Genomic DNA, 41264 nt, shown 5'->3' with positions numbered 1-41264 from the left:
CAACCAATCGGCGACATATCCGGCGGCCCGTGCCACGCCAGCCGCACGCCAAATGCCTGACACAGTACCGCCAGTTTCAGCGCCGGGGTGATGCCGCCCAGCTGCGAAATATGACAACGAATAAAATCGATGCGTCGGTTAACAATTAAATCATGCCACTCGGCCGGATTATTAAACAGCTCGCCCAGTGCCAGCGGCACAGACGAATGCTGACGCACCTGCTCCAGCCAGCCACTCTGCTGAGGTGAAACAATATCTTCAATGAAATAAGGCTGAAAAGCTTCGACCGCTTTGGCAAACTGTACCGCCTGCTGCGGAAACAGCCGTTCATGCACGTCGTGCAGAATATGAAAACGCTGACCATATTTTTCCCGCAGCGCTTTAAACATCGCCAGCGTATTCGCCATATACTCATCCTGATCGTAATAGGCTCCCGGCGTCGGCTGCCGCGTGCTGTGCATCCCCTGCGGCGTACCGCCGTAAAAACCCAGCTGGCAGCGGATATGGCGATGCCCGTCCGCCAGTAACGCATCGATTTGCGGATAAAGCCCATCGAGGGTTTCACTGGAAGCATGGCTGTAAACCGCAATCGCGTCTTTTGATTTACCGCCCAACAGCTGATACAGCGGCATCTGCGCCAGCTGGCCTTTAATATCCCACAGCGCCATATCAATGCCGGAAACCGCATTATTAATCACCGGGCCATTGCGCCAGTAGGCATTGACCATCATCATCTGCCACAGATCTTCAATATGGTTGGCATCACGGCCCATCAGCAGCGGTTTCAGATACTCATCAACCATGGTTTTTACCGCCAGCGGACGCTGCTGAAAAGTGGCACAACCGTAACCAATAATATTTTTATTGGTGGTGACCCGCACCACAATCAAATTGTGGCGATCCGGTTTGGTGATAAAACATTCAATATTTTCAATCAGTGTTGGCAACATATTAATAATCCCCCGGCTGCGCAAACAAGGCGTCCGCTACCGCATCCAATTTATGCTCAGGGTTATTACTATCGCTTTAATTCCGGCACGGCGTAAACCTTTTTTCAGTGATTTATTTTGGTTCGGAAAAGCGCAAAAATGACGATTAAAACCAGACCAATTTGCACTAATCCTCCTTTTCACCCGCTGCATGCACTGAAATTGTGATTGATATCAACTTTTATTGGTTTGTTTTGCCTGAGGCACTTCTCTACTATCGTTGCGCACTACTCAGACAACAATAAGCACAGCGTCAGGAGTCGTTTTATGGGGAATACCACCACGGTAAATAGCATTATTAAACTGGTCGGCGGCGCAGAAAATATCAATAAAGTCTGGCACTGCATGACGCGTTTACGTTTTGATTTAATCGATGAAAATAAAATTAATCAGCAGGAGATTAAACAGCTGCCGGGGGTGTTAGGTGCGCAAATACAGAGCGATCAATTTCAGATTATAATTGGTCCGCAGGTTAACAGCTGGTATCAGCAACTGAGTGGCGCACTTAACCCCGACAAACAGCCTTCAGCCGCCAGTGCGGGTAAAGCCAAAAAAGGGCTAATTTCGCTGTTTATGGATACCGTCTCCGGGGTGTTTGGCCCGATAGTACCCGCTATCGCTGGTGCCGGGATGATTAAAGGCTTGCTGGCCGGGCTGGTGGCGCTGCAACTGGTCTCGGCCAAGAGTGATACGGTGGTGGTAATTGACCTGATTGCCAGCGGCGTATTCTGGTTCCTGCCGTTTTTCCTCGCCATTTCAGCGGCGAAAATGTTTAAAACTAACGAATATCTTGCCGCCGCTGTCGCCGCCTGCCTGATGTACCCGTCACTGATTGAGGCGGCAAAAGCGCTGGCCAGCCATGCTCCCGGCGCGGTCGACACTTTCTGGTTTCTGAATATCATTCCGGTTTCGGTATTTAATTATGCGTCGAGTGTGATACCGGTCATTTTCTCGGTGCTGGCACTCAGTTATATCTATCGTTGGGTCGACGCCATTATGCCAGCGGTATTGAAAACGGTATTTACCCCGACCCTGACGCTATTTATTGCGGCGCTGGTGGCGCTGGTGATCATCGGGCCGTTCGGCATCTGGCTGGGTAAATTACTGGCGATGTTTATTGAAGGATTATTTGGCGTCTCGGCCAGTTTTGCCGGGCTGATTGTCGGCGCCATTCGCCCGGTCGCCATTCTGACCGGGATGCATCACGCAATGACGCCGATTGCGTTACAAAACTTTACCGACCGTGGCTACGATATGCTGATGCCGATGATGTTTATGGCCAATATGGCGATTGCCGGTGCTACCTTTGCCATCTGGCGTCACAGCAAGGGGCGTCAGGAAAAGTCGGTGGTGCTCTCTGCGGCGTTTTCGGCGCTGTTGGGGATTACTGAACCGGCACTGTTTGGCGTCCTGACGCGTTATAAGCCAGCGTTTATTGCCGCCACCGTTGCCAGTTCTCTGGCCTCAGCGTTTATTGCTTTCTTTGGTGTGCGTTTATATGGTTATATTTTATCCAGCATCTTTAGTCTTCCCGCTTATATCGGCCCGTATTTTATCTTTGCCGTCATGGGCGTACTGCTGTCGCTGGGGTTATCCTTTACCCTGACCACGGTGCTGGTAAGTAAAAAATAGTGTCTGTCGTTGACCATTAAGGCCATATTCAGGCTTTACTGACGCAGCTCGTCGGCATTAGCCGGGCGGGCTGCGAGTTTTTCAGGTATCATCGCTCCCCAATTTTAAACCTAACCCTTTGATTCAGGCAGCGAATATGATGCAAAAACACGCGCGCAAGCCGCTGGTCACGCTTTCAGGCATCAGCAAAGCGTTTGACGGTAAGGACATTATTGCCGATTTTAACCTCACCATTAATCACGGTGAATTTATTACCCTGCTGGGCCCTTCCGGCTGCGGCAAAACCACCATTCTGCGTCTGATTGCCGGACTGGAAGTCGCCGACCGTGGCGATATCGTGCTGGATGGTGATTCGATTACTGACACGCCAGCCGAACACCGTCATATCAATACGGTGTTCCAGAGCTATGCGCTGTTCCCTCATATGACAGTATTCGAAAACGTCGCCTTTGGCCTGCGGATGCAGAAAACCCCGAACGATGAAATCACCAGCCGGGTGAATGAAGCGCTGGCAATGGTGCAACTGAACGATTTTGCCCAGCGTCGTCCGCACCAGCTCTCCGGTGGACAACAGCAGCGCGTGGCGATTGCCCGTGCGGTGGTGAACCGGCCCAAAGTCCTGCTGCTGGATGAATCGCTGTCGGCGCTGGATTACAAACTGCGTAAGCAGATGCAGAACGAGCTGAAAGCGTTACAGCGTAAGCTCGGTATCACCTTTATTTTTGTTACCCACGATCAGGAAGAAGCGCTGACGATGTCCGACCGTATCGTGGTGATGCGTGAAGGCCAGATTGAGCAGGACGGCACGCCACGCGAAATTTACGAAGAGCCGCGCAACCTGTTTGTCGCCCGCTTCATCGGTGAAATTAACGTGTTTAGTGCCGAAGTGCTGCACGCGCTGGACAATCAACGGGTACGCGCACGGGTTGAAGGCCGCGAATGCGATATCCTGGTGCCGTTTGCGGTGCAACCCGGCCAGCGGCTGAATGTACTGTTGCGCCCGGAAGATTTACGCGTGGAAGAGATCAACGACGACAACAATATCGACGGGCTGATCGGTTATGTGCGCGAGCGTAACTATAAAGGGATGACGCTGGAATCCACCGTCGAGCTGGAAAACGGCAAGCTGGTGACGGTAAGCGAATTCTTTAATGAAGACGATCCTGATTTCGATCACTCGCTGAATCAGAAAATGGCGGTGAACTGGGTTGAAAGCTGGGAAGTGGTGCTAAAAGATGAAAACAACGCGTAAACGCTTTCAGAAAGTGGTGATTCTGACCATTGTCAGCTGGCTGGTGCTGTTTGTGTTTCTGCCCAACCTGATGATTTTCGTCACCAGTTTTCTGACCCGTGATGATACCAACTTTGTGAAGCTGGTCTTTACACTGGATAACTACAGCCGTCTGGCCGACCCGCTGTATGCCGAGGTGCTGCTGCACTCGCTGAATATGGCGCTGATTGCCACCCTGAGCTGTCTGCTGCTCGGCTATCCCTTCGCCTGGTGCCTGACAAAGCTGCCGGAACGTCTGCGTCCGCTGATGCTGTTTTTGCTGATTGTGCCGTTCTGGACCAACTCACTGATCCGTATTTACGGCCTGAAAATCTTCCTCAGCACGCGCGGCTGGCTGAACGATTTTCTGCTGTGGCTGGGGGTGATCGACAAGCCGTTCAGCATTATGTACAGCTCGCAGGCAGTGATCCTCGGGCTGGTGTATATCCTGTTGCCATTTATGGTGATGCCACTTTACTCCAGCCTGGAAAAGCTGGATAAGCCGGTGCTGGAAGCGGCGCGCGATCTGGGTGCCAGCAAGCTGCAAACCTTTATCCGCATTATTTTACCGCTGACCATGCCGGGCATTGTTGCCGGCTGTCTGCTGGTTCTGCTGCCGGCAATGGGCCTGTTCTTTGTTTCCGATCTGATGGGCGGCGCGAAAAATCTGTTAATCGGTAATGTGATTAAAAGTCAGTTCCTTAATATCCGTGACTGGCCGTTTGGCGCGGCCACCAGCGTGGTGCTGACGCTGATTATGGGGCTGATGCTGTTAATTTACTGGCGTGCTGCACGCCTGCTGAATAATAAGGTGGTGCTGGAATGATGGCGCGCGGGTTACGCGGCGGTTTTATGACCGTCATCTACGCCTGGCTGTATATTCCGATTGTGATCCTGATTATCAACTCGTTTAATCAGTCACGATTCGGCATCAACTGGCAAGGCTTCAGCACCCAGTGGTACAGCCTGCTGCTCAACAATGACAGCCTGATTGAGGCGGCAAAGCACTCTCTGATTATGGCGGTCCTGTCGGCCACCTTTGCCACGCTGATCGGCTCGCTGACCGCAGTAGCGCTCTACCGCTATCGTTTTCGCGGTAAGCCGTTTGTCGGCGGCATGTTATTTGTGGTGATGATGTCACCGGATATCGTGATGGCGATTTCGCTGCTGGTGCTGTTTATGCTATTGGGCATCTCACTCGGCTTCTGGTCGCTGCTGTTCTCGCATATCACCTTCTGCCTGCCCTTTGTGGTTATCACCGTCTTTTCGCGCTTAAAAGGCTTTGATGTACGCATGCTGGAAGCGGCGAAAGATCTCGGTGCCAGTGAAATCACCATTCTGCGTAAGATCATTCTGCCGCTGGCGCTGCCAGCAGTGGCGGCGGGTTGGCTGCTGAGCTTTACCCTGTCGATGGATGATGTGGTGGTCTCCTCATTTGTCACCGGCCCCAGCTACGAAATATTACCGCTGAAGATCTATTCAATGGTCAAAGTCGGCGTCTCGCCAGAGGTGAATGCGCTGGCCACTATTTTAATGCTGTTATCCCTGGTCATGGTGGCGCTTAGCCAGCTATTACTGCGCGATAAAACTCGCCGTTAATCCTCTCCGGGGCGATATTCGCCCCGATTTATTTATCTCTTCCCCGCAATTATTTATTCCCGCAGCTTAGATTAAGATTCTGAATATATATCAGGCTTATTTTCTGACAATTTACTGGCGCACAGCACAGGTTTACGCCATTACACAAACTGACAAATTATAAGATTCCCTTAACTGGCCCCCTTTAAACTGATGACATTTTCTGTTATCAGACAGACTCCACCTGACAACACTCAACAACAAACACTCTAAAACCAAGTAGTTACATAAACAATCCCGCCTGGGTTTGTTAAGAAAAATTACCGTTGCCGACTGAATATCAGCGCCATTTGGTAAATTTTATGTAAAAAACCAGCCATTTTGAGACAAATCCGAAGAAGAAAATTGTTAACGTATGTGGCTCAAAAACCTTACTAATAACAATTCAATAATCAGGGTAATTCAATGTTACGGACTGCGTCATTTTCTGACGGGAAAACGCCTGCGCGCCTGAGTCAGCTCGCACTGTTTATTTTATTCAGCACAGCCATTCAGGCTCAGGCTGCAGACAGCTTTTTAACCCCACCCGCTGCCCAGGCCGCGCGTGAGCGTTTAAACGAACAGCAAAATATCAACCAACAGGATCGGCAGCGCGCACTGGAACAACAATTAGCGCCGCAAACGCCGGATGTCCGTTTACAAACCGCGAACTCTTTTTTCACCACGCTACAATTTCCGCAGGAAGAGAACTGTTTTGCGCTGAATAACATTCAGTTAGACGGCAAAAATGATTTCCCTTCGTGGTTACGATTGCCGCTGCAAAGTCTGGCAAATCAGGCGCAAGGACACTGCCTCGGCAGCCAGGGCGTCAATCTGCTGATGAGCGCCCTGCAGAACCGTCTGATCGATCATGGCTATGTGACGTCCCGGGTGATGGCGCCGCCGCAAAACCTGAAAAGCGGCACGCTGCGTCTGACCCTGATGCCTGGCAAAATCCGTGATATTAAACTGAGCAAACAGAGCGACAGTTACGTTCAGCTGTACAACGCGCTGCCCGCACGGAAAGGCGAAATGCTCGATCTGCGCGATATTGAACAGGGGCTGGAAAACCTGCAACGCGTGCCGACCGTGCAGGCCGATATGGCGATTGTTCCCGGCGAGCAACCTGGCGAAAGCGATATCGAAGTCAGCTGGAAACAGCAGAAACACTGGCGTATCGGCGCAACGCTGGATGATTCCGGTACCAAAAGCACCGGTCGCTATCAGGGCGGCCTGACGTTTTACCTCGACAACCCGTTCTCCCTCAGCGACCTGTTTTACATCTCCGGCAACCATGATTTGCAGCCCGGCAGCGATAAAGGCAGTAAAAGCTATGTGATGCACTACTCAGTGCCGTTCGGCTACTGGATGGCGGGCGTCACCGCCAGCGGCTACGACTACAACCAGAATGTCGCCGGTTTAAATGAGGATTATCGCTACAGCGGCAACAGCCAGAATCTTAACTTTCAACTGAGTCGCGTGCTGTATCGCAGCACCAGCCAGAAAACCTCCGTCAGCTACGAAATCCTGACGCGCGAAGCGAAAAACTTTATTAACGATACCGAAGTGGACGTGCAGCGGCGTAAAACCAGCGCCTGGCGCGTTGGCCTGCAACATCGTCACTATCTCGGCGATGCGACCTTTGACGGCGCAGTCAGTTATCAACACGGCACCCGCTGGTTTGGCGCGATTCCGGCACAGGAAGAGTCTTTCGATGAAGGGACGGCGCTGGCAAAAATCATTCAGCTTAACGCCCAACTCGATCTGCCGTTTGAACTGTTCGGCCAGACTTTCCGCTACAACGCCCAGTATCTGCGCCAGATCAATCACACCCGCTTAACGCCACAGGATCAACTGTCGCTCGGAAACCGCTGGACGGTGCGCGGCTTTGACGGCGAACGCACCTTAATCGCCGACCACGGCTGGTTTGTGCGTAACGACCTGGGCTGGCGCACGCCGCTGCCTAACCAGGAGCTGTATATCGGCGCGGATTACGGTGAAGTCGGTGGCGGCGGCAGTGAATACCTGGTCGGCAAACATCTGGCAGGTGGCGTGATTGGGCTGCGCGGTAACGCCTTTAGCGTCGGTTACGATCTGTTTGCGGGCGTGCCGTTCTCGAAACCGGATGGCTTCTCCACCAGCCCGGTCACGCTCGGCTTCAACCTCAGCTGGCAGTATTAAGGGTAATCCTCATGAAGATTCCGGTTAACGGCTATCAGCTTACCGCGCCGATGCTCGGCGGTCCGTTCAGCGAAGCGGAAGCGCTGGGTGCGGCAGTGTGGTTGTGGATGCACTCGGCGCAGCATCGCGATATCCCTTTAAGCGTGCTGCCCACCCTGCTGCTGCCCGCTATTAAACACCAGCAGTTTGTGATTGCCAGTCGCGACGATAAACCGCTGTTTTTCCTCAGCTGGGCGTGGATGGACGAGGCGGCCGAGCATCGCTATCTGAATGGTCCCGGCATTCTGGTCGAGCCGCAAGACTGGAGCAGCGGCAACCGCTTATGGCTGCGCGACTGGGTCGCACCGTTTGGTGAACAGTTCGCACTGCGTCGTCTGGTCAGCAGCACCCTTTTCCCGCATCTCTGTGGTCGCTCGCTATACCACAAAGGTGCGGAACGGGGTCAACGCGTCATGCAGTTCCGTGGCGACGACGTCACCCTGCAGCAGTTCAGACACTGGCAGCAAAATACGCCGCTGGTCGGCTAGTCGCTTTATTTTGAATGGATAATTCCCGTGAATAAGAACCTGTATCGCGTCATTTTTAACCAGGCTCGTGGCCTGATGATGGTGGTGGCAGAAATTAACCGTGGTCAGGGCAAAAGCGCTGGCGCATCCGGCATCGGCCATACGCTGAGCCAGCTGATTGGTCGCCTGTCTCCGGCGGCATTCCTTACTCTGACCGCGCTGGGGCTGGTCACGCTGGCACCGCAGGCGCTGGCGGCCACTATCGTGGCGGATAAAAGCGCGCCGGGCGGTCAGCAGCCGACCATTATGCAGAGCGCCAATGGCACGCCGCAGGTCAATATTCAGACGCCGAGCGCCGGTGGGGTTTCCCATAATAAATACAGCCAGTTCGACGTCGACAAGAAAGGCGCGATCCTCAATAACTCGCATAATCAGGTGCAAACCCAGCAAGGCGGCTGGGTCGCGGCTAACCCGTGGCTGGCGAAAGGCGAAGCCAAAATCATTCTGAATGAAGTGAACTCGCGCGATCCGAGTAAGCTTAATGGCTATATCGAAGTGGCCGGACGGAAAGCGCAGGTGGTGATCGCCAACCCGGCAGGCATCAGTTGCGACGGCTGCGGCTTTATTAATGCCAACCGCGCCTCACTGACCACCGGTAAACCGTTGATGGAAAACGGTGAGCTACGCGGCTATCGCGTCGGTAACGGCGAAATCATGGTGAATGGCGCGGGCATGGACAGCAGCCGCCAGGACTATACCGATCTGATTGCGCGTACCGTCAAAGTCAATGCCGGGATCTGGGCGAAGGATCTTACTGTCACCACCGGTCGTAATGAGGTTTCCGCCGATCAGCAAACGGCATCCGCCAGCACCGATGGCGACAGTGTCAAACCGAAACTGGCGATTGACGTGGCGCAACTGGGCGGCATGTATGCCGGCAAAATCCGGCTGGTGGCGACCGAAAAAGGGGTCGGCGTCAGCAATATGGGCAGCATCGGCTCGCAGGCCGGAAATATCACCATTAACGCCAATGGCGATATCACCAACAGCGGCACCCTCAGTGCCACTCAGGACAGTCAACTGACCGGGCAACAGGTCAATAACAGCGGGTCGGTTTACGCCCGCCGTGATACCACCCTCACCGGCAGCAAAGCGGTCAATAACAGCGGGCTGATTGCCGCCGGGCGCAATAACACGCTGCGCGCTGACAGTATCAGCAACGGTGAAAAAGCCGCGCTGGCTGCCGGGATGAACAGCGACGGTTCGCTTGCCAGCAGCGGCGATTTGACCTTAAGCAGCAACGGGCAGTTGATCAGCCACGGCCAGAATCTGGCTGGCGGCAATCTGACGGCCAGCGCCAGCAGCCTGGATCTGCGCCACAGCCAGACTAACGCGCGCAATGCCACGCTAAACAGTCACGGCGATATCATTACCGATGATGCGGTGGTGCAGGCCAGCAAGCAGCTGACCATCGCTGCGCCAGCAAAACTCAGTAACGACCGCGGTGCCATCGCTGCCGGTAAACTGAGTCTGACCACGCCACAGCTGAGTAACCGCCAGGGCGAGCTGTTGCAGCTCGGTGAGGACGACCTGCATATCGCCGCCGGTAATATTGACAACCAGAGTGGCCGTATTGCCAGTAACGCTAAAAATATGACATTGCAGGCCGACAGTCTGGATAACCAGAGCGGCAAGATCCAGCATAGCGGCAGCGGTGCATTGCAGGTAACAGCCCGTGAGCTTAACGGTCAGAGCGGTGAAATCGCCACGGCCAGCCAGCTGAATGTTACGGCTGACACGCTTAACCTTGATCGGGCAGAAACCGCGGCCGCTGGCGTCAACATCAGTGCCGACAGACTTTCCCATCGCGGCGCAACCCTGACGCAAAGCGGCAATGGCCCGCTCACCATCGCGGTCAGCGACGCACTGGATAACAGCAACGGTATCCTTGCCGCCAATGGCGATATCAAACTGACGGCCGGTGCGCTGACTAACCAGCAAGGCAGTATCGTCGCCGCCAGCGCCGGCGCTCTGGATATCGCCGTGCGCGGCGATCTGGATAATCAGCACGGTACACTGGCAGCGGCCACTGATTTAACCAGTCACAGCGCTAACCTGCTGAATGCGGGCGGCAGCGTCTCGGCGTTGGGCGGTGATTTACAGGTGACTGGCGCTCAGTTGCTGAGTAATACCGGCGGACGGCTGGAAGCCACCGGCGATATCGCGCTGAATGGTGCGAATATCAGTAATGATCAGGGGATCGTGGTCGGCGAAAATATCACTGCCAACAGTGCCGCCGGGCAGTTTACCAATCAGCAAGGTGCGCTGCTGGCGAATCAGGCGCTGACGATTGAAACTGGTCGCCTCGATAATCAAAGCGGCAGCCTGCTGTCGACCACCGGTACGACGCTGCGCGCCTCCAGCGTTGATAACCGCGCGGGCGAACTGCTGAGCGAAGGCTCCCTGCGTATCGACAGCGCCGAAGTGAATAATCAGCAAGGCGCGATACAGACCCGTGATAATCTGCTGGTCAATGTCGCCGGCACATTAAATAACACCCTTGGCCTGCTGCGCAGTGGCGCTGAGCTGACGCTAAACAGTGCTGCTCTGCTGAACAGCCAGACCCGTGGCGAAGACCAGGGTATTCAGGCTCATGATATCAACATCAGCAGTGATGCCATCGATAACCAGTTGGGTACGCTGGCGTCGGCGAATAATATCACCCTCGCCAGCAGCCAGCTGAATAACGTACAAGGGCAAATCTCCGCCGGTAACAGCCTGACACTGGGTCAGACAGCGGCGCCATTTGCCCGAACCGCGCTGACTGCCGACGATCTGCGAATTAATAATGATGGCGGGCGCCTGATTGCCGGACAGCAACTGACCTTTAACGGGCAGGATATCAGCGGCAGCGGTGAAATTCTGTCTCTGGGCAATATGGCGCTGACCTTTGGCGACAGTTTCAGTAACAGCGGCAAAACACTGGCCAATGGCGATTTATCGCTAAATGTGACCAATACTCTCACCAACAGCGCACTGCTGGCGGCAGGCAACCAGCTTGACCTGCAAGCCACCCATATCGATAACCAGGCCAGCGGCGAGTTAAGCGCGCAGCGCACCACGCTGACCGCGGCTGACACTCTGACCAACCGCGGGCTGATCGACGGTGTACTGACCACGCTGGTCGCCAACACCCTGAATAATATTGGTAGCGGCCGGATTTATGGCGACGGCATGGCAATTAATGCTGCGACCCTGAATAACCTCGCAGAAAACGGTCAGAGCGCCACGCTGGCCGCACGTCAGCGTATGGATATTGGCGTCGGCACATTGAATAACCGCGATCATGCGCTGATCTACAGCGATGGCGATATGGTGATCGGTGGCGCGCTCGATGCCAGCCAAACCGCCACAGGCAAAGCGGCGGTAATCAATAACCACAGTGCCACCATTGAGTCGGCGGGCAATATGGCGCTGAACTTTGGCACGCTCAACAATGTTAACGACAACTTTGCCACCGGCATGGTGCAGCTGTCACAGCAGCAGAAAAACGAGTATATGGTGGTGTCGCTGAATAATGGCGTGCACTACAGCCCGGATGACTACAACATCAGTTTCTATAAAGATGAAGTGCGGCATATCTGTATTGAAGGGGTGGTTTGCGGTCGCGACCATTACTACGAATACAACTATACCGAGACCATCACCGAACAGCAGATTACCCAAAGCGATCCGGGTCAGATTATTGCCGGTGGCTCGCTGTCGCTGTCCGGCGATAAAATCTTTAATGACAAGAGCCGTATTTTATCCGGCGGCGACCTGCTGACCAACGTGGTGGATATTGAAAACACCGAGCTGAAAGGTCAGAAGCTGATCGACCGGGTAGGTCAGGTGATCGAGTGGGATCGTATCCATAAAAAAGGCAAGGACAGCCAGAAGCACAACGCCAGCGCGTATACCCCACCAACAGAAATTCAGTCGATCGATCTGAAACCGGGCGTTATTGAAGGGAACAGCCAGGTAGTGAGTAACGCCCCGGCATTAAGTGGCTTTAACGCCAGTGCCGTGCAGGCGGCGGTGATCAACACCGGGGATCTCAGCACCCTGCCCGCCGGTCAGCGCATCGAAGTGACCGGGCATGCCGCAACACAAGGCGACAACGGCGTCAATGAGGTGGTGCGTTCCATCATTCCGGACACGTCACTGCCCGGCGGCAGCCTGTTTACCACCCTGCCCGCTACCAGCAGCAACTACCTGATCGAGACCGATCCGCGCTTTACCAATCAGAAAAGCTGGCTCAGTTCCGATTATATGCTGAGCCAGTTGCAGGCCAATCAGGATGTGACGCAGAAACGCCTTGGTGACGGCTTCTATGAACAGCGACTGGTCAGAGAACAGATCGTCGAGCTGGTCGGCCAGCGCTATCTGGCCGGTTACGACAGCGATGAAGAACAGTACAAAGGGTTGATGGAGTCCGGTGTCAGTTTTGCCAAACAATTTAACCTGACGCCGGGAGTGGCGCTGAATGCAGAACAGATGGCGCAGATCACCAAAGATATGGTGTGGCTGGTGTCGCGCGACGTGACGATGCCGGACGGTTCCAGTCAGAAAGTGCTGGTGCCGCAGGTGTATGCCAAAGTACAGCAAGGCGATATGGACGGCAGCGGTGCGCTGCTGGCCGGTAAAAATATCAGTCTTGGTCTGAGCGGCGGTATGCTGAACAGCGGCCGCATCAGCGCCAGCCAGCTGGTGACGGTCTCCGGCGAAAACATTGTCAATGTCGGCGGCACCATCGCGGCGAAATCGGTCGCCTTGCAGGCCAACAACGACGTCATCAATAACGGTGGGATTATCCGCGCCAGCGATGCGCTAATGGTCGATGCCGGTCGCGATATTACGGTTGCCACCGAGAGCGTGCATGCGCAAAGCGAGAACGGCAGCAACCGCTTTAGCCGCGACAGTATTGATCGCGTGGCCGGCATGTATGTGCAGGGAGACGACGGCAAGCTGATGTTGCAGGCCGGTCGCGATGTCAACTTGCAGGCGGCAAAACTGGTGGCTTCGGGCGAAAACGGCCAGTCGGCGATTCTTGCCGGACGCGATATCAATCTGACCAGCATCAGCACTGGCAGCAGCGATACGCTGGTGTGGGATAAAGACAACCATCTCAGTCAGTCGCGCACCCAGGTTCAGGGCAGCGAACTCACCAGCACTGGCGGTAGCCTGCTGAGCGCCGCGAATGATATCCGCGCCGCAGCGGCGACGATTAACGCCGGTAAAGCGCTGAATCTCAACGCCGGACGCGATATCAGTCTGGGCAGCGCCGCCAGCCAGGATGCGCTGGATATGCACTCGAAAACCAAGGGATCGGGCTTCCTCTCCTCCTCTACCACCACCACCCGCGCCGGTTATGATGCCACGCTGGCCAATGGCAGCAGTCTTGGCGGGGAAAATATCGCCATCAGCGCCGGACGCAATATTGCGGTGACGGGCAGCGATATCGCCGCGGATCAGGATCTGGCGCTGCGTGCTGGCAACGATATCACCGTCAGTGCCGCCGAACAGAGCCGCGACAGCTGGTCGATGAAAAAAACCACCAAATCCGGCCTGATGAGCACCGGTGGCATTGGTTTGACCGTTGGTGGAGTAAATGAAAAATCGACCAGCGATACCGTCGAGCTGACCCGCAGTGGCAGCACGCTGGGCAGCGTCGCGGGCGATACCAGCCTGGTGGCCGGCAACGATATAGCGGTTCAGGGTTCTGATGTCATCGCCGGTAACGACATCAATATGGTGGGCAGAAATATCACCGTTGATGCGGCCGATAATCACAGCAGCACCGACACCACTTATCAGCGTAAGCAGAGTGGTTTAACGCTGTCTCTGTCGGGAACCGTCGGCTCGGCGATTAATTCGGCGGTCACCAGCGCTCAGCAGGCTGATGAGCAGCAGGATGGTCGCATGGCAGAGCTGCAGAAGGTGAAAGCCGGACTTTCCGGCGTGCAGGCGATTCAGGCCGCGACGATGGCAGCGCAAAATACCACCGATCAGAACGCCATCGGCGTCAGCCTGTCACTCAGCACCTCGAAATCGCAGAGTGAGTCGCACAGCGAGCAGGTCACAGCCACTGGCAGTACGCTACAGGCGGGCAACAACCTGAATCTGGTGGCGACCGGCACCGATAACAGCGGCAGCGACGGCGATATCACGATTGGCGGCAGCCAGCTGAAGGCCGGTAATGACATGCTGCTTTCCGCTAACCGCGATATCAACCTGCTGTCATCAGAGAACAGTCAGTTGCAGAGCGGCAAAAACAGCAGCAGCGGTGGCGGTGTTGGCATCAGCATTGGTGCCGGTCAGGGCGGTGCTGGCATTAGCGTATTTGCCAACGCCAGCAAAGGCTCCGGCAAAGAGAACGGCAGCGGCATCAGCCATAACGAAACCACGCTGGATGCCGGTCACCAGCTGACGATTAACAGTGGACGCGATACCACCTTGCGCGGCGCGCAGCTGAGCGCCGATCGGGTAATCGCCAACGTCGGTCGCGATCTGACGCTGCAAAGCGAGCAGGACAGCGATCGCTATGACTCGAAGCAGCAAAACAGCAGCGCCGGTGCCAGCTTTACCTTTGGCTCGATGACCGGCAGCCTGAGCGCCAGCGTCAGTAAAGATAAGATCCACAGTAATTATGACAGCGTGCAGGAGCAGACCGGCATCTTCGCCGGCGATGGCGGCTTTGATATCACCGTCGGCAATCATACCCAACTGGATGGCGCGGTAATTGGCAGCACCGCCAGCGCCGATAAAAACCGGCTGGATACCGGCACGCTCGGCTTTAGCAATATTCACAATGCGGCTGAGTTTGAGGTGTCGCACAGCAGTGCCGGTCTGAGTACCAGCGGGCTGGGCGCACAGGATCTGCTGAAAGTCGCGGCGCAAAATCTGGCAGCCAATGCGCTGGCAGCCGATGGCAGTGACGGCAATGCTTCCGGCACCACGTACGCCGCCATTTCATCAGGCACAATTACCGTGCGCGATACGGCTAATCAGCAACAGGATATTGGCGAACTCAGTCGTGATGTTGAACATGCCAATCAGAGTATCAGCCCGATCTTTGATAAAGCCAAAGAGCAGCAGCGCCTGAGCAAGCTGAGTCTGATTGGTGAAATTGCCAGCCAGGGCGTCGATATTACCCTGACGCAGGGCCATATTATGGCCAACAGCGCCGGTATCGCTGAAGCGGGTGAATGGGACGAAAGCAAAGAGACGCGTAAAGAGTACTGGGATCGCGTAACGTCCACGGACAGTTACAAAAAAATCGACGAACAGTACAAGGCTGGTGGCGATCTCGATCGCGGCGTGCGTGCGGCAGCGGCGGCAATTACCGCGCTGGCGGGCGACGACCCGGCCAAAGCCCTGGCAGCAGGTGCCGCGCCTTATCTGGCCGGCGTGGTGAAAGGGATGACGGTCGGCTTTGATAAAGACCCGAGCGCGGAGCAAATTGCCGCCAATGCTATTGGCCATGCGGTACTGGGTGGCGTCGTCGCCGAACTTTCCGGCACCAATGTGGCGGCCGGTGCAGTGGGCGCGGCCAGCGGCGAACTGGCGGCGCGTGCCATTCGTGACTATCTCTATCCGGGCAAATCCACCGAGGATCTGAAGCCGGATGAGCGCAGCAAAATCAGCAACCTCGCCTCACTGGCCGGTGCACTGGCGGGCGGCCTGACGGCGGATAATATTGCCGGTCTGGTCAGCGGCCATGACGCCGGTAAAAATGCGGTGAATAACAACGACTTGCTGCCCGCCGGGATGATGTCGTACGGTGCCGGTGCCACGTCAATGATGAAGTATGAGACGGAACAAGGTAAAACCGCCGAACAGGTAAGCGAAGCGGCACGGGTGTATAGCCGTGGCTCCATGCCGGAAAACCAGGATGCCGCCAAAGCTTTATTGCAGGGCTGGGGCTTCTTTATGGGCAATGCGCTGACGCTGGGCGGCGGTTCAGCGGTCTCCGCCGGTGCCATGACGATCAGTGGCCTGATTGCTGGCGGCGCTAACCTGAATAATCAGGCGATGTTTCTGAAGCCGGGTGAAAGCCTTAATTATACCGATGCGCTGCTGGCCAGTGGCATCAGTGCCGTCACCGCTGGCAGAGGCTTCTGGGCCTCACAAGCCCTCGGCATGAGCGGTGCGCTGGTCAGCAGTAAAATTAAGGGCGAAGACGCCACCGGTGCGGTGATCGGTGCTGGTATTGGTAATGTCGCCGGTGCCGTAACCTCAAAAGCGGTCGGTGCGGTATCACAAAAAGTGTTGTCGCCGGCGAATTCTGACGTCCTCGGCACCGTTTTTGGCTCGGCGGTCTCCGAAGGCACCGGCACTACCATTCAGCAGGCGGTCGACAAGAAACCTTCCGCCAAACCGGAGCAATAAGCGGTGAAAGATAAAAAGCCCGCCGTCAGTATGCTGGTGATTCTGATGGTCAGTTGCTTTTTCATGCTGACCTGCACCATTGCGCTGGTCGAGCTGGGGGTCTGGCTTTACTACCAGTTTATTTTGCACCTGCCGTCGGGAATGCACTGGCAGACGTCGTTAAGCAAAGCGCTGCGCAGCGGCGTTGCCGTCGGGCCGATTGCCGGGCTCGGCGTGTGGCTTAATATGTGGCTGGAATATCACAAAGGAAGGAAACGATGAAAATGTTGCTGCGCGTAGCCGCCGCCAGTATGGTGCTGGCCACGGCTGGCTGCGCACTGCTGCCCAACAACCGCTTTTTCACCCCGCCACCCGCCAGCGCCGATGCGCCCTGGCTGCGGGTGGTGGATAATACGGAACAAACCAGTATTTATCAGACGCTAAACGGGCAACGCAGCGGTGGGCTGATACGATCCAGCGAGTGGGTATTACAGAATACTCAGGATCGCGGCATGCCAAAAGCCAGCGGCGAGGATTATAATATTGATTATTACGAAACGCCGCTGGTGGCCGGTGTGGAAACGGCAGTGGAAAATGTTTATGTCGAAGGCAAACACCAGTGCCTGATCAGCGCGCGTTTTACCCCGGAGCAAGGTAAGAAATATCAGTTCCGGCTGGAAAGCGACACCCTGAACTTCCGCTGTCGGGTACATGCCGCTGAGGTGGTGAAAGACAATCACGGTATGTGGTCACTGAAACCGCTGCAAAATGTGCGTTACAGCGCCAAAGAAGGCAGCGGCTGGCATCCGATGCATACCAGCCTGTAACCAGCAAATGTCTGTGGTGGGAAAAGCTCTCTTTCTGGCTGCTAATCAACATTTTAGCCGCTAACCTTGACCCACCCGCCCCCTGACTTATAATCGCGGCCATACTTGTAAGGGTGCAGGCAACTGGGTGCCGCATCCGTATCCGGGAGAGTTATCATGAAAACGTGGTCACACTGGCTGGCAGCTGGCGCACTGGCGCTGAGCGTACATAGCGCGCAGGCTGACGACAGCAAAACACTCTACTTCTACAACTGGACAGAATATGTCCCGCCGGGACTGCTGGAGCAGTTTACCAAAGAGACCGGCATCAAAGTGATCTACTCGACCTATGAATCCAACGAGAGTATGTATGCCAAGCTGAAAACTTATAAAGATGGCGCGTATGATCTGGTGGTTCCTTCAACGTACTTCGTTGCCAAAATGCGTAATGAAGGGATGATTCAGAAAATCGACAAAAGCAAACTGTCAAATTTCAATAACCTCGATCCGGTACTGCTGAACAAATCGTTTGATCCGAATAACGACTACTCAATTCCCTATATCTGGGGTGCGACTGCGATTGGCGCGAATACGGATGTTATCGATCCCAAAACTGTTACCCGCTGGGCCGACCTGTGGAAGCCGGAATATAAGCAGAGCCTGCTGTTAACTGACGATGCCCGCGATGTGTTCCAGATCGCCCTGCGCAAACTGGGTTACTCCGGCAATACCACCGACCCTAAACAGATCGAAGCGGCTTATGAAGAGCTGAAAAAGCTGATGCCAAATGTGCTGACGTTTAACTCAGACAACCCTGGCAGCCCGTATATGGAAGGCGAGGTGAATCTCGGCATGGTGTGGAATGGCTCGGCGTATGTTGCACGCCAGGCCGGTACGCCGTTGCAGGTTATCTGGCCGCAGGAAGGCGGTATTTTCTGGATGGACAGCCTGTCTATTCCGTCAAATGCGAAAAATGTCGATGGCGCGTTAAAACTGATTAACTTCCTGCTGCGTCCGGATGTAGCGGCCAAAGTTGCCGAAACCATCGGTTATCCGACGCCTAATCTGGCGGCGAAAAAACTGCTGCCGAAAGTGGTCTCCAGCGATCAGTCACTCTACCCGAGTGATGAAGTGATTAAAAACGGCGAATGGCAGGATGATGTTGGCGAAGCCAGTATCCAGTACGAAACCCTGTTCCAGAAGTTAAAAGCCGGTCGTTAAACCGTATATCCCGTGGGGGCGGCGTTCTCGCCGCCCGTGCCAAAGATTCGCACCCTGCAAACCATTAAAAGGGAGCCGAAAACGGCTCCCCTACGCGCTATCTGATTATTTATACAGCCCCAGCAAAAATGTGCGCACATAAAGCGGCACCACTTGACTGGCCGGACCGTATTTTTTCTCTTCGAACTCGCTGCCCACCTGGCTTGGCTCCAGATTCAACTCTACGGTATGCGCACCCTGCAATTTCGCTTCGTGAACAAAACCCGCCGCCGGATAGACATGGCCTGACGTACCAATCGCGACAAAGTAATCCGCCTGCTCAATGGCCTGATAGATCTCATCCATCTCCAGCGGCATTTCGCCAAACCACACCACATGCGGGCGCAGCACCGCCGGGAACTGGCAGCAGTGGCAGCGGTCGCCTGGCTTCACATCTTCTGTCCAGTCCAGCACCTGCCCACTCATCGAGCAGCGCACTTTCAGCAGTTCGCCGTGCATATGGATTACCCGCTCGCTGCCAGCACGCTCATGCAGGTTATCAATATTCTGCGTCACCAACAGGAAACTGTCGCCCAGCACCGATTCCAGCTCCGCCAGCGCCTGATGCGCCGCATTTGGCTGAATGTCCGGCTGCTGCAACTGCTGGCGACGGGCGTTATAAAACGCCTGTACCAACGCCGGATCGCGGGCAAAACCTTCCGGCGTCGCCACGTCCTCAACCCGATGCTCTTCCCACAGGCCATCGCTGGCGCGGAAAGTACGAATGCCAGATTCAGCCGAAATCCCGGCGCCCGTCAGAACCACCACGCGCGGCAGCGGATGCGCCGCCAGCTCAGCGCTACGGTCGCGCTCGAAAATGCGCTGACGAAAGCGTTGATGAATCTGACGCTTGGTCTTTTTGTAGCGTGCGAGTCGCAGTCGGCGACGGGGTGTGCGCATAAAAACTCCTTTGATTACTTAAGATGGAGGAATGCGGCGCCGCGCATTCCTCCTGCATCGCCATGACGGGCTTTAGCAAAGCGCGGTGGTTTCGCCACCGGTAACAGGTGCTTTGCCACCCGCTGCTCCAGCCCTTCATAGAGAGCGTCGAAATTTGACAGCCCCCCGCCCAACACCACCAGGTGCGGGTCGAGCAGCGTCAGCAAATTGCCAAGGCAAACCGCTAACAACTCACGATAACGCTCGGTATGGGCCAGCGCCAGTTTATCACCCTGATAATAACGGGTGATAATTTCAGGTGCACTGAGAGTCTGCTGATTATGGTGCTGCCAGAGCCAGGAAAAACCCTGCCCGGAGAGATAAGATTCAATACAGCCGCGTTTACCGCAGCCACAGGACAGTAGTGGAGTATCGTGACCAAGCACCTCAAGCGCGTCGATCGGCAAACGCAGATGGCCAAATTCACCGGTAATGTAGTTGCGCCCGGTCACCGGTTTACCATCAACAATTAATCCGCCGCCGACGCCGGTACCCAGAATCAGTCCGAATACCACCGGATAAGCCTGGAATTCCTCATCCCAGGCTTCGGAGAGCGCAAAGCAGTTTGCATCATTATCAATGCGCACTTCGCGCTGTAAGCGTTGCGACAGATCGGCGCCCAGGGTTCTGCCGCGTGCGGCTGGCACATTGGCGGTAAACAGGGTGCCATCATCCGGTACCGGCAGGCCCGGCACACCGATGCCGACGCTGCCACGCTGGCCGCTGATGCTGTCGGACTCCAGCACTAACTGTTCCAGCGTTGCCAGCAGTTGCTGATAATCATCACGCGGCGTTGCCACGCGTTTAGTCCACTGCTGCTGGCGTTGTGCATCGTAAACACCGAGGGCGATTTTGCTGCCGCCCATATCGAGGCCGTAATACATGCGCTTATCCCCTTCGATACCGGTATTATTGGCCGCTTAACACTCGCGCCGGGTCGATACGACTGGCGCGGCGAGCCGGATACCAGCTGGCGAGCAGGCTAAGGACAATGGCCGTCGCCAGTACCGAGAACACATCGGTCCAATGCAGTTCCGACGGCAGGAAATCGATAAAATAGATATCGCCGGAGAGAAACTGATGGCCGATCAGCGTTTCAATGCCGTTGATCACGCTGGTCAGATTCAGCGCCGCCAGCACGCCGACCACCACACCGCTAACGCTGCCGAGTAAGCCCGCCATCAGGCCGTACCAGACAAAGATCGCGCGGATCAGTCCATCTTTCGCGCCGAGTGTACGCAACACCGCGATATCACTGCTTTTATCTTTCACCGCCATTACCAGCGTCGACACAATATTAAAGCAGGCCACGCCAATCACCAGCACCATCGCCAGATACATAATCGCGCGGATCATCTGAATATCACGATACATATAGCCGTAAGTGCCGACCCAGCTGCGCAGATAGACATAAGACTGAGTGACTTCACCGGCATCGCGCACCAGCTTGTTGGCGCTAAACGGATCGTTAACCTTAATGGCAATCCCGGTAATGTTCTCACCCATCGCCAGATACTGCTGAGCATCCACCAGTGGCACCATGGCCAGACTGTGATCGAGCATGCCGCTCAGCTGTAAAATCCCGCTGACCTGCAAACGCACCCGCTTCGGCTGCAACAGTTTGTGCTCAGTATCGCTGTTTGGGATCATAATCGTCAGCCAGTCGCCCTGCTTCAGACCGAGCGATTTTGCCACGCCACTGCCGATAATCACCTGCTGTTTGCCGGCAGCAAAGCTGGCCCAGGCATTATTCTGCACGAATTTGGGTAGCGCACTAAGGTGCGTTTCCTGTTGCGGGTCAACCCCCTTAACCTGAATTGCCTGCAGTTTGGCACCGCTCTCAATCAGACCGGTAAAATTAATATAAGGCGCAGCGGCAGCAATGCCCGGCACCTTCTCAATACGCGGAATCATGCCCTGCCAGCCGCTAAACGGCTGATTAACCGGCTCGATTTCACCGTGCGGCACCACCGCCAGGATACGATTATTCAGTTCACGCTCAAAACCGTTCATCGCACTCAGGCCGACGATTAACACCGCCACACCCAGTGCGATACCGACGGTGGAGATCACCGAAATCAGCGATACCATGCCGCCCCGCCGACGGCCGCGGCTGAAGCGTAATCCCAGCAGTAGCGATAAAGAAGAAGCCATTACAACGCTCCTGCCAGCGTCAGTTCACCCCTGAGCTGACCGTCGCGCATCTCCATCTGGCGCTTCAGGCGCTTTGCCAGATGCAGGTCGTGAGTCACCACCAGAAACGCGGTTCCCTGACGCACATTCAGTTCGCCCAGCAGGTCGAAAATGGCATCAGCATTGCGCGCATCGAGGTTACCGGTCGGTTCGTCCGCCAGCACCAGACGCGGATTGTTCACCAGCGCACGGGCAATCGCCACACGCTGCCGCTCGCCGCCTGACAGTTCAGAAGGACGATGCGCCGCGCGTTTCTCCAGCCCGACCGCGCTGAGCATTGCACGCGCTTTTTCCTGCGCTTCGGCTTTATTCACTTTGCCGATCAGCAGCGGCATCGCCACATTTTCCAGCGCGGTGAAGTCCGGCAGCAGGTGGTGAAACTGATAGATAAAGCCGAGCTCGCGGTTACGCAGCTCGGCTTTGGCCGATGACGACAGGCTGTTCAGCGATTTGCCATCAAACACCACTTCACCGGAGGTCGGTGAGTCCAGACCGCCCAGCAGATGCATCAGGGTACTTTTACCGGAGCCAGAGCTGCCGACAATCGCCATCATTTCACCCGGCTCAATGCTGAATGACACATCGCGCAGCACATCTGTCTGCACGCTGCCTTCCTGATAGCGTTTGCACAGATCGTTACACTGCAACAGGATCGAATTACTCATAGCGTAAAGCCTCAGCGGGTTGTACGGCGGCAGCGCGCCAGGAAGGATAAAGCGTCGAAAGCAGCGCCACCACCATCGCGGTCAGCGCAATGGCTACCACCTGCCACGGCGAAATCGCGACCGGCAGCGCAGCGCCATCAAGGAAAATGCCAATCACCGGCATCAGATTATTCAGCTGGCTGGCGAGTAGTACGCCGAGCAACGCGCCCAGCAGCGCACCGATAATACCGGCGCTGGCGCCCTGCACCATAAACACCAGCATAATCTGCCGACGCGTCAGACCCTGGGTTTGCAGTATCGCCACTTCGCCCTGCTTCTCCATAATCAGCAGGCCAAGCGAGGTAATAATGTTAAATGCGGCGACCGCTACGATCAGGCTCAGCAGCAGGCCCATCATATTTTTCTCCATGCGCACCGCCTGGAACAGCTCGCCTTTGCGTTCGCGCCAGTCTTTCCACACCATGCCGTCGGGCAGTTTTTGCTGGCTCAGGGTATCGACGGAGAGTGGCTGGTCGAGCCATAAACGCCAGCCGGTGATATTACCCGCCGGATAGCGCATCAGGCGTGAAGCATCCTGCTGGTTAACCAGAATCTGATAACCATCAACTTCACTGTTGGCGGCAAAGGTGCCGATAATATTAAACAGACGCTGGCTTGGCAGGCGGCCCATCGGCGTAAACTGGCTGGCAGACGGCACCATCAGGCGAATCGAATCACCGCGTTTCACACCCAGCTGCCCGGCCAGTTGTTCGCCAAGAATGACGTTATACTGCCCGGCCTGCAGATCCTGCTGTTTCACGTTAACCAGATACGGCGTCAGCGGATCCTGCTCATCAGGCTGGATGCCAAGCATCACCCCGACTGCCACGCTGCGCGCGCTTTGTAACACCACATCACCGGTGGTTAACGGCGCAACGCGGCTGACGCCCTGAAGTTTCAGGCTCTCTGCCGGGAGTTGTTGAGGATTGACCGATCCTTTGTCGCTGGTGACCAGCGCCTGCGGCATCAGACCAAGAATATTGTTTTCCAGCTCGCGCTCAAAACCGTTCATTACCGACAGAACGGTAACCAACGCCAGCACGCCCAGCGTAATGCCGATTGTGGAAAGCCAGGAGACAAACCGACCAAAGCGGTCTGACGCTCGTCCGCGCATGTAACGCAGACCGATAAATAACGCAACAGGTTGATACATGTAATCCGTCTTATGGCGGTTGCTAATGCAAAGTGATAAGGATGATAAAGGAGCGGCCCGCTTTATGGAACCTCTAAGCCTCTGAGTCTGCTGGAAACCCTGTAAAGATAGTGCAGGCAGGCGACTGACTGATGAAATTATCGTCAGCGCCGGGGTTTTAATGCCTCTGAACGTCCAGGGTTATCAGCGATAAACTATAATAATGGTATGTGGATCAGGATTTATCGCCCGTTAACGCAGGGAGTCGTACCATGTTCAGATATCCCAAAGGCAGTATTGTTAAACATAAAACCGGCCATATTAAAGGCGTGGTGGTTAACGTCTTCGATCAGGGAGACTCCCCGACCGGTTACTACATTAAATGGGATGATGGCAACCACAGCTATCATCTTGAATCAGATTTGTGCTGGGCCAATATTGATCGGCCAAAAATGCACTACACTCAGCAGTCGACGAAATAGCGCTTCCTGACGCTATCCTCAGGCTTTTGCGCTTGATTCGTCTGATTAAAAATCCGGTCGCGATCAGGTGATCCCTGACGCGTTCTGTGAAATCATTACCGCCATAGAATCAATCAAGAGAACGTCGAACCGACTATGCCAGAACAGACTCGCTATTCCCTGCCTGAGAAAGCCGGCGATCGCTCCCTGCTTGGGCAGCTGACCGGTGCGGCTTGTGCCGTTGAATGTGCTGAAATCATTGAGCGTCATCGTGGGCCGGTGTTATTGATTGCCCCGGATATGCAGAATGCGCTGCGCCTGCACGATGAAATCCAACAGTTTACTGACCAGCCAGTGATTAGCCTGGCCGACTGGGAAACGCTGCCGTTCGACAGCTTCTCACCGCATCAGGAAATCATCTCATCCCGTCTTTCGACGCTGTATCAGTTACCGACGCTGCAACGCGGTGTGCTGATTATGCCAGTCAACACGCTAATGCAGCGCGTTTGCCCGCACAGTTTTTTGCACGGTCATGCGCTGGTGATGCAGAAAGGTCAGCTGTTATCACGTGATACGCTGCGCAGCCAGCTGGAACAGGCTGGCTATCGCAGTGTCGATCAGGTCATGGAACACGGCGAATACGCCACGCGTGGCGCACTGCTCGATCTCTACCCGATGGGCAGCGATCAGCCTTATCGTATTGACTTCTTTGATGATGAAATCGACAGTCTGCGCATTTTCGACGTCGATTCACAGCGCACGCTGGAAGAAGTCGACGCGATTAATTTATTGCCGGCACATGAATTTCCTACCGATAAAGCGGCTATCGAACTGTTTCGCAGCCAGTGGCGCGAGAAGTTTGACGTTAAGCGCGAAGCCGAACATATCTATCAGCAAGTCAGCAAAGGCACGCTGCCTTCCGGTATCGAATACTGGCAACCGCTGTTCTTTGATCAGCCGCTGCCGCCGCTGTTCAGCTATCTGCCAGATAATACGCTGGTGGTGAATACTGGCGATCTGGAAAGCAGTGCTGACCGTTTCTGGCTGGATGTTAATGCGCGTTATGAGAATCGCCGCGTCGACCCGATGCGCCCGCTGTTAGCGCCGGAAAATCTGTGGTTACGCACCGACCAGCTGTTCAGTGAGCTGAAGAACTGGCCACGGATTCAGCTTAGCAACGAGATGTTGCCAGCTAAAGCCGCCAATACCAATCTGGATTACCAGACGTTACCGGATCTGGCGGTGCAGGCACAGGCCAAAGCGCCGCTGGATAATTTGCGCCGTTTTCTTGAGACATTCACCGGCGCGGTAATCTTCTCGGTCGAGAGTGAAGGCCGCCGCGAAGCATTACAAGAGCTCCTGGCACGGATTAAAGTGCTGCCGAAAACCCTTCATCGCCTCGATGAGGCCAGCCAGCCGGGCCACTACCTGATTATTGGTGCTAGCGAACGCGGCTTTATTGATGGCCTGCGCCAGCGTGCGCTGATCTGCGAAAGCGATTTGTTGGGTGAGCGCGTAACGCGCCGCCGTCAGGACAGCCGCCGCACCATTAACCCGGACGTTTTAATCCGCAACCTCGCTGAGCTGCATGAAGGCCAGCCGGTGGTGCATCTGGAACACGGTGTCGGTCGCTATTTAGGGATGACCACGCTGGAAACCGGCGGTATCAAAGCGGAATATCTGATGCTGGCCTATGCCGGTGATGCCAAACTGTATGTGCCGGTCTCCTCACTGCATCTGATCAGCCGATATGCTGGCGGTGCCGACGAAAATGCGCCGCTGCACAAACTCGGCAGCGATGCGTGGTCACGCGCGCGTCAGAAAGCGGCGGAGAAAGTGCGAGACGTCGCCGCCGAACTGCTGGATATCTATGCACAGCGTGCCGCTAAAACCGGCTTTGCCTTTAAACACGATCGCGAACAGTATCAGCTGTTTTGTGAAAGCTTCCCGTTTGACACCACGCCGGATCAGGCGCAGGCGATCAATGCGGTACTCAGTGATATGTGTCAGCCGCTGGCAATGGATCGACTGGTGTGTGGTGACGTTGGCTTTGGTAAAACCGAAGTGGCGATGCGTGCCGCCTTCCTGGCGATTGAAAACCATAAACAGGTGGCGGTGCTGGTGCCCACCACCCTGCTGGCGCAACAGCATTACGATAACTTCCGCGACCGCTTTGCCAACTGGCCGGTGCGTATTGAGATGCTGTCGCGTTTCCGTACCGCGAAAGAGCAGGCGCAGATCCTTGAGCAAGCGCGCGAAGGCAAGATTGATATTCTGATCGGCACCCATAAATTGCTGCAAAGCGAAATCAAGTGGCGCGACCTCGGATTACTGATTGTCGACGAAGAGCACCGCTTCGGTGTGCGTCATAAAGAGCGCATTAAAGCGATGCGCGCTGACGTGGATATCCTGACGCTGACCGCCACCCCGATTCCACGCACGCTGAATATGGCGATGAGCGGGATGCGCGATCTGTCGATTATCGCCACCCCACCGGCGCGCCGCCTGGCGGTGAAAACCTTTGTGCGCGAATATGATGACCTGGTGGTGCGTGAAGCGATCCTGCGTGAAATCTTGCGTGGCGGCCAGGTGTACTACCTGTACAACGATGTTGAAAACATTGAGAAAGCCTCGCAGCGGCTGGCGGAACTGGTGCCGGAAGCGCGTATTGCCATTGGTCACGGGCAGATGCGCGAGCGCGATCTGGAACGGGTAATGAACGATTTCCATCACCAGCGTTTCAATGTGCTGGTGTGTACCACCATCATTGAAACCGGGATTGATATCGCCACCGCCAATACCATTATCATTGAGCGTGCTGACCACTTCGGCCTGGCGCAGCTGCACCAGTTACGCGGTCGCGTCGGTCGTTCGCATCACCAGGCTTATGCCTGGCTGCTGACGCCACATCCGAAAGCGATGACCACCGATGCGCACAAGCGTCTGGAAGCGATTGCCTCACTGGAAGACCTGGGTGCCGGATTTGCGCTGGCGACCCACGATCTGGAGATTCGCGGTGCCGGTGAATTGCTGGGCGAAGATCAGAGTGGCCAGATGGAAACCATTGGTTTCTCACTGTATATGGAACTGCTGGAAAATGCGGTTGATGCGCTGAAAGAGGGTCGCGAACCGTCGCTTGAAGATCTGACCAGCAGCCAGACAGACATCGAACTGCGGATGCCATCGCTGTTGCCGGACGATTTTATTCCGGACGTGAATACCCGCCTGTCATTCTACAAACGGATTGCCAGCGCCCAGACTGACGGCGAGCTGGAAGACCTGAAAGTTGAACTGATCGATCGTTTCGGTCTGCTGCCGGATGCAGCGCGTAACCTGCTGGATATCGCCGGATTGCGTTTAACCGCGCAGAAGCTGGGCGTGCGCCGTATCGAAGGCAATGAAAAAGGCGGCTTTATCGAATTCGCTGAGAAGAACAAAGTCGATCCCGGCTGGCTGATTGGCCTGCTGCAAAAAGAGCCGCAGCACTGGCGGCTGGATGGCCCGACGCGGCTGAAGTTTATCCGCGATCTTAGCGAGCGTAAGTTACGGATGAAGTGGGTGCGCGACTTTATGGGGCAGCTGCTGGAGAATGCGGCCTGATAAGGTGTCGGTGACGTGACTTAATGAGTAAATGCCTGACTGGAGAGTCAGGCATTTTTTTAACCGGCGGCGTAAGAACCCATGACCAGGAATTTATGAATTTTCAGGCCAATGATATGGCCGCTAACCTGCTGGAGCTTACTGCTGGAATGGATATTTCTCTTACAGGGCCATGAGCTGATGAAGTGCTAATGTCGGTTGGAGCTGAGAAATCGCTCGGGCAGGAAGTGCGGTTGCTGAATATGTTCATTATCACTCAGTCCGGTTGGTGGTTAAGGATATTTGGCGAGTGATCAGATCGCTCAAGCCGGACTGAGTTCCCTTCAAATTTTCTAATATTTGGCGAAGTTATTTCGCCAGGAGTTCTTTTCGAATGATTTCTGCGCCTGCGCTTAAAGCATCCAGTTTGCCTCTTGCTACTCCACGAGGTAAAGGAATCATACCACAATTGGTGCAAGGATAGAGTTTGTCGGCGTCTACAAATTGCAGCGCTTTTCGAAGCGTAGCGGCGACTTCCTCTGGGGTCTCGATGGTATTGGTTGCCACGTCAATGGCGCCAACCATCACCTTTTTACCCCGAATGAGCTCCATTAGCTCCATTGGGACATGCGAGTTTTGACATTCCAGTGAAATGATATCGATATTAGATTTTTGCAGCTTGGGGAAGATCTCTTCATATTGTCGCCACTCTGTCCCCAACGTTTTTTTCCAGTCTGTATTGGCTTTGATGCCATAGCCGTAGCAAATGTGTACAGCAGTTTCACATTTAAGCCCTTCAATTGCTCTTTCTAAAGTGGCAATTCCCCAATCATTCACTTCATCAAAGAACACATTAAAGGCTGGCTCATCAAATTGGATAATATCAACACCCACAGCCTCTAATTCTTTGGCTTCTTCATTAAGAATTTTAGCGAATTCCCAGGCGAGTTTTTCGCGACTTTTATAGTGGTTATCATAGAGCGTATCTATCATAGTCATCGGCCCTGGTAAGGCCCATTTAATAGGTTGCGTGGTTTGCTGGCGTAAAAACCTGGCATCCTCAACAAAAACCGGTTTTTGGCGACTCACAGGGCCAACGACTGTCGGCACACTCGCTTCGTAGCGATTACGAATTTTAACCGTCTCACGTTTCTCGAAATCAACTCCGCTGAGGTGCTCAATAAACGTCGTGACAAAATGTTGACGCGTTTGCTCGCCATCACTGACAATATCAATACCTGCCAGTTGTTGATCTTCCAGGCACAAACGTAGAGCATCTTGTTTGCCGTCAATTAATTCCCGACCTTGCAATTTCCAGGGTGACCAAAGCGTTTCAGGTTGCGCAAGCCAGGAGGGCTTAGGTAAGCTGCCAGCAGTCGAAGTAGGTAATAATTTTTTCATAATAGATGACCTTGTATTTTTGGTTAATCAAAGAACGGAATTAGCAGACCATTGTTCAAGAACAGTTTGGTAGGGTTTAATGAAATATTCCTCAGTAAACTTCCCCTGCTCAATAGCCAACTGGCTACGTTCTTCTCGATCATAAACAATTCGAGTTAATGAATAATCCTGGTAATTCAAGCTTGGTTGATACTGTTTTCCTGCTGGGGAATTAGCATTGTAAATCTCAGGTCGGTAAATCTTTTGAAAAGTCTCCATCGTACTGATGGTACTAATCAGCTCAAGATTAGTGTAATCAGTGAGTAAGTCGCCAGTAAAATAAAAAGCCAATGGCGCAACACTGTTCTCAGGCATAAAGTAGCGAACCCGCAATCCCATTTTTGCGAAATATTCATCAGTCAAAGAAAGCTCATCCTGCTGATATTCGATACCTAAAACCGGATGTTGATTCCCCGTACGATAATAGGTGTTTTTACTTGAAACACTTAAGCATATAACGGGCTTTTTATTAAAGTTTTCTTTATAAACATCTGAGTTAACGAAGTTTTTAAAGATATTTCCATGTAATTCACCAAAATTACCCGGAAGGCTAAATTCAGATTGATTCTTATTGTGCTCTGGCAGTGAAACGCTAAAATCATAATCTCGCACATAAGAGGAAAAATTATTTCCTAAAATGCCTTCAAAGCGTTCATTGGTCTTTTTATCAACGATATTTGTTTTCAATATTTCAATCACTGGGAAGGTATCGGCCTTACCTTCAAGACTAATATTCAACTGAGCAGTAATGATTTCAAGCTCGACAGAATAGCGATCTGCCTTGGGATTATCCCAATGTGCCAATGAATTGAAACGATTGTCAATCATCACCAGGGTGTTGCGCAAGTTATCCTGGCGTTTCTCACCTCTTGCCAAATTAGCAAAGTTGGTAGTGATACGCGTATTTTCGGAGGGGTTATAATTCTCATCGAAAGAAATGCTTTTGATAGTAAATGTAAATTCTTTATTCATCGCGATCTGGCATCCTAATTTCTGATATAAAACCCGAATTAATTTCTTGCTTTTTCAGCATTTTCTCTTCTGGTTTTCTTATTCAGTCGTCTTCATAATGTCTGGAGCGAATAGCTGTGCATACTTTATGCCAGAGTCATTGATTGAGTAAAAGTGATTTAATTTCATTACAGCATGAGTCATATTCATGATCTGGTGCAGGGCCAGCATTGTTGCAGCAGTCCCTGCCCCACAGGATTCACGGCCCCCTTGCCCATCCCCGCGATCTTCAGCCGCGCTTAAATCGCAGCACTCTCCGGCTTCTCCACCCGCCCCTGGCCTGCCGCCCACTCGCCAACCAGAAATTTATCGTCCAGACTTAAGCCAAAGACGTAGTCTGCGCAGGCAATGTGTTTTACACTGCGCGCTGCAAAAATTCAGTAGATAAACGATTAAACAGGCGGTAATGGCGATGAACGGAACGATCACAACCTGGTTTCAAGATAAAGGTTTTGGATTTATCAAAGATGAAAACGGTGATAACCGTTATTTTCATGTGATTAAGGTTGCCAACCCTGAGTTGATTAAGAAAGATGCCGCGGTAACTTTCGAACCCACCACGAATAACAAGGGTTTGTCAGCGTATGCCGTGAAAGTCGCACCGGAAAGCAAATACATCTATATCGCGGGCGAGCGCCTTAAGCTCACGTCGATCAAGTCTTACCTGGTTTACAGTGAAGAAGTGCCTGCCGATACCCGTATTGATAAAGAAAATACGGTGCTGTCTGTGGGTATACTGATGAGTAGTATCAGGCCGAAATCTTCCGCTCAGCCGGGTGAAATGCGCTCGTTGAAAAAACTGGCGATCACCACCTTCCAGGGAACGACGTTAATCTTCTCGGAAGATGAGATAGATGTGGATGCCACGGTGAAACTGCTTAAGGTCTGAAATCATTTGGACTGACCCTGTGCCGAAATCCTGTTGAACTTATAAGCAGGATTTCGGCATCGTTCACTGACCTCAGTGCACCGCGATCTTAACCCACAACTCACTCAGCCCATTCCCCATAAAAAAATCCGTAAACGCCAACACGTTTACGGATTTTAATCAGACTCAACCAGCACGGTTAAGCGCCAGTTTACGCCTTATTATTCAGCACCAGCTGGCCTTTATTATCCAGCGGAATGCGGGTTCCCGGGTCGTTTTCCATCCGCACCTTGCCCTGCTGATCACCAATTTTATAGGTTACGTCGTAACCGAGCATTTTATCATGCTTATCGTAGACCGTTTTGCAGCGCTGCTCAGTGGTGGTATAGGTGTCACGCTCCTGCAGAGCGCCCTGTACCTGATTACCGCCGTAGCCACCGGCCAGTGCGCCTGCAACCGTGGCAACATCGCGGCCACGTCCACCGCCGAACTGATGTCCCAATACGCCACCTGCGACGGCACCCAGCACCGAACCGGCAATGCGGTTTTCATCCTGTACCGGACGACGATGCGTTAAGGTGACGTTGCGGCACTCCTGACGCGGATTCTTAATGGTTTCTTTAATCGGCGTTGCCGAGAGCACCTGAGCATATTGCGGGCCACTGTCAAACATATTCATTCCGGCGACCGCAGCAACACCCAGCGCAGCTGCAACACCGATACCAATACCCGCCAACATTGATTTATTCACAGGAAATCCTCCTGACATTGTTACCGCGCATTGTTTTGCCATTGCGCGTTCCCTTGCAATTTTGGCCGACTCGGCGTGCGCGACGCGCCGTGGTACTTGCAATGGATTTTGCAGAAGGTGGGGCAATCGAACAATCAGATAAATGGACGAAAGTATTCAGGAAAGTCTTTTAGGAGTGTTCCTGGAAGGAATGACGGAAATAAACGGGAGCAGGACAGGAGATAAAGCGTGAAAAAGGATTAATAACCGGCTGGAATGGCGGGAGGGCCCCCGCCATATTGCTTAGTGCAGTTTCAGCCGCGGACGAATCACCCGGTTAATACTGCCCACCAGCATCATCAGGCCGGTTTTAAAATAACCGTGCAGCGCAATCTGGTGCATACGATACAGCGAGATATAGACGAAACGGGCAATGCGCCCTTCCACCATCATTGAGCCACGCATAAGATTACCCATCAGACTGCCAACGGTACTGAAACGGGAGAGCGAAACCAGTGAACCGTGGTCTTTATAGACGTAAGGTTTCAGCGTCTGCCCTTTCATCTGCGCCAGAATATTTTCCAGCGCACGGGATGCCATCTGATGCGCAGACTGTGCGCGTGGCGGCACAAAACCGCCGCCCGGCAGTGCGCAGGAAGCGCAGTCACCGATGGCATAGATATTTTCATCACGCGTGGTTTGTAAGGTTTCGCTGACGACGAGCTGATTGATGCGGTTAGTTTCCAGCCCCCCCAAATCTTTCATAAAATCTGGCGCCTTAATACCGGCCGCCCATACCATCAAATCCGCTTCAATAAACTCACCGGATTTGGTGTTCAGCCCTTTGGCATCGGCGCTGGTCACCATGGTTTGCGTCAACACGCGCACGCCAAGCTTGGTCAGCTCCTGATGGGCGGCGGTCGAGATACGCGGCGGTAACGCCGGCAGAATACGCTCACCCGCTTCAACCAGCGTGACATTTAGTGCCTGATTATCCAGCCCTTTATAGCCATAGCTATGCAGCTGTTTCACCGCATTGTGCAATTCGGCAGACAGTTCCACTCCGGTCGCACCGCCACCCACGATAGCGATATTGACCTTCTCCCGTACGCCTTCATTCGAGGAGAATTTCAGGAACAGGTTCAGCATTTCATTATGGAAACGACGCGCCTGGTGCGGGTTGTCGAGGAAGATGCAGTGGTCTTTCACACCCGGTGTACCAAAGTCATTAGAGGTACTTCCCAGCGCCATCACCAGCGTGTCATAAGCCAGCTCGCGCGCCGGCACCAGCAATTCGCCCTGCGCATCGCGAATTTCAGCGAGATGCAGATGTTTGGTTTCACGATTGAGGTCGGTCACCGTTCCCAGCTGAAACTGGAAATGATGGTTACGCGCATGCGCCAGATAACTCAGCGCATCAATGCCTTCGTCCAGGGAACCGGTAGCAACTTCATGTAACAACGGCTTCCACAGATGACTGTGGTTACGGTCGACCAGCGTGATTTCGGCTTTGTTCTTGCGGCCCAGTTTGTGACCAAGCTGGGTAGCCAGCTCCAGTCCACCGGCACCACCACCTACGATGACAATTTTCTTCATTGGTGTAGTCAAACGACCTCCCTCAAAATGTGAACCAATCGTTAATTAAAGGTTAAATAATATCCTTAATTAACATAGGGTTGGCGAACTTAAATCGCTATCTGAAGGCAGGATAACATGGGCGGGTAACTTGGTCATACCAAAATTGATTAAGGTCAATTTTTATTGATTAAACTCGGATTATTACGCATAAAACTTATTATGGCCGACCCGCAGTCGGCCAGAACCACGGCGTTACCCGAGGGTTTTAAACGCTTTAACACGTTGTAAATGCGGGGAAATATTCTTGAACTTATGGCTTTGCGCCTCGTCCCAGACAATCTCATAAAAGCTCTGCAACGTCTGTGCACTGCGTTGACTATCAAGCACTTCGTCATGGCGTGACAGCACTGACAGGCAGCGATCGCGGTTCTTCTCGCGGAAGTTGCTGACGCATTTGGTGGCGATATCCAGGTACTCTTCCGGGCGGTCGATTTTGCCCGTCATGTTCTCGCCGGGAAACAGATTGGGATTAAAGATCACCTGGCGAATATCACAGAGAAAGCCGATTCGCTCCGCCCAGTACCCCCCCAGACCGACACCGCAAATCAGCGGCCGCTCATCGACATTTAACCGCAGCATCTTATCGGTCTCTTTTAACAAATGCTGCATATCATGTTTCGGATGCAGAGTACTGTAGCTCAGTAAACGTACATCAGGGTCGATAAATTGCAGTTGCAGCACTTTTTCATGATTACCCGGACTGTTTGAATCAAAACCGTGCAGATAGATGATCATCGTAATCCTCGCCGCTGATTGTTACTGCCGGACAGGTTGCCCGACACCCTAAGCTGCCGACACGCAAACCCACTCTGATAGTATAACCTGCCAGCGCTCACGATATTGATCGCTGACAGGTTTTGCCGGTGCTAGCGCTGGCCCAGCGCCGCCTTATGCGCCAGCCACTGCTCATGTAGCTGACTCAACTGATGATTCGCCGTTTTCCAGCGTGATGAGGCCAGCAGTTCCTGACGGGTAAAGGTGCCGCGATGATACAGCTGGCTGACGCGTTCAGCCTGGGTGGGTGCCAGATTATCCAGCACGCTCACCGCACCAGCGCGATTATTGCAGACCAGAATCATATCGCAACCGGCATCCAGCGAAGCCTGACCGCGCTCGGCGTAGCTGCCCATAATGGCTGCGCCTTCCATCGACAAATCGTCAGAGAAGATCACGCCATCAAAGCCCAGCTCACCACGCAGCACGGTTTTCAGCCAGTGCGGCGAACCGCTGGCCGGACGCGCATCGACTTCAGTGTAGATCACGTGCGCCGGCATAATGGCATCCAGCGCCTGCTCATTAATCAGTTGCCGGAAAATCTGCATATCATGCTGACGGATCTCGGCTTCGTCACGCCCGTCACGCGGCGTCTCTTTATGCGAATCGGCGCTGACCGCACCGTGGCCGGGGAAATGCTTACCGGTGGTCTTCATCCCCGCTTCGTGCATCCCGTCAATAAAACGACGCGCCACCGCCAGCGCAATCGCCGGATCTTCATGGAATGAGCGCTCACCGATGGCCGCGCTGATATGACCAATATCCAGTACCGGCGCAAAACTGATATCGATATCCATGGCAATCATTTCTGACGCCATCAGCCAGCCTGCCTGCTGCGCCAGCTCACCGGCCGTTGCGCTATCGTGTAACGCGGCAAAGGCCTGCATGGCGGGTAAGGTGGTAAAGCCTTCGCGGAAGCGCTGCACGCGCCCGCCTTCCTGATCGACCGCGATCACCAGACGATTGCGCGAAGCAGCCCGGATCTGGCGTACCAGTTCACGTAGTTGCTGCGGATCGTGGTAGTTGCGGGTAAACAGAATTAAACCGCCCACCAGCGGATGCTGTAATATTTCGCGCTCTTCCGCATCCAGTTCATAACCCAGCACATCCAGCATTACCGGGCCAGGCGTGGTCGACTCCATCATGATTGTGATTCCTGTATAAAAGCAGGCGATTATGATAGGCGATTGTTAAACGATTTGCAGGAGGGAGAAAGGGAAAAACTGTGGTTAAACCGCACGCCAGGCGTCTGCGGCAGCCTGATAAAACGGTTGATCGCCGCTCTGCTCGGCGCGCAACTGATACCAGCTGGCCATCAGCAATTGCAGCCACGGCTGCCAGCGCTGCATCTGCACCCGCAGTGCGTCAGTATCAATCTGATTATCGACGGCATACTGTGTCACCAGCCGCTCGCACTGGGCTGCGGTTAACGGATTGGCTGCGGTGATCGCCGCCAGCTCTAAGGCGATATCGCCGTCACCGGCATACTCCCAGTCAATCAGGCGCAGGCGCGTTTCACACGCCAACAGATTACCGGCATGGATATCCATATGCAGCGGCGCAATACGCAGTGGCCGGGGTTCTCCCTGGCGTTGTAAACGCCGTAACGCGCGTAACCAGTGAGCGGTACGCTGCCGGCACTGCTGCCAGTAAGTTTCCAGCAGTGGCAGCAGCGCCAGGCGAAAACCACTCAGCGGCTGATGATGCAGCCGACCGATCAACGCTGCCAGCTCATCAAGCCGCGCGGCAAACTGCGTTTCATCCAGCACCTCACCCGGCAACCACTCCAGCAGTAACCAGTGCTGATTGCGGCCATACACCTGCGGCACCAGGCCACTGGCGGCCAGGCGTTTGAGTAGCTGATATTCGCGGCGACGGCTGACAAACGGAATGGGCTGCGGCGCTTCACGTCGCGCCAGTATCCGTTGCTGGTTGACGGTCACTACGCCGGTTAAACCGGTCAGCCCGGCCAGCGGTGAAAAGCAACCGGCGGCCTGAGCCGCCGGAAACTGCTGATCGATTAGCCGTTGCAGCGCCGCATCAATGCTGTACGTCACCGTTACCCGACCAGATAATTTCACCGGTCTGCACCAGCATCAGCTGCATTTGCAGTTCAGGAGATTTCACATCACCCTGCGCGTTGCTGTAGAGCACATATTGCGCGCCAACATAACGTGCCAGGCCAATCGCCTTACTGCGCGACGTCAGACTGTCTTCCGCCGACAGACCCAGCGTCTGTTTTGCGGTATTCAGCTGCTGCGTTGTTACCAGCGTAAACTTGCCATTATTAGCCAGCGAGTTTTGCAGTGCGGCGGTCGCTTTGGCCGTCTGCAGATTACCGTTGGTGCTGTTTTTAATGCGGTCGACTAACAGCACGCTGCCCGGCGTCACGCCGTCGGCCTGCAACATTTTCGCCACTAATGGCTGAACGCTGGCATCCCAGTTAATGGTGACAATTTTCGGCGGCGGCTGCACGGTTTCACCCGGCTCAGGCACTGCTGGCGGCTGTTCAACCGGTTGCGTCGGCTGTACCGGCTCAACCGGTGCAGGTTGCTGTTGCGATTGCTCACCGGTGATACAACCGCTGAGGATTAACGCCAGTAACATCACGCCGGAAAGTTTATACATACTGCTGGTCACAATTTTCCCCTTAGAGATAGAGATAAAGTCGCACTTTGCTGGCGGTCAGATTGCCCAGCTGCGAGGCGATTTCGACTTTAGCGTGGGCGGGCACCACTACCGTGCGCGGGCGCTCAAAAGGCCGGATTTCCAGTCCTTTATCGTCATACCAGTAAAAACGATAGTTAACCGTTACCGGCTTTTCCTGCTGATTAAACAGCACGGTGGCGGCACGTTGTTGACCATCACGTTCACTGATATCAGGTTCATCAGTGATAATTCCTGCCGACAACACCGCAGACTCCATCACCAGTGACTGCGAAGTGTTGATCATGGGCTGGTCACTGCTGCAACCGCTCAGGGCCAGCAACAGGGGTAAACCGACAAGCAGAGGCCGCATAGTGGTGTTCCGCTGAGTAATCAATGTGAAAGCATCGGCCCAAGAGGGCGACCGCCTACCAGGTGCATATGGATATGATACACCTCCTGACCACCATGCCGGTTACAGTTAATAATCAGACGGTAGCCATCTTCCGCAATCCCCTCTTCTTTGGCGATTTTGCCTGCCACGGTGATCATGCGCCCCAGCGCCTGCTCATGGGCTTCGCTGGCGTCATTGGCGGTGGCAATCAGCACATTGGGGATAATCAGTAGGTGAGTCGGAGCCTGTGGCGCGATATCGCGGAAGGCAGTGACCAGCTCATCCTGATAAACAATATCAGCCGGAATTTCACGGCGAATAATTTTACTAAAAATAGTTTCTTCAGCCATAGTGCAGATCCTTAGCAGAGAGATAAGTTAACGCAGTATGAGCGAGAAATTCGTTTTCTTTCAACCTTCAAGTCACTTTTCTTTCGTCAATTGCACGGCTTTACATCATTTCCCACCCACTCCGCCCCACCGCCACTTTTTTTGTGCGACAGCTCGCAAATTTGCACTCGTCTTTAAATAAAAATAAAACGGCGTTTTATAAATTTAGACTCCGGTCAGCCTGCTCTTTGTGTTTTTGCCACTTTTATCACCAGGATTGCAGAATTGCGAAGGTTTAGCCACCGCTCTCGCTCTACTTTCAAGCCAGGCCGTATGAGTTGTTCGGTTTCCGTGTTTTTTCACTTAGGCGATGACCAGGGAGTCACACATATGCCCTCTCGTAAGATTGGATTAGCTCATTACCTCGCTTATGGCTCCGGTGACTTCCTCGGTGCAGGCACCACTGCGCTGACGGCCGCCTGGCTACTCTATTTCTACACCACTTTCTGTGGCCTGACGCCGATTGAAGCCACGTTTATTTTCGCGGCGGCGCGCGTACTGGATGCGGTGATCAGCCCGCTGATGGGCTTCTTAACCGATAACTTCGGCTCCACCCGACTGGGAAAACGCTTCGGTCGCCGTAAGTTCTTTATCCTGCTCGGCATTCCTTGCGTGTTCAGCTACAGCCTGATGTGGGTTGGCGATATGAGTTATCTCTATTATCTGCTGACCTACCTGCTGTTCGACATCGTTTACACCATGATCCTGGTGCCGTATGAAACGCTGGTACCAGAGATGACCGATGACTTTAAAAAGAAAACCAAATTCTCCGGCGCGCGCATCGCGCTGGCGCAGCTGTCGGCGATTCTTGCAGCTTTCCTGCCGGGCGTGCTGTTAGGCATTTTCGGTAAGGACAACGCGATCTCATTCTTCTACTCCAGCCTGGTGTTCTCCGTGATTTGTGCTGTGGTACTGACGCTGGTGTGGTTCTTTACCTGGGAACGTGCGCCGGAAGATTTCTCTGCTGAATCGCGCCGCGCGGAAGAAGAGAAGAGTCAGCTGACCCTGATGCAGAGCCTGAAACGGCTATATGTCGAACTGGCGTCCACTTTCCGCATCCGCATCTTCCGTCAGCACCTGGGTATGTACCTTGGCGGCTATATCGCGCAGGACGTATTTAATGCGGTGTTTACCTGGTATGTGGTGTTTGTGCTGATGCAAAGCGCGCAGATCGCGTCCAACCTGATGGGCACCATGGCGATCCTGCAATTTGTCGCGGTAATGGGCATGATCCCGCTGTGTATCCGCCTTGGGCCAGCCCCCTCCTACCGCCTGGTGGTGATTCTGTTTGGCTGTGCCGCGCTCTCTTATGCTGGATTATGGTATGCCGGAATGAACGACAACCTGTCGCTGCTGCTGGTGATTTCTGCGGTTGCCGGATTGGGTCGTGGCGGTATCAACTATGTGCCGTGGAATATCTATACCTATATCGCCGATGTCGATGAAGTGATTACCGGTCAGCGCCGTGAAGGCATCTTCGCTGGCATTATGACTCTGACGCGCAAAGCCTCGCAGGCCGGTGCGGTGATGTTTGTCGGCATTCTGTTGCAGCTCTCCGGTTTTGTCTCCGGCCAGCCCAGCCAGAGCGAAGCGGTGACCCATACCATTCTGCTGATTCTTAGCGTCGGAACGGTCTGCGTATTGGCGATTGGCTTCTTTATCTCACTGCGCTTCAAACTGAATCTGCAAACCCACAGCATCCTGCGCGAAGAGACGCTGAAAATGCGCGAAGCGGGTCATGCCGTGCCGGATCGCATCACGCCTCAGGCGCGTGCCACGGTGGAAGTACTGGCCGGTATGCCTTACGAGAATCTGTGGGGTAACAACAATATTGGTTTCCTCAATCGCAATAAAGCACCTGCCCCCGCGCTGCCGAGCGCAGAGACTGGCGCAGTGCCCCTCACTCACACGTTGAAAAGATAGGATCGAAAGATGACGGTATTCCCTGTAAAACAGAGCGCGTTACTTCGCCAGCCCGAATTTCTGCTGCCACGTGAAGAGCTGACTCAGTTGATCGCCCGGCTGACAGACAACCTGGTGAATATCACCGATGAAAGCGGTGAGTTTTTACTGCGGCTGGATGATGGCCGTGTTATCGACACTAAAGGCTGGGCGGGCTGGGAGTGGACGCACGGTATTGGCCTGTATGGCATGTATCACTACTACCAGCAGACCGGTGACCAGAAGACGCTGGCAATTATCGACGACTGGTTCACCGCGCGTCTGGCCGAAGGCACGCCAACCAAAAACGTTAACACTGTCTGTCCGTTCCTGACGCTGGCGTATCGCTATGAAGAGACCGGCAACCCGGCCTTACTGCCGGTGCTGGAGCGCTGGGCAGAATGGGTGATGTACGAAATGCCGCGCACCCAGTCTGACGGTCTGCAACATATTGTTTATAACAACGAAAACCACCAGCAGCTGTGGGACGACACGCTGATGATGAGCGTGCTGCCACTGGCAAAAATTGGCAAACTGCTGAATCGTCAGGACTATATTGAGGAAGCCAGCTATCAGTTCCTGCTGCATGTGCAGTATCTGATGGATCGTCAGACCGGTCTGTGGTTCCACGGCTGGACGTTTGACGGCCAGCACAACTTCGCCAACGCCCGCTGGGCGCGTGGCAACAGTTGGCTGACTATCGTGATTCCGGAGTTTATCGAACTGATGGAGTGGCCGGAAAACCATGCCACCCGCCGCTTCCTGCTGCAAGTGCTGGAGACACAAATTGCCGCGCTACAGCAGCATCAGCATGAAAGCGGGCTATGGCATACGCTGATCGACGATCGCGACAGCTATCTGGAAGCCTCGGCCACCGCCGGTTTTGCCTATGGCATTCTGAAAGCGGTGCGTAAGCGCTATATCTCGCGTGATTATCTGCCGATGGCGGAGAACGCGTTGCAGGGAGTGATTCGCCATATCAATGCTGACGGCGAACTGACGCAGGTGTCGTTTGGCACCGCAATGGGGCAGGATCTGGATTATTATCGTCAAATCCCGCTCACCTCCATGCCTTATGGTCAGGCAATGGCGCTGCTGTGCTTAACCGAATACTTGCGCGTTTATTTGTAACGATTAACCATAAAAAAAGGGAGCTTTCGCTCCCTTTTTTACGCCCGAAATCTGGTTTAGTGACTACGGATATAGTCGTCCATTTCCGTCTTCAGGTTGTCAGATTTAGTGCCGAAAATCGCCTGCACACCAGAACCTGCGACCACCACACCGGCAGCACCCAGTTTCTTCAGGCCAGCCTGATCCACTTTCGCCACATCGGCTACGCTCACGCGCAGACGGGTAATACAGGCATCAAGGTTAGTGATGTTGTCTTTACCACCGAAAGCCGTCACCAGATTCGCGGCCATTTCATTGGCGGCAGTGGAGTTCTGCTCGGTAGTGGCCTCTTCACGTCCTGGCGTTTTCAGATCCAGTTTGGCAATCAATACACGGAAAATGGTGTAGTAAACCAGACCGTAGACGATACCGACAATCGGGAACAGCCAGATTTTGCTGCTGTTACCGCTCAGTACGATAAAGTCGATCAGGCCGTGTGAGAAGCTGGTGCCATCACGCATGCCTAACAGAATACAGATTGGGAACGCCAGGCCAGCCAGAATCGCATGGATCACATACAGAATCGGCGCCACGAACATAAAGGAGAATTCGATTGGCTCGGTGATACCGGTCAGGAATGACGTC

General features: G+C 54.1%; 33 protein-coding genes. 16 read left to right on the top strand and 17 right to left on the bottom strand.

Annotated features, from left to right (window positions below; genetic code table 11):
- On the bottom strand, positions 1 to 950 hold a 950-nt coding region (locus NG42_RS03605), incomplete at its 3' end, for an enolase C-terminal domain-like protein (RefSeq protein ID WP_241488293.1).
- Positions 951 to 1256: 306 nt separating this feature from the next.
- On the opposite strand from NG42_RS03605, the gene NG42_RS03600 reads away from it, so the two are divergent.
- From NG42_RS03600 to potD, 10 genes are all read left to right on the top strand, one after another.
- A complete protein-coding gene (locus NG42_RS03600) occupies positions 1257 to 2621 on the top strand; it encodes a PTS transporter subunit EIIC (RefSeq protein ID WP_052897905.1) in 1365 nt (454 codons plus the stop codon).
- 136 nt (positions 2622 to 2757) lie between these two features.
- Complete coding sequence (potA, locus tag NG42_RS03595) at positions 2758 to 3873, top strand: spermidine/putrescine ABC transporter ATP-binding protein PotA (RefSeq protein WP_052897904.1); 1116 nt, start codon at positions 2758 to 2760, stop codon at positions 3871 to 3873.
- Positions 3857 to 4717, top strand: a complete 861-nt coding sequence (gene potB, locus NG42_RS03590; RefSeq protein ID WP_052897903.1) for a spermidine/putrescine ABC transporter permease PotB — start codon at positions 3857 to 3859, stop codon at positions 4715 to 4717. Before potA ends, potB begins: the two co-directional genes overlap by 17 nt.
- A complete protein-coding gene (potC, locus tag NG42_RS03585) occupies positions 4714 to 5490 on the top strand; it encodes a spermidine/putrescine ABC transporter permease PotC (protein WP_052897902.1) in 777 nt (258 codons plus the stop codon). Before potB ends, potC begins: the two co-directional genes overlap by 4 nt.
- 444 nt (positions 5491 to 5934) lie before the next feature.
- The gene (locus NG42_RS03580; protein ID WP_052897901.1) at positions 5935 to 7689 is read left to right on the top strand and encodes a ShlB/FhaC/HecB family hemolysin secretion/activation protein; all 1755 of its coding nucleotides are present in this window, start codon (positions 5935 to 5937) and stop codon (positions 7687 to 7689) included.
- A gap of 11 nt (positions 7690 to 7700) precedes the next feature.
- A complete protein-coding gene (locus NG42_RS03575) occupies positions 7701 to 8216 on the top strand; it encodes a toxin-activating lysine-acyltransferase (RefSeq protein WP_052897900.1) in 516 nt (171 codons plus the stop codon).
- A gap of 27 nt (positions 8217 to 8243) precedes the next feature.
- A complete protein-coding gene (locus tag NG42_RS03570; RefSeq protein WP_053116353.1) occupies positions 8244 to 16625 on the top strand; it encodes a hemagglutinin repeat-containing protein in 8382 nt (2793 codons plus the stop codon).
- A gap of 3 nt (positions 16626 to 16628) precedes the next feature.
- Entirely contained in the window at positions 16629 to 16886 is a 258-nt protein-coding gene (locus NG42_RS03565) for a hypothetical protein (RefSeq protein WP_052897899.1), read from the top strand.
- Positions 16883 to 17431 (top strand): YajG family lipoprotein, encoded by a 549-nt coding sequence (locus tag NG42_RS03560; RefSeq protein ID WP_241488292.1) that lies wholly within the window; start codon positions 16883 to 16885, stop codon positions 17429 to 17431. Before NG42_RS03565 ends, NG42_RS03560 begins: the two co-directional genes overlap by 4 nt.
- A 156-nt stretch (positions 17432 to 17587) precedes the next feature.
- A complete protein-coding gene (potD, locus tag NG42_RS03555) occupies positions 17588 to 18631 on the top strand; it encodes a spermidine/putrescine ABC transporter substrate-binding protein PotD (RefSeq protein ID WP_052897898.1) in 1044 nt (347 codons plus the stop codon).
- Positions 18632 to 18736: 105 nt separating this feature from the next.
- Here potD and cobB read toward each other — a convergent pair whose 3' ends face one another.
- Genes cobB through lolC form a run of 5 tightly spaced genes read right to left on the bottom strand, consistent with a single transcriptional unit; the run spans position 18737 to position 23659 of the window.
- Positions 18737 to 19570, bottom strand: a complete 834-nt coding sequence (gene cobB / locus NG42_RS03550; RefSeq protein WP_052897897.1) for a Sir2 family NAD+-dependent deacetylase — start codon at positions 19568 to 19570, stop codon at positions 18737 to 18739.
- 14 nt (positions 19571 to 19584) lie between these two features.
- Positions 19585 to 20493: an N-acetylglucosamine kinase gene (gene nagK, locus NG42_RS03545; RefSeq protein ID WP_052897896.1), complete on the bottom strand. Its 909-nt coding sequence runs from the start codon at positions 20491 to 20493 to the stop codon at positions 19585 to 19587.
- A 25-nt stretch (positions 20494 to 20518) separates the two neighbouring features.
- A complete protein-coding gene (lolE, locus tag NG42_RS03540; protein WP_052897895.1) occupies positions 20519 to 21763 on the bottom strand; it encodes a lipoprotein-releasing ABC transporter permease subunit LolE in 1245 nt (414 codons plus the stop codon).
- Entirely contained in the window at positions 21763 to 22467 is a 705-nt protein-coding gene (lolD, locus tag NG42_RS03535) for a lipoprotein-releasing ABC transporter ATP-binding protein LolD (RefSeq protein ID WP_052897894.1), read from the bottom strand. Before lolD ends, lolE begins: the two co-directional genes overlap by 1 nt.
- Positions 22460 to 23659, bottom strand: a complete 1200-nt coding sequence (lolC, locus tag NG42_RS03530; protein WP_052897893.1) for a lipoprotein-releasing ABC transporter permease subunit LolC — start codon at positions 23657 to 23659, stop codon at positions 22460 to 22462. Before lolC ends, lolD begins: the two co-directional genes overlap by 8 nt.
- Before the next feature lie 251 nt (positions 23660 to 23910).
- On the opposite strand from lolC, the gene NG42_RS03525 reads away from it, so the two are divergent.
- From NG42_RS03525 to NG42_RS22575, 3 genes are all read left to right on the top strand, one after another.
- Positions 23911 to 24120 (top strand): hypothetical protein, encoded by a 210-nt coding sequence (locus NG42_RS03525; protein ID WP_052897892.1) that lies wholly within the window; start codon positions 23911 to 23913, stop codon positions 24118 to 24120.
- Between the two features lie 135 nt (positions 24121 to 24255).
- A complete protein-coding gene (gene mfd, locus NG42_RS03520; RefSeq protein ID WP_052897891.1) occupies positions 24256 to 27699 on the top strand; it encodes a transcription-repair coupling factor in 3444 nt (1147 codons plus the stop codon).
- A 23-nt stretch (positions 27700 to 27722) separates the two neighbouring features.
- On the top strand, positions 27723 to 27875 hold the full coding sequence (locus NG42_RS22575; protein WP_156322002.1) for a hypothetical protein: 153 nt from the start codon (positions 27723 to 27725) through the stop codon (positions 27873 to 27875).
- A 172-nt stretch (positions 27876 to 28047) separates the two neighbouring features.
- Here NG42_RS22575 and NG42_RS03515 read toward each other — a convergent pair whose 3' ends face one another.
- Together NG42_RS03515 and NG42_RS03510 are read right to left on the bottom strand one after the other, a co-directional pair.
- Positions 28048 to 29079 (bottom strand): methionine synthase, encoded by a 1032-nt coding sequence (locus NG42_RS03515; RefSeq protein ID WP_052897890.1) that lies wholly within the window; start codon positions 29077 to 29079, stop codon positions 28048 to 28050.
- A gap of 27 nt (positions 29080 to 29106) precedes the next feature.
- Positions 29107 to 30090: a DUF1852 domain-containing protein gene (locus NG42_RS03510; protein WP_052897889.1), complete on the bottom strand. Its 984-nt coding sequence runs from the start codon at positions 30088 to 30090 to the stop codon at positions 29107 to 29109.
- 445 nt (positions 30091 to 30535) lie between these two features.
- Between NG42_RS03510 and NG42_RS03505 the strand changes: the two genes are divergently transcribed.
- Entirely contained in the window at positions 30536 to 31018 is a 483-nt protein-coding gene (locus NG42_RS03505) for a cold-shock protein (RefSeq protein WP_052897888.1), read from the top strand.
- 190 nt (positions 31019 to 31208) lie between these two features.
- Here the strand turns inward: NG42_RS03505 and NG42_RS03500 are convergent, their stop codons facing one another.
- The 8 genes from NG42_RS03500 to hinT form a co-directional block, all read right to left on the bottom strand.
- The gene (locus NG42_RS03500; RefSeq protein ID WP_052897887.1) at positions 31209 to 31748 is read right to left on the bottom strand and encodes a glycine zipper 2TM domain-containing protein; all 540 of its coding nucleotides are present in this window, start codon (positions 31746 to 31748) and stop codon (positions 31209 to 31211) included.
- A 282-nt stretch (positions 31749 to 32030) separates the two neighbouring features.
- Positions 32031 to 33335: an NAD(P)/FAD-dependent oxidoreductase gene (locus tag NG42_RS03495; protein ID WP_052897886.1), complete on the bottom strand. Its 1305-nt coding sequence runs from the start codon at positions 33333 to 33335 to the stop codon at positions 32031 to 32033.
- A 222-nt stretch (positions 33336 to 33557) separates the two neighbouring features.
- On the bottom strand, positions 33558 to 34100 hold the full coding sequence (ycfP, locus tag NG42_RS03490) for an alpha/beta hydrolase YcfP (RefSeq protein ID WP_052897885.1): 543 nt from the start codon (positions 34098 to 34100) through the stop codon (positions 33558 to 33560).
- Positions 34101 to 34231: 131 nt separating this feature from the next.
- Positions 34232 to 35281: a beta-N-acetylhexosaminidase gene (gene nagZ, locus NG42_RS03485; protein WP_052898018.1), complete on the bottom strand. Its 1050-nt coding sequence runs from the start codon at positions 35279 to 35281 to the stop codon at positions 34232 to 34234.
- An 87-nt stretch (positions 35282 to 35368) separates the two neighbouring features.
- Positions 35369 to 36220 carry a thiamine kinase gene (thiK, locus tag NG42_RS03480; protein WP_053115624.1) on the bottom strand — a complete coding sequence of 284 codons (852 nt, stop codon included), beginning with the start codon at positions 36218 to 36220 and terminating at the stop codon, positions 35369 to 35371.
- Entirely contained in the window at positions 36180 to 36767 is a 588-nt protein-coding gene (gene lpoB, locus NG42_RS03475; protein ID WP_052898017.1) for a penicillin-binding protein activator LpoB, read from the bottom strand. Before lpoB ends, thiK begins: the two co-directional genes overlap by 41 nt.
- Before the next feature lie 22 nt (positions 36768 to 36789).
- Positions 36790 to 37158, bottom strand: a complete 369-nt coding sequence (locus tag NG42_RS03470) for a YcfL family putative periplasmic lipoprotein (protein ID WP_052897883.1) — start codon at positions 37156 to 37158, stop codon at positions 36790 to 36792.
- A 20-nt stretch (positions 37159 to 37178) separates the two neighbouring features.
- Positions 37179 to 37529, bottom strand: coding sequence for a purine nucleoside phosphoramidase (gene hinT, locus NG42_RS03465; RefSeq protein WP_052897882.1), 351 nt, complete (start codon positions 37527 to 37529; stop codon positions 37179 to 37181).
- 369 nt (positions 37530 to 37898) lie between these two features.
- On the opposite strand from hinT, the gene NG42_RS03460 reads away from it, so the two are divergent.
- A complete protein-coding gene (locus tag NG42_RS03460) occupies positions 37899 to 39491 on the top strand; it encodes an MFS transporter (protein WP_052897881.1) in 1593 nt (530 codons plus the stop codon).
- Positions 39492 to 39500: 9 nt separating this feature from the next.
- Positions 39501 to 40640, top strand: a complete 1140-nt coding sequence (gene bglB / locus NG42_RS03455; RefSeq protein ID WP_052897880.1) for a beta-galactosidase BglB — start codon at positions 39501 to 39503, stop codon at positions 40638 to 40640.
- Between the two features lie 56 nt (positions 40641 to 40696).
- Here bglB and NG42_RS23275 read toward each other — a convergent pair.
- On the bottom strand, positions 40697 to 41264 hold a 568-nt coding region (locus NG42_RS23275; protein ID WP_241488291.1), incomplete at its 5' end, for a glucose PTS transporter subunit EIIB.

Source organism: Winslowiella iniecta, from assembly GCF_001267535.1.
GTDB classification, from domain to species: domain Bacteria; phylum Pseudomonadota; class Gammaproteobacteria; order Enterobacterales; family Enterobacteriaceae; genus Erwinia; species Erwinia iniecta.
The sequence above is the reverse complement of the archived record's forward strand: the minus strand, read 5'-3'. Positions and strand labels throughout refer to the sequence as shown.

What these genes read in the sequence shown, in the direction of transcription:
- NG42_RS03600 (WP_052897905.1), top strand. Translation starts at nt 1,257, where the DNA reads ATGGGGAATACCACCACGGTAAATAGCATTATTAAACTGGTCGGCGGC.
- potA (WP_052897904.1), top strand. Translation starts at nt 2,758, where the DNA reads ATGATGCAAAAACACGCGCGCAAGCCGCTGGTCACGCTTTCAGGCATC.
- potB (WP_052897903.1), top strand. Translation starts at nt 3,857, where the DNA reads ATGAAAACAACGCGTAAACGCTTTCAGAAAGTGGTGATTCTGACCATT.
- potC (WP_052897902.1), top strand. Translation starts at nt 4,714, where the DNA reads ATGATGGCGCGCGGGTTACGCGGCGGTTTTATGACCGTCATCTACGCC.
- NG42_RS03580 (WP_052897901.1), top strand. Translation starts at nt 5,935, where the DNA reads ATGTTACGGACTGCGTCATTTTCTGACGGGAAAACGCCTGCGCGCCTG.
- NG42_RS03575 (WP_052897900.1), top strand. Translation starts at nt 7,701, where the DNA reads ATGAAGATTCCGGTTAACGGCTATCAGCTTACCGCGCCGATGCTCGGC.
- NG42_RS03560 (WP_241488292.1), top strand. Translation starts at nt 16,883, where the DNA reads ATGAAAATGTTGCTGCGCGTAGCCGCCGCCAGTATGGTGCTGGCCACG.
- potD (WP_052897898.1), top strand. Translation starts at nt 17,588, where the DNA reads ATGAAAACGTGGTCACACTGGCTGGCAGCTGGCGCACTGGCGCTGAGC.
- cobB (WP_052897897.1), bottom strand. Translation starts at nt 19,570, where the DNA reads ATGCGCACACCCCGTCGCCGACTGCGACTCGCACGCTACAAAAAGACC.
- nagK (WP_052897896.1), bottom strand. Translation starts at nt 20,493, where the DNA reads ATGTATTACGGCCTCGATATGGGCGGCAGCAAAATCGCCCTCGGTGTT.
- lolE (WP_052897895.1), bottom strand. Translation starts at nt 21,763, where the DNA reads ATGGCTTCTTCTTTATCGCTACTGCTGGGATTACGCTTCAGCCGCGGC.
- lolD (WP_052897894.1), bottom strand. Translation starts at nt 22,467, where the DNA reads ATGAGTAATTCGATCCTGTTGCAGTGTAACGATCTGTGCAAACGCTAT.
- lolC (WP_052897893.1), bottom strand. Translation starts at nt 23,659, where the DNA reads ATGTATCAACCTGTTGCGTTATTTATCGGTCTGCGTTACATGCGCGGA.
- NG42_RS03525 (WP_052897892.1), top strand. Translation starts at nt 23,911, where the DNA reads ATGTTCAGATATCCCAAAGGCAGTATTGTTAAACATAAAACCGGCCAT.
- mfd (WP_052897891.1), top strand. Translation starts at nt 24,256, where the DNA reads ATGCCAGAACAGACTCGCTATTCCCTGCCTGAGAAAGCCGGCGATCGC.
- NG42_RS22575 (WP_156322002.1), top strand. Translation starts at nt 27,723, where the DNA reads ATGAGTAAATGCCTGACTGGAGAGTCAGGCATTTTTTTAACCGGCGGC.
- NG42_RS03515 (WP_052897890.1), bottom strand. Translation starts at nt 29,079, where the DNA reads ATGAAAAAATTATTACCTACTTCGACTGCTGGCAGCTTACCTAAGCCC.
- NG42_RS03510 (WP_052897889.1), bottom strand. Translation starts at nt 30,090, where the DNA reads ATGAATAAAGAATTTACATTTACTATCAAAAGCATTTCTTTCGATGAG.
- NG42_RS03505 (WP_052897888.1), top strand. Translation starts at nt 30,536, where the DNA reads ATGGCGATGAACGGAACGATCACAACCTGGTTTCAAGATAAAGGTTTT.
- ycfP (WP_052897885.1), bottom strand. Translation starts at nt 34,100, where the DNA reads ATGATCATCTATCTGCACGGTTTTGATTCAAACAGTCCGGGTAATCAT.
- nagZ (WP_052898018.1), bottom strand. Translation starts at nt 35,281, where the DNA reads ATGGAGTCGACCACGCCTGGCCCGGTAATGCTGGATGTGCTGGGTTAT.
- lpoB (WP_052898017.1), bottom strand. Translation starts at nt 36,767, where the DNA reads ATGTATAAACTTTCCGGCGTGATGTTACTGGCGTTAATCCTCAGCGGT.
- NG42_RS03470 (WP_052897883.1), bottom strand. Translation starts at nt 37,158, where the DNA reads ATGCGGCCTCTGCTTGTCGGTTTACCCCTGTTGCTGGCCCTGAGCGGT.
- hinT (WP_052897882.1), bottom strand. Translation starts at nt 37,529, where the DNA reads ATGGCTGAAGAAACTATTTTTAGTAAAATTATTCGCCGTGAAATTCCG.
- NG42_RS03460 (WP_052897881.1), top strand. Translation starts at nt 37,899, where the DNA reads ATGCCCTCTCGTAAGATTGGATTAGCTCATTACCTCGCTTATGGCTCC.
- bglB (WP_052897880.1), top strand. Translation starts at nt 39,501, where the DNA reads ATGACGGTATTCCCTGTAAAACAGAGCGCGTTACTTCGCCAGCCCGAA.